This window comes from Thalassobacterium sedimentorum (genome assembly GCF_031127905.1).
GTDB classification, from domain to species: domain Bacteria; phylum Verrucomicrobiota; class Verrucomicrobiia; order Opitutales; family Coraliomargaritaceae; genus Thalassobacterium; species Thalassobacterium sedimentorum.
In genome coordinates, this window is record NZ_JARXIC010000004.1 from 57,672 (window position 1) to 115,342 (window position 57,671).

The window sequence follows — 57,671 nt, forward strand, 5'->3', positions numbered from 1 at the left end:
AACAAAAACAAGCCATGGCCGCAAATAAGCGCTTCAACTATCAAATCGAATCCGCAAACTACCAAGATGCCATTCAGTTACAGACCCAGCAACTACTCAAAACTTGCTGGGAACTCGGCTATGAAACACTTTTCTACGATGGCTTATTTATTCAGGATAGCAGCGGCACACGTCGCGCCGAAACAGAACTACGGAACCAAACCTACGATGCGTTGATTGACGCAGACGGCACAAAGTTCAGCGTAACAATCCCTGTAGATTTCAAGCTAAAACCAGAAACCGACGGCACCGACAAGGATCTCTTTAGCTACGAAAATGCTGAGATATTTAAAAACGATAAGAAAGCACTCATCAACATCGAGTTAATCCACCCAGCAAATTCTAGTAGCGGACTGCTCGTACTGCGTGCCATCGACTTAAAAACACAGCAGATCACCGCTCACCAATTAATTAAGATCAGCAACCTTGCGGAACTCTTAGCACTTGAGAGCGATAATTTAGAGGATAAAACCCCCGATCAGTTTGAACTTAATGACAAGACCAACACGATTGAAAAGCTCTCGCAGTTGTCTAAGCCATATTTATTCGAAATTACCGAAAGCAGTCCCACGCAAGAGGTTTCCGAATTGCTCACCTACACTCTCTTGCAGAACTCACAGTTACAACTCGCAACAAGCGACTTTATTTTCCGAGCCTATGGGCTATCCTTAAATGCCCCAGAGAATTGGCGCGGACAAGCCAATGCACATATCCAAATCGAAGTCGGGGATAAAGCCCACACCTATCAACTAAACGCAGTCGCCGATGGCAGTGATCGTATTTTACCCAGCGGTGTAATCACCCTAGCTTACCAATCAAATTAGTCCTGCCCCATTGGAGCCGCAAGGTCTAAGCATCCCAACTCCGTTCGCTCCTGGTTAAACTTCTGTTCGCATAGCGCATTGCCCAAGCGACACACATCAACAATTAGCAAGTCAGTCAGTCAGTCAGTCAGGTAAATGTATATCTACCATTACATCCTGAGCAATCTGCTCAAGACGTGAGCGTATTGCATCTCGATCAATCTCCGGACTACAGGCAAGCCGTGCCTTCGCCTCAAAAAGCATTCCACCAGAACTGGGAGCACTGTAGGCTCGTGTGCTCAATTCCTCAACATTAACGCCCGCCAAGGCCAGCGCCTTAAAGACCTCACGCACAATTCCCGGCTGGTCACTGCCCACAACTTCAAGATCGAACTGCCGCAGCGATTCCATGCTAGAGCACGTGGTGCCAGCTGCAATCATCACATCAAGATCACTAATCGTCCGCAGCGCCACTTCAAGGTCCTGCTGCTGATCCCCCGCTACCGTGACTTCCAGCAAACCAACAAAACGTCCTGCGAGATGTGCCATACGACAATGCTCCCAGTTACCGCCATGGGTCGCAATAACATCAGCGAGTTTTTCAACCAAACCTGCACGGTCCCGACCACTGATTGTAAGAACTAATACCCCATCCATACGCGCGAGTATAGCAACTCAACCGAAAAGAGCAAGTATGCAAAATACAAGCAATCGGAACATTCCAGGATCAGTCCGGCATTCTACGAATAGATTCTTCGGCGGCCGGTAGCGCTCGTTGATGCTGCAACCTCTTGAGAACCAACTATGATAAATAAGTGCAGCAATAATCAGCACCACCTGCGGGCACCTTTAAGCTAAACTTTGAATTTCCCTCAACTTTGAAAGATTGTCCTTCGACATAGGTATTCCATTCCTCACTACCCGCTAATTTCACGTCCATGGCCCCCCCTAACATCTCCATAACTTCAGGGGCTTCAGTGCCAAACTCATAGTCACCCGCTTGCATAAAGCCCAGCGTCTTCTTAGAGCCATCAGCAAACTGTACCGTTCGGCTGGTCACTTGACCTCCGAAATAGACATTGGCTTTCTTAATAACAGAGACGTTTTCAAATGTTTCAGACATACGCTTATGTTCTCTGAATCCAGACGATTCTGTCGATAAAAATCATCACCAATACCAATCCTCAGCGGTCTGATCAGGACATAAAACAGCAACCGAAGTCCTCAGAAAACGGTCTTCGGTTGACTCCACTTTAGCAACCAACTCAAACTTCACCGATCTATAAATAGCATCATCTGTTGAATAAATCCACTCTCTCAACTCGATTGAAAACTCTACAAATCAAAGTTAAGCCAAATTCCAGGACAAGCGTTTTGGAACCACAACAGGATGGCACATGGAAGGCGACACTCAAATCACTACCAGTTGATGGTCAGGCAAACAAAGAACTCATTGCACTCATTTCCAAAACTCTTAAATGCCACAAGCGTAGAATCTCAATCAAGGTCGGCAGCACGGGACGGATGAAGATCGTAAAAATCGAAGATCCATAAAACTCTATATCGCCACCAGATTAACGCGCCTCAAATCGGCCATCTGCCCGTTTGACTACCAGTCGCTTAATCTCTAAGCCCATTAAGGTGGCCGAAACTTCGGGTGCCACACGATTGAGTTGCTGCGAGATTTGGTCTGGCGAGCACAACTCACCACCGACAAAGCAATCGAGTATTTCTTGCTCCAATTCACTGAGCACAACCTGTGAAGTCGCCTCCCCTAAAGCTAACTCTGGCTCTGACTGCGCAGGACGCTTATAACGTAATTCCTCTAAAATGTCGTCTACAGATGTCACCATAGTCGCCCCATCCCGAATCAATTGGTGGCAACCTGCGCTACTCGCTTGATCAACACGCCCAGGCAGCGCCATAATCTGCCTCCCTTGCTCGCCTGCAAAGCGGGCCGTAATCATACTCCCCCCCGCGACGTCACTCTCAATCACAATTACGGCTTCACACATACCAGCAACGACCCGATTACGCATCGGAAATGTTTGACGATCTGCCCGACGCCCAAAGGGAAATTCACTCGCGACTGCGCCGGTATCTGCGATGCATTTATACAATTCCAAATTTTCTGGAGGATACACAATATCCAGCCCGCAACCAAGCACTGCCACCGTCTTTCCACCAGCTTCAAGCGCCCCCTCATGCGCTGCGGTGTCCGTCCCTCTAGCCATACCACTCACAATGCAGAATCCGAGTCGAGACAGCTCCGCAGCAAATTTCCGAGCAATCGTACGCCCATACAAGGTCGCACGTCGCGTACCGACAATCGCGATGCAAGGCCGATCAATATTGTAACTCCCCTTCCAATACAATCCGATAGGAGGATCATACATTTCTTGCAACATGGCAGGAAAATGGGGGTCTGTCTGAGCCAGAAAACGTACGCTGGAAGCCTTCATCCGTTCAACTTCCTTCGAAAGATCGAAGTGCTCAGTCCACTGAGTCAGCACAGTGGCGGCTTTATCCCCAACTCCCTTCACTTGCATTAATTTCTGACGATTCCCAGCCAACACAGCAACTGGATCATGATCAAAGGCATCCAATAAGCGCCGCAACATAATCGGCCCTACATGTTGCAAGCCATTTAATACTAGCAGTGCCTGCCGATGATTCAATTGAGCTGACATATCAATTATGTACGTAATACCGCGGATAGATAATCAAGCAATTGTGTTGTATGAACGCTCACCTGCCCGTGAACACGTGCCAAACACTGGGCAGCCAGACCATGTAAATACAGTCCTTGGGCTACAGCCTCCTCCTCACGATGAGCATTCTGCGCGAGCATGCCACCAATCAAACCTGTCAACAAATCACCGCTCCCCCCCCGCGCTAGCACGGGGCCGCCCTGCGTATGATAAATTACAGAGGCTCCATTGCAAATGCGTGTTTGCGGTCCCTTCAAAACCGTCACGACTCCATGCGATTTCGAAAAGTCCAATAACACGTCATTGGTATAATCAGGCTCCTCTAGCTTGGCTACCCGCATAAACTCTCCCATATGCGGAGTCAATACCACCCGCCCATATGCCTCCTGCCGCATCCGCACCGGCTCAAGCACGGACACACGCAATGCATCGGCATCGAGTAAGAGTGGACACTCTACAAGTTTGACGATTTCCTGAGCCACCATTTCAGTGCTTGCATCAGCTCCGAAGCCTGGGCCAGCTATAACTGCCGTTGCTTGATCAATACGCTCTAGAATCAGTGACATACCGCTGGGGCTTAAGGTACCAAGACTGGTTTCCGGCCATGAAATCCACATGGCCTCGGGCACCTGCGCAGCCAGCACTGCAGTCACAGAGGACGGTGCAAATGCGGTCACTAAGCCCACCCCAGAAGAAACTGCAGCCCGCACGGACATCAATAATGCGCCAGGCATACGCGCGGACCCACCCACGATAAACAAATGTCCGAATGAACGTTTATCCACATTTGCCGGCCGCAGCCGCCTCAATGGAGCTAATACCGCATCAGTTAGAATGGCCTCTTCTGCCTCGACTACCTGGCCGGGCGTCGTTTTGAAAAAACCCAAGTCGACATATCGCACACGCCCGCAAGTTCCCCAACCAGCAAATAATGGCTTCTTGGCAATACCAGTCGCATAGCTAAAGTCAGCCCGCAGGATCAATGCATCCGGTTCCACTCCGTCGCCTGCACCACTCGGTAAATCCACAGAAGCACGTAACTCGATCCCTTCAAATGCATTGATCGCTTCAATTAAGTCACAGACCGGTGCCCGTAACGGGGGCACAAAAGACATCCCCAACAAACCATCGATACAGATATGAAATCCAATTTCGCCGCCCAGCTCCACCAGCATTTGTGAAATCTCAGACAGCCCACAAGCTTCGGAGATTTGACGTATTTGTACTCGCCCTTCCAATTCTTGTAAGGCACGCGCTGCCAAGGGTCGCAACTCATCCGCGGGCGAGGTTAAGATAAGATCCACCTGAGCGCGTGGATAGTCTGCCAGTAACTGCCCACATGCCAACAATGCATCGCCTCCATTATTGCCCTTACCAATTAATGCTAAAATACGTAAATGCTCAGGAACTGATCTTAACTCCTGATAATCTTCTATAACCGACTTAGCAATCCCCGCTCCGGCCTGCTGCATCGCAGACCACTCCGCGCTCGCGTCAGTCAATACGGAGAACTCTAAATCCTTTGCCTGTTGGCAGCTAAGCACAGGATGGGCATAAGGTAATACTTTCATAACCGAATCAATAGATTGCATAAAATGACAGTCATTCGACCAATGCGATCTCTAACAGAGACAGCGGGAGAATACACGTTTTTTCCTCGTGAATGCCAACTAGATCACTTTAGAAACACTTAAGCTTGCGCCACAAACGTATGCTCAGTGCCACGGAAGCGAGCGCTAAACCAATGGCGAGGCCAGACCAGATCCCGAGCGCACCAAAACTTGCCCAGAAACCTAGCACCGCCCCGAGTGGAATCGCAATCAACCAAAAACAAGCAAATAAGATGCCCGTGGGGAAGTTAACATCGCGCATACCACGTAATGCCGCCCCACTGATCACCTGTATGCCATCCAGAAGCTGAAAAATAGCCACCACAGCCAGTATTGAGACCGTCACTCGCACCACCTCAAGATCCTCAGTAAATCCGGCAGCGATCCGATCCCCCAGAAATACATACACCAATGCGCAACTAAGCATAATCATTATCCCCATACACTGCGCCCCAAGCACAATCTGACGACATCGCAAGGCTTGTGCCGCACTCACCGCATGACTCACGCGTATGGTAACTGCCATTGACAAGCCCAATGGCAGCATGAAAGTTGTCATTGCACAAGTTAAAGCGATTTGATGCGCGGCCAAAGCAGTCGCTCCAAACTGCCCGATAAGAAACGCACTCACCGTAAAAGCCCCAATCTCGATCAATAATTGTCCGCTTAAAGGACTCGCCATCTTCGTCAAGGCCCGACACTCCGTACGCTCAGGCCGTCGCCACCAGAGAGGCGGTAGGGCAGCCGCCAACCTGCGCGAGTTGAACAAATAATAAAACAAAGCACCCAGTGTAATAAAGCGAGCTAGGCAAGTTGCGACACCGGCCCCGGTCAATCCCATGGATGGCATACCTAGGTAGCCAAAGATAAATATAGCGTTTAAAGCAATATTCAGCACAACCCCACCTAATTGTATCCAAAGAACCATCCAGGGCTCACTTTGCGCTTCGGCGAAACTTTTAATCACCATGGTTGGCACCATGGCTAAAAATGAAAAACCAATCCAATATAGATACGGTGGCACAATCGCCAGAACTGCATCCGGCGGATCCAAATAGCCTAAAAACGGAATACTGAAACAAACCAGAGCCATCAGAGCAATTGCTAGCAATACGGAAATAAACAAGCCATTGCGCAAAGCCTCGCCCGCATCCCGCAGCTGTCCACGGCCAAACCAATGGGCCACCTGAATCGAAACCGCTATCGACAGGCCAATCGCAAATGAAAAGGGTAGATGCAACAAAGCGTTCCCAAAGGCTGCTGCCGCCAAGTCGACCGTCCCCACACGCCCGACCATCAATGTATCCGTCAAGCCTAACAGCATTTGACTCAACTGACCAGCAATCAGCGGAAGCGCGAGTAAGAGCGTCTTACGATTCTCCTGAAACAAAGTATGCACAGCTAAGATATGGAATCCAAATACTAAACAAGCCAAACAGACTCGGCATCATAGCAACTTGAGCGAACAATCACGTCACCTCTAAGCAGCTGCTTCACTGCTGCTATCACCGAACTGTTCCCGACTAGGCTTCCATCAATCGCATCCATGCCTGCAACTTGCCACGAACAATCAACTCTTCAAGTACCTACTTCATCTACTTTCAAAGCGACATACAATTGTGAATACAGGCAGGCGGTCATCCCAACACATCAAAATAAAGTGGCTTCTCAGGCACACGAAGCGCCAGAGAAGCCACATACACAGACAGACTAAACAAACAAATCCCTCAAATCCGACGCTAGAAACGAAGCGTCGCACTCAGCGCAAGACTACGCCCAGCGCCGACATAAGCACCACCAGTGCTGTCGCGTCCTACGAGGTAGTCTTTATCAAATAAATTTTGCACGCTTAACACTACTTCCCAATGCTCTTGACGATACCCGAGTGCCAGATTCGCTAGCATGTAACCACTCAAACTCAAAGCATCATCATTTGCCAAGTCTGCTGTAGCGTAAGAACTGTCGACATACGAAACATCGCCCGCGACAAACCAGTGATCAAAAAAATCGTATTGTGTCCAAAGAGCACCGGAAAATTCAGGGGCTCCGGGAAAGGCGTTGCCGTCATAATCTTCGAAATCGATGAACTTGGTCTTGGTATACCCTATTGATGCACCAACTAACCAATTCGAATCAATCGCCCACTGCGCTTCTAGCTCGCCTCCAAAAACCTGCGATTTCCCCGCATTCCCAGTAATAGTAGGCAACAGCGGGTCAATTTCAATCTGTACTTGTTGATCCACCCAATCATAGAAAAACACGTTTGCATTCACACGTAACTGCCCGTCCAGCCAGACAGATCGGTACGCAATTTCGTAGTCATTCAAGTACTCCGCATCCACAACCGGACCGTCGTATTGAGAGAAGCCCGCTCGATAACCTTTGGAATAACTGAATGCGACGCTCTGATTGTCCGTTAAATCATATGCCAGCGCAAATTTAGGTAGAAAGGCATCAAAGTCGCCATCGGCTTCCAGTTGGCTGCTGGTGCTGCGATCGAAAAATTGAGTATCAAAGCTCTCTTGATCGTAGCGCAATCCCACGCTCAGCGTCCACCGCTCCAAAAACGGCACATTCATTTCACCAAATATCGCTCGATTTTCAGTCAGTCGATCTGTTTCGAGATCCTGCAAGGCAAAACCATAATACTCGATGAGAGAATCCACCTCGTTCTTTAAACGAGAAGCGAAAACCCCCAACATACCATTCACAGCACGCTCGTTTGCATCGCCATAATTCAAACGCACTTCCTGTGAGAAGTCCTGGTCTGCTCTAACTTCGTCACGGTTATATGGCTGCTGCGGCGTAATAAAGGAGGTATCTGTTTGCGTATATGCAGTGATCGAACTCAGCTTCCAATCTTCATTAAAATCATAACTGGCACGCAAAATATGACCATTCACTTCATTCTCGCGGGCCTCAACAGCAATGACTGCCCCATCAAAACCAAATTCACGAGCGTATGGATCACCAGCATCCACCACCGGAACGGCGGGATTGTCGATGACGTGACTAAACGTCCCTTCAAGCTCGAGCCCAGAGGCCCACTTAGGCGTATACAACAATTTAGCCCGGATCATCTCGTAATCCTCTTCCCCGTATTCTGCCAAATCATCGTCGCTATAATCAATATCCAAGCTACGATCCATCTGCTCGCCTGTAATGCGAAACATCAATTCATCCTCTAGCAAGGGTCCGGAAATCATAAATGCAGCAGCGCTCTCATCCTCGGAACCATAACGACCACTCAAGGCACCTTCCCAATAAGGTGTTGGTGAATTCGTCTCCACGATAATCGCCCCCGCCAAAGAATTTCGTCCCTGCTGTAAGGATTGCGCACCACGATAGACTTCAAGCTGCTTCACATCCCACATACTATGTGCCCCACGTCGTGCGCCCTCAAATGATTGTGTCGCTCCATCAATAACTAAGCTGGCAAGCGGTCGTAATTGAGAGCCGGCTCCACTCACGCCTTCAGAATTGATCCCTCGAATGCTAAAACCGCTATTGCCGCCCCCCGCAGTGACCGACTGCACATTGGCGAGCATACGCATCGCTTCACGATAATCCTCAATTTGAAAATCTTCTAGCTGCTGCCCCGATAAAAATCCATAACTGTCATAGGTATTTTGTAAACTGCGCTCAGCCTTCTGCCCAGTCAGCACCACTGACTCAAGATCCAACAAGGCAAACTTCCCCGCCGGTCCCTCCGCCTCATTACTTTCATGCCTTGCCGCTAGATCCGCTGCAGCAGAACTAAAATTGGATAATAACAACAAACTGCCCAGGCATGTGAGTGCGCTAAAATGATTTAAGGATACAGCGTACCCATTCTTTGTTTTCATGTGCTGATTGACTCTGATTTATACTAAAAATAAAGGCAGTCCCGAAGGCCCACCTAGAAGGAAGGGAGCAACATCCAATGCTTGCATTGGTCGTTTTCTCTCGATTAATTACTAGATAATAAAATGATCGTGAGACTCAATCTCAAATATTAAGCAATTACTGAGTCAACCTTTAAGTCGAAAATAATCTATAAAATGTCACCGAAATGGACCAAACGCCTGCTCAGCCTACATCGGTGGACAGGCTTAATCACAGGTATAAACATCCTAATTCTCAGCATCACAGGTGCTTATCTGGTTGTCGCTGAAGACATCGATGCATGGCGAGAAGCCATCCCCCAGAACGAATCGATCGAAGAATCTCCGCTTACAGCACTTAATGTAGAGAGCTACACAAACTCCCTGAATATAGCCTATCGCACGCTCTTAGAGCACTATCCAGAAGCACGCTTACAACGGGTGCGAATGGCACAACAGGATTCAATACAACACGAATTTGGTCTGCTCCAAACGGATGAATTGGGAACCGAGCATTTCGAACGCTACTACGTCGAAGCAAGCAGCGGGCAACTAATCGATGACACACACATGCACGATCATTCGTTTACACATTGGGTACTCGAACTACACGCCAATCTGTTCTTAGGAATTTTCGGAATTTTATTTCTAGCGATAATCGGTAGCCTTTTTTTGATATCCTGCATAAGCGGTCTATTGGTCTATTTTCCCTATACCTTCAAACTCGAGCTGGGCAGGGTTCGCTGGGAGAAGCGCTGGCCAATCATCCTAGGGGATTGGCATAAGCTATTGGGTCTGAGCTCATTGGTATTTAACATCCTGATCGCACTGTCCGGAGTCGCCCTAACAATCGGGTTTTTACTCTCACAAATGTGGGTGCTGCAGACACTGCAAGAAAGAACCAGCCAACAGAGCCTGGAGATCCCACTCTCTCAGACACGCTCCCTCACTAAGCCTGGCAATATTTACCAAGCCTTTAGTAAAGAATTTGAGCATGCGAGTATCGAAACGCTCTACTACCCAGGTGGACCTCAAGGAGAAAATCACTACTTGATACTCGCAAACGCAAGTGGGCTATTTACCGAATTTATCCCGTTGGTAATCACCTCACCGATACATAGCCCGCAAGAATTAAGTCAACTGCAGCTACCACTGTGGATCCAGGCAGTCGCCATCTCCGCCCCCATTCATTTCGGCAACTTCGGAGGTTGGCCGATAAAGATACTTTATGTTCTACTAGGGCTCAGCTCAGGCTTACTCTCCTGCTCGGGTGCCCTACTCTACGCACGTAAACGCTTCCGCAAGTAACCGATGCCCTCGACGACAAAGAAAAAACGCTCACGTCCCCTGGAATGGACCTTGATGCTCCTGTTTACACTCGGTTTGGTATTGGCTCTAGCCGGCGACGGACTCGCCGACTACCTCGGAAGCCTGTTAATGGCAACTGCATTCTATCCAGTCATTCGAGCGTTTCGATACAACTGAGAATGTAGCTTAAAAAATCAGCCTAGAAATGCCTTCATCTCACGCACCGCTTGCTCCACACCGACAAAAAGTGCACGGCTCACAATGGTGTGTCCGATATTCAACTCGTGTAAATGCGGTAGCGTGATGACTTCGGAAATGTTGGTATAATTAATGCCATGCCCTGCATTCACAGTAATCCCTAAACTGTAAGCAAGCTCGGCACCCGCACGCAGCGTATCCAGTTCCTGAACGCGCTCGGCATGATAGTATGCATTCGCATAGGCTCCCGTGTGCAACTCAATCCACGGGCTTTTTAATTCGGCAGAGGCTTCGATCTGTGCCGGATCAGGATCGATAAATAGACTCGTCACGATCCCGGCCTCAGTCATCGCGGCCACCACTTCGCCGACACGTGATTTCTGCCCGACGATGTCCAGCCCGCCTTCAGTGGTCACTTCTTCACGACTTTCCGGCACCAAACAAACCGAATCTGGTTTCAGCTTGAGCGCGTACTCGATCATCTCTGGCGTGCAGGCCATTTCGAGATTTAAGCGTGTGGCGATCTGAGCGCGCGCGCGTTGCACATCTGCATCCTGCACGTGACGACGATCTTCGCGCAAGTGCATGGTAATGCCATCAGCGCCTGCCCGCTCACAAGCAAGAGCAAACTCAACACAGTCCGGCTCCACCTCGTCACCATGACTGAGCGCATGCTCACGGTAACGGGCCTGACGTACGGTGGCAACGTGGTCCACGTTCACACCAAGGAGAATCTTAGCAGCTTTCATAGTCAAATCTGTGAGTCAAATAGCCGAAGTCTCACGACTTCGGCTACCATATCAGACCAAAGTTTCGCAACTTCGGTTAAGGAAATAATTAAGTCAGCGACCTCTACTCGCGCGAGAGCTTACTTTCTGAAGCGATTTCAGGCCCCCCTTGCGCAAGCGCACGACGGCGCAGCCGAAGCGCGTTGAGATGGATAAATCCGCTGGCATCATCTGGATTGTAGTCGCTCGCAACGCCTTCCATCGAAGCGATGTTTTCGTCATACAGAGAAAGCGGCGACTTGCGACCTACCGTCGTAACATTGCCCTTGTAAAGCTTAAGGCGTACTGTGCCCGTAACCGTCTTTTGCGAGTCGTCGATCAGAGCCTGCAGCGCTTCGCGCTCAGGCGCATACCAGAAACCATTATAGACCAACTCGGCATAACGAGGGATCAATCCATCGCGTAAGTGTGCAAGTTCGCGGTCCATTGTAATTGTTTCCAAGTTGCGATGGCCTTGCAGCAAAATGGTGCCACCCGGAGTCTCATAGACACCACGGCTCTTCATGCCAACGAAGCGGTTCTCGACAATATCCACACGCCCGACGCCGTGCTTACCAGCCAACTTATTCAAGTGCTTCATGACCTGAGCTGGATTCATAGCAACCCCATTCACAGCCACACAGTCACCACGTTCGAAATCAAGCTCGACGTATTCAGGCTCATCCGGTGCATCTTCGGGCGCTGTTGTCAGCTTATACATCCCCTTATTGTCGTCCGTCGTCGGATCAAACCAAGTGTCTTCTAAAATGCCAGCTTCGTATGAAATGTGCAGCAAGTTACGATCCATCGAATATGGCTTGGAAGCGCTGGCTTCGACATCGATATTGTTTTCACGGCAATAGTCGATCATCTCCGTGCGTCCAGGAAAGGCCTTCCGGAAGACCTCCATACGCCAAGGTGAAATAATTTGCAACTTAGGCGCGAGCGCCGCGTAGCCTAATTCAAAACGGACTTGGTCATTCCCCTTACCTGTGGCGCCGTGCGCAACTGCATCCGCACCTTCACGCTCCGCAATCTCAACGTGTGCCTTCGCAATCAGCGGGCGCGCAATCGATGTGCCGAGCAAATATTGACCTTCGTAAATCGCATTGGCACGCATCATCGGAAAGATGAAGTCACGTGCAAACTCTTCGACCAAATCAACTGTATAGTGTGCAGAAGCACCAGTCGCTTTCGCCTTTTCCGCCAAACCGTCGAGCTCTTCTTCTTGGCCGACATCCGCAGCGAAAGTAATAATTTCCGCATTATAGTGCTCCTTGAGCCAGCTAACGAGAACGGAGGTGTCGAGACCACCAGAGTATGCGAGTACAATCTTCATAGTAAAAATATTAAAAAGGAGCTACCAGAACTGTGATTCCAACGCGCAGACGCAAGCGGAAAGCAGAGCCATGCTAGGAATTAAAAAATTTTATCCTGCCAACTAGCGACTAGCACGGTTTACTTAAAACTAGCCAGCGACGAATGAAACCCACTCGGCCACTTCATGCTAGACTCCTGATCAGTAGGCTGCACTCGTAAGATCTGCGGGGTCGGCATCGGCGACATTTGCTGTACAGCAGCCAATAATTCAGCATCATTACGGGCTGGCGCGGGACGCCTCGCAGCAGCGGCGCTAACCGAACGCAATTGCTTCTCAACTGGGGTCAATTCCGGACGTAAGCCCATTAAACGTAATTGTGCAGCAATGCTTGCACGTTGATTCGCGGAACGCTGTGCCTGCGTTGTCGCATAACGCCGCCATTCGCTTCGCCCAATGGTATCTAATGGATCCATCTGTAATTCCTGATCCGATTCAATCCCCTCAAGTGCCGCTCGCGACGCCAGATTGACCGTATCACGTAATGCCGGCGCCAGCAGCACAAAACCTATTACAAAGGACGCAGCTAAACCCGCCCCCATAATCCAACGTGGAAAGTGTCCCTTGTCTCCAGCAAATTCCTGCGTCGACACAGGCAAATCGCCGAACTGAGGCCTGCCACTGTCCATCAACTCGCGTTGCTGACGCGCCCCCAACGCAGCCTGACGTCGCACACGACGCCTTTCGTCACTGACAGAACTAACGGAACTGACAGAACTAAGTGTATGCGGAGTTCTTGCAGCTCTTGCAGTCGGCAGCTTCCCCTTGACGCGATTCCCCTTCGTACGCTTGCTCTTGGTGCTCTTGGTGCTCTTGAAAGAGGATGATTCCACACGCGACGAAGACCGCCCTGAGCGTCGTTTAGAAACCGCACAGGGACTCATCGCTAGGCGCATCGCCTGATTCAAACGACAGCGCTCCTGGAACTCTAGCTTACGCTCAAGGTTCGCCTCTAATTCTGCCTTTAAATCAGCAAGGCCCTGCTCTGAGATCTCTCGATCCAAATATAGATTAACAAGCTCTAAAAATTTCTCTTCGCTCATGCAAAATCATCACCCATGAGATCACGCAGACTATCCCGCGCACGGGCAATCCGACTCTTCACCGTACCCACGCTGATCTCTAATTGCTGCGCAATTTCGTCGTAGGACAGGTTCTTAACGTTTCGTAAAATCAAGACTTCCTGATGTTTTTCGTTGAGCCCCTGCATACACTCAGAGACACGATCCACAAATTCTTGAGTCACCGCAGCCTCAGAAGGATTTTCCCCTGCACATGGCATCACATTTTCCAAAGTCATACTCCCATCATCGCCCAAGGGTTGGTCCAAGGAAATCGACTGATCCCGCTTACGACGAAACCAATACCAGTAGCGATTGTGCGCGAGGTTCGTCGCGATTTGATACAGCCAAGTCGAAAAGGATGCATCGCCTCGAAAATTCTCCAAGCCACGATGGGCACGAATAAAAGCATCCTGCGTCACTTCCTCCGCATCTTGTTTATTTTTAAGAAGTTGCGAAACACGCGCAAAAATTCGGTCATAATAGCGAGTGACCATGTCATTGTAAGCGGCCATGTCGCCCGCCTTGATGCGCTCAATCAGCAGCTCATCAGGGTGAATCGTCTCAGTTTTAGCACTCATAGTTGTGTTCATGAAGGGTAGATCGTTAAATGCTTAGATTTGTTCCAATAAACTTCGTTCAAATAAAAATAAAAAATGTTTTCCTATCCTTGACAAGACGCCGCTGCACACCTTTTATCCCGCGCTTTCGTGTAGGGGTCGTTAGCTCAATCGGTAGAGCAGTTGACTTTTAATCAATTGGTTCGGGGTTCGAGTCCCCGACGGCCTACCACGGTAACTTTGCCCGCAAGTTCCACAACATGCGGGCTTTTTTGTGCCTTGCGGCCATTGCGAGAAGCTGCCCAAGCTATGACTTCGCACCATTGGTGATCAGCACAACCGTAAATCAACAACCAACCAGCTCTCATATAATGCCCTCGCGCGGACGCCATCAAAGCACTTCGAAAGAATGTCGACGAATGATCCAAAAAATTGAAGCGATCGATGGCGTCATTGGTGTCATCATCGGACAATCCTATGGTGGGAAATCGCTCGGCAAGCACAGTCGAACTGGAAGCGTAAAAGTACAGCGGATCGAACAAGCAGGCATCAAAGCTGCCACCCAAAGCGCTAAAGGCTTGCAGGAACTCTTCATCCGAACCGAAGCGGGACAAGAAAAGCCAATCGCTGAAAAAATAGCCGACCTGCCTTAGCGTTCGACCTCAATTTCCCATCACGCACTTTATTCAATCATCTCGATTAAGCCATCTATTTAACAGCATAGACCGTCTAAATAATTTACATGCCACTCGAACTTGAAACGGACACTAAATTAGACATACCTAATTATAAAACACGAAACAACACACTAAAAAGGGAATTTATACTTATGGCAGAACAAGGATCTACAGGTAACGTCATCGCCGCATTATGCAGCTTTTTCATCCCAGGATTGGGACAGCTAGTACAGGGGCGCCCACTAATGGCTCTGATCCAATTCGTTTTAGCCAGCGTTCTATGGATCCTATTAATGGGCTGGATAATACATTTATGGTCTATTTTGGATGCGGCACTATTTAAGCCTAAGTCATAAGACTCGCTCAAACTACTTGAACAATAAATAGGTGACGAGGCCCCTCATAGGGGGACCTCGCCCATTTGAAAAATAGATTAGCTCCGCAGACTTAACACAGTCTTCTCGTAATCTTTCACCTTCGCCAGCAGATCCAGCTCATTTGGCACATCATTACGCTGGCAGAACTCTGCCCACACTGCGGACCATGGCAAGGCTTTGGCTTGTTCCAACAGGGCCAAGCGCGTGGTGTAATCGCCGGATAGTTCGGCTTCACGCAATGCAGCGCGTGGCTCGAGTAAGGCCAGCAATAGAGACTTTTGTGCCGCGCGTGTGCCGATCGCCCAAGCTGCGATACGATTGATGGAAGCGTCGAAGAAATCGAGTCCGATATGGGTGCGTGGCAGTGCCTCACAACGCACGAGCTCCTGCATAATCTGCTGCGTGGCATCATCAAAAAGCACCACATGGTCACTATCCCAACGCACACCGCGCGAGACGTGCAGCAAGAGCTCGGGCACATACATCAATACGGATGAAATCTTATCCGCGATACTTTCGGTCGGATGAAAGTGGCCGGCATCCAAGCAGAGCGCCGTTTGATGCTTCTGCGCATAGCCCATATAAAACTCGTGCGAGCCCACGACAAAACTCTCGGAGCCGATGCCGAAAAGTTTGCACTCCACTGCATCAATGTTGTGCGCAAGCTCCAATTTGTCCGCGAAAACCGCATCAAGACTATTGGATAGACGTTGGCGAAAGCCTTGGCGATCAGCCGGCAGATCTTTCATGCCGTCCGGAACCCAAACATTTGTAACCGCAGCGCTCCCGAGTTGCTTACCCATCTCCGCAGCGATCGCACGACTGCGCTTGCAGTGCTCAATCCAGAAATCACGAATGCCTGCATCCGGGTGACTCAGCGTGAAACCATCGTCCGCCTTGGCGTGAGAAAAATTGGATGGATTGAAGTCCATACCGATCCCCTGCGCCTGAGCCCAGTCGATCCAGCTTTGGAAATGCCCAACCTCGATCGCATCGCGGTCCACTTTCTGCCCACCAAAATCACCATAAATGGCATGTAGGTTCAAACGATGATTTCCCGGCAATAGACTCAACACTTGCTCCAAGTCTTGACGCAACTCGTCAATGCTACGTGCCTTGCCAGGGTAATTACCAGTCACAGCCAGTCCACTGCCTAGCGCACCGGCCCCGGATTCAAAGCCCACCACATCGTCCCCTTGCCAACAGTGCAAGGAGATCGGTGTGCTCGCGAGCGCAGTCAGAGCTTGTTCAACATCAACGCCAATCGAGGCGTATATTTCTTTGGCTTCGTTATACATATCAGGATAATAAGGAGTCAGCATTCGATTTATTCAGAAAGACCTATCATAACCGCTCAGAGGTCGTCTGTGAATGCACAGACTGATAGAATATTTGCACTTTTTGACATCGAAATATTAAAAACTCCCAATAGAGTTCTACGCCATAGATGCAAAGTTATAGTCGATACTTCCCTTCCGACCCTGCCGCCTCTGGTTGGGGATGGCGTATATTAGACGCCGGACGACAAGCGATTGCCTCTCAGGCACGGTATCCGGATGCTGAACATCCGCTGGCGTATTTATTCGATGCCGATGGGCGCCGCACTCTGGAGGAGTTTCAAATCGTCTTCATCGAAGCAGGCTCAGGTATATTTGAATCCGAGAAAGTCCCGAGAATGCAGGTCTCCGCGGGCAGTGTCTTCTTAATCTTCCCAGGCGAATGGCACCGCTACCATCCTGCCCCCAGCACAGGCTGGCGCGAAGCATGGGTCGGCTTTCGCGGCGCAGATGCCACCCGCGTCATGCACCAGTTTTTCCAATCCAAGCAGGCGGTGCTGCAGACGCAGCAGCCACAAGAAATCGTCGGACTGTTCGACCGCCTATTGCACTGGGCCCATCAAGACATCGCAGGGCGCGATCAAATCGCAGCCAGTCACATACCACTCATTTTAGCTTTTTTGAAGGCCGATCAAGCTGAACTCACACAGCCACACAACAGCGACGCCGCCATTGTCCAGCGCGCCAAGGCGGCGATGCTAGAACAGCTGGACAAACGCAGCGATCTGGCAGCCTTAGCCCAGCAGCTCGGATGCAGTTATTCCCGCTTCCGCTTCGCCTTCAAACGCGAAACCGGCCACGCGCCGCGCAAATTCGAAAACCAGATCAAACTCAACCGCTCGCGCGATTTATTACAGCACAATCACTTGAGCGTCTCTGAAACCGCCGACGCATTGGGCTTTAGTTCGGTCTATTATTTTTCCAGAGCCTTTAAACGTGCCTTCGGTCAATCACCGACAGAATGGGTAAAGGCCTACGGACAACAGTCAAAGTAGCGAGGCTCCTCAAATCACGTTTAGCGTTAGCCCCAGGCAGCACGACCATAGCACACAATGCCGCGGTATTCCCAAAGCCCTAGCCCTCGCTACGAAACTGAGTCGGCGACATGCCGGTGATACGCTTAAAGGAACGATTGAACTGCGAAATGGAGTCGAAACCTGTCTCAAAGGCAATCTCGCTCACGCGGAGATGCGGATTTTGCAATAGGTGCTTGGCCTTCTCGACGCGGGTACGCGCCAAATAATCGGTAAAAGTAATGCCTGTGGCTTGCTTGAACACCTTGCAAAAATGACGCGTGCTGGCATTCACGGCCTGCGCGGCTTCGTCCAAGCTGATGCGCTCATTGAAACGCTCACTGATATATTTCTTGGCGCGGCTCACCACTTGATCTTCTGGATCGGCCGCGGCGAGCGACTGCTGGGGCTCGATACTATTACTGATAGTCGCGAGGTGCTCAGCAAAGGTCGACAACAGCCGCAACATGGCATCGTACTGCTCTGGATTGAAGACCTTGGTCTGAAAATAAGCTTCTTCCAAGGCCTTTAAATTCACCTCACTCCCCCAGGCGAGCAACTGCTTGGTGGTGCGTGAAAACTCCTGCTGATTCGGTTGGTGCAAGAGAATTTGCCCGGTCTGCAGGAATGCAATCAACTCACCGCCGACCCGAATCGGCACGGCACTATCGCATAGCCCCGCAAAACAATGCAGCGATTTAGGCTCCATGCCGGCCTTCTGCTCCAAGTCGGCCTGCATCTTAATGCAATTCGCACAACCGGCATTGGTCTGCGCCAGCAACATGCAAAACGGGTTCCCGCCCTCGCGACTCTTCAATGCATTCTCATAGGCCTTTACCGGACGAATCGCCAAGGGCAGCCCGGTGGCCGCTCGAAAGGCCTGCTCGTAGTCTCGATAGAGTTGCGATTCACTCAACCGGTCGACCAGAGTACGACCTGCACCACTGGGCGCGCAGGTTGAATCAGTATCGGAATGACAGGTTTCGGTGAGCATATCAGGAGAAAAAAGTGTTTTTTGCAGAATATGCGCAGTCTTATGCGCAATATGCTGAGACAGCCTAGCCCCTGATCTGTAATAATCAAGCCATGCATGCACGCTTGGTCAGCTACCTTCGTGATAACCGTGATCAAATCATTGAGAACTGGTTAACCGAAGTGGATATCCCAGCCCCCATCGAATCGAAGGGGCTGGAAAGCGGTGTTGTGCCCTATGAGTTCTTTACCAAGGCGCTGGATGCAGTTCTCGATTTGATAGAAAACGGGCCTGATGCAGGCAAAAACCCTGAGGTGCTCCATCTCAGCAAGTTTCTCGGCGTGAGCTGCGACTGCCGCGAGCGCTGCTTCGGCGGACGGGTCTGCTTGGAACTACAGGATGCAGGCTTACACGCCTTCATGTCTGTCTTCGACGATGAGTGGGACGCTGAACACGAATTTAGCCCCTTTGATCGCGAGTGCTCCAAAGGCCTGATCAACCACGCGCTCTCTATTTTCTTCAGTAAAGAAATTAAACTCTGCCAACAAAGAACCTTCCGCAACGACTGCCCATTTGCTGCTTACAACTAAATACTTCCATGAACGTCCTCATACTCACCGTCTTCCTGAGCCTACTACTCGCTTCGCTCTTTCTACTCTTCTTCGTTCGCGAACGACGCACACAGGGCCTCGGCTCTCCGGAGCAGGATGCCCTGCGCCCATTCGACTCTGAAATCCCTAAAAATGCCCTCCACCGCTAAACTCACAGCGACGACTTACATTTAACGCAGATGAATACAAACAACACAAAAACCACGACTATCGTCTACGATGACGACTCCGTAAGGAAGTTCATGATCGCCTCCATTTTCTGGGGCCTGGTCGGCATGGGCGCAGGCGTCTTGATCGCCACCCAATTGAACTACTGGCAAATGAACGGAAAGTTCCTCGAATGGATCACATTCGGGTGGCTCAAAAGTGAGGGCGTGGAGTTCCTGACTTTCGGACGCCTACGTCCACTGCATACCAATGCTGCGATTTTCGCCTTCGTGGGTAATATGATGTTTGCCGGCATCTACTACTCGACTCAGCGTCTCTGCCGTGCGCGCATGGCATCCGACCTGCTCACCAAGATTAACCTCTGGGGCTGGCAATTTATCATTGTCTGCGCCGCCATCACCCTGCCCGCGGGCTACACTCGGGGTAAAGAATACGCGGAACTGATCTGGCCAATCAACATTTTGGTCGCTGTCATCTGGCTGGTCTTCGCCGCCAATTTCTTTTGGACGCTGGCAAAGCGCAATGAGAAGTCGCTCTATGTGGGGCTCTGGTTCTACATCGCGACCATCGTAACGATCACCATGCTTTATGTGGTCAATCACCTCTCGATCCCAACCAGCTTCACTCACAGCTACCCGATCTTTGGAGGCGTGCAAGACGCGCTGGTCCAGTGGTGGTATGGGCACAACGCGGTGGCGTTCTTCCTCACCACGCCGATGCTGGGCATCATGTATTACTTCGTGCCCAAGGCAGCGAATCGTCCGGTCTACTCCTATCGCCTGTCGATCATCCACTTCTGGTCGCTGGTATTCATCTACATCTGGGCGGGTCCGCACCACTTGCTCAACACTGCCCTGCCCGAGTGGCTACAATCACTGGGCATGATTTTCTCACTCATGCTATGGGCGCCCTCTTGGGCCGGCATGCTCAATGGTCTGCTCACCCTGCGGGGCGCATGGGACAAGCTACTGACCGACCCGATCATTAAATTCTTTGCCGCAGCCGTCACCTTCTACGGCATGGCCACCTTCGAAGGCCCCCTGCTTTCGATCAAAGCTGTCAATGCCCTATCGCACTATACCGACTGGACCGTCGGACACGTGCACGCCGGCACCCTCGGTTGGAACGGATTCCTCGCTGCGGGTATGTTCTACTGGCTGGCACCACGCCTGTGGAATACCAAACTCTATTCCACGACATTGGCCAACGCTCACTTCTGGCTCGGCATGGTGGGCATCCTACTCTACGTGGCTTCGATGTGGGTCTCTGGTATCACACAGGGCCTCATGCTCAACGCCACCACAGAGGGCGGCACCGTCCTGCAGTATCCTAATTTCCTGGACACCTTACAAGCGATCCGTCCGGTCATGCTCTTCCGCGCCATCGGTGGCGGCCTCTACTTGATCGGCTTCTTTATGTTGGCCTACAACATCTGGAAAACCGCCCGCAGTGGTCAAGCTGTCAACGGCACCGTGGAAGTCGCCACTCAAACTGAGTCCGACACCGACAAGCGTTTCTCTACCTTCCTCTCGGCTCCTGTCATTTACTCTGGCCTGATCATCTTCTCGGTCTGCCTATCCATCTTCAGCAATGGAGCGCTCTTCATCTTTGGCATGTTCTTGACCATCGTCTTTATCATTGTGGCCATCGCCCACTTTGAAGTGTCCAAGGCGAGCTGGAACGACTGGTTCGAAGAGCTCCTAAGCCATAGCTTTGGCTTTAGTGTCTTGACGATCATTGCTGCAGCCATCGGTGGGGCGATCCAAATCATCCCGACTGTTACTGTGCAACGCGCGGACAACATCGAAGGCCGTATTCAAGTGCCCTATACACCACTCGAACTCGCTGGTCGTGATATCTACGTCAGCGAAGGCTGCTATAACTGCCACTCACAAATGATCCGCACCCTGGTGCCCGATGTCATGCGCTATGGCAACAGTGGCCAAGGGGGCGGCTACTCCCACCTGGGCGAATCGATCTACGACTTTCCTTATCAATGGGGCTCCAAACGCACGGGTCCTGACCTCGCCCGCGAAGGCAGCCACCGCTCTGACGACTGGCACTACTGGCACATGCTAAATCCGCGTGACATCTCACCGGGCTCCAACATGCCCAACTACCCATGGCTCTTCGAAAAGCCGATCAAAGTCAGCCAATTGCCCAATAAAATACATGCCATGCGCATGCTAGGGGTGCCTTACCCGATCGATCTCTCCGAAGAGGAAATCCAAGCCCAGGTCGATGAACAAGCCGCTGGCATCGTCGAACGCCTGGCCGAAAAGGGCGCCTTCACCGAACCTGACCGCGAAATCGTCGCCCTCATCGCCTACCTACAAAAACTGGGCACCTACACAGAAACGGGCGATTCCGCAGAATAGTCCGCCCATTCACTCATTCGTAAGTATTAGTTACTAATTCCAAATTCTAAAAGTCATGTTTAAACGAATCATCTACGACGATTGGACCAGCATCGTTCCACTCATCTCCTTCTGGCTCACCTTTGGCGTCTTCCTCGCCATCGTTGTGCGAGCCTTGCTCCTTAAAAAGACCACCGTTCACCACATGGAGAACCTCCCGCTCGAAGACGGAGACAACGCGAACACTCAAGTAGCTAGCAAATGAGCACAGACGACCATAAAGACTCTCACCTCGTCAAACAAGAGGACCTGCCCGAAGGGGTCATTCTGCGCGACCACGTAGTCGACGGCATCCAGGAGTATGATCAACGCCTCCCCTTCTGGTGGCTATGCATCCTCTTCGGTGTGATCGCCTTCTCCATTGTTTATTGGCTGGTGCTGGATGATCGCAGTTTTAACGGCAGCGCGCACCAAGAGCTCGAAGCGCAACTACAAGCGGTCGCGGCCAAGCGCCTGGCGAATTCGATCGACGTCACCAACGACGATCTCTTCTTCGAGATGGCAGGCACCGCACAATTCGTCAGCGCGGGTGAAAACACCTTCATGACCAACTGTGTGGCCTGTCACGGCAAGGAGCTACAAGGCGGCATCGGCTTCAACCTAGTCGACGAGGAGTGGGTGCACGGCTCCAAACCCTCCGAAATCTATAATACGATTGCTCATGGCGTGCCTGAAAAAGGCATGCAAGCCTGGGAGAGCCAACTGGGCCAAAAGCGTATCGCCGAAGTGGTCGCTTTTGTCTTGAGCAAAAACCCAGGGCTGAAGCCATAAAAAAAATCGAACACTCAACACCGAACATTGAACATCGAATAAGTCCTCTCAAACAAGCTCTGCATTCAGAATTGGATATTGGACCTTCGGTGTTCGATGTTCACCCCATATCATGAAGCCCAATCAGCCATCACGTGCCACGCCAACGACCATCAACCAGGATGGTTCGCGTAAGTTTCTGCATCCAGCCGACGTTAAGGGTTTCTTCACCACCTACCGTCGCATCTTCGCGCTGCTACTGATCGGCATCTACGTATCCCTGCCATGGATACCGATCAATGGTCACCCGGCCGTGTTCCTGGATGTGCTCAATCGCCGCTTCCACCTATTCGGCCTTAGCTTCGCAGCTCAAGACCTGTGGATGGCGTTTTTCTTCATCACGGGCCTGGGCTTCACACTCTTCTTCATCACAGCACTGCTCGGTCGCGTATGGTGTGGTTGGGCCTGCCCGCAAACGGTCTTCTTGGAACATGTCTATCGCCGTATCGAACGCTGGATTGAGGGCGACGCAGCTGCTCGCAAGAAATTGGACAAGCAAGCATGGGATAACGAAAAGATCATCAAACGTGTCGTAAAGAATGGCATCTTCTTCGCCTTCTCGGCGCTGATCGCGCACCTCTTCCTCGCCTACTTCATTTCGATTCCCGAGCTCTATCACTGGATGACGAGCAGCCCGAAAGAGCACTGGGGCGCCTTCTTATTTGTCTTCATCGCTAGCAGCATTATCTTCGTCAATTTCGCCTGGTTCCGCGAGCAGCTATGCCTGGTCATCTGCCCTTACGGTCGCCTGCAATCCGCCTTGATCGACGATGACACACTCATTATCGGCTACGATGAAAAGCGCGGCGAACCCCGCGGTTCAGCGAAAAAGAAAGACATCGGCGACTGCGTGGATTGCACCCGCTGTGTGCAGGTCTGCCCCACGGGCATCGACATCCGCCAGGGCCTGCAAATGGAATGCATCGGCTGCGCCAACTGTATCGACGCTTGTGATACAATCATGGCCAAGCTGAACCGTCCCAAAGGTCTAATCCGCTACGACTCACAAAATGGCCTCGCAGGCCAAAAGCGGCGCTACTTACGCCCACGCACTTTTATCTACGCCGCACTGATGCTCATCGGGGCAGCAGCCTTTACACTCTCCGCCATGCAACTGCGCAGCGCTAATATGAATGTCGTGCGCATGTCCGGCGCCCCCTACTTCCTAAGCGATGCGGGCGTGCGCAATCAATACATGGTGCGGGTGATCAATAAGACCAACGAAACCAAGACCTATCGCATAATCAGCGCCGCGGAAGACCAGACCTATACAATGGAAGGCAACGAAGACGGCATCACTGTGCCGCCTATGGGCGAAGAAGTGCGCCCGGTCATCATATCTGTCCCACGCGCGCACTACAGCGGACAGTTTCCCTTAACGCTCTCTCTACTCGCGCCTGACGGGGAGACAATCATCATGACTCGCGAAGCGGAATTCCTAGGTCCCAACGCACGACTTTGGAAAGAACACTCAGCAAAAGAATGAGCACGCCCAAGAAAAAGAAATTTGCCTGGTCCCTGTGGATTCCTGTGACCCTCGCCTTCATTCTGGTCATCATCGCATGGACGATCCTGATCAAAATAGCTAAAGAAAATCCCGTTGAAACGATTGAAATCGAAAGCGAGAGATGATCGGCCGGATCAGACCGATCCGTCTGATCTCAACGAGAAAATGTCCACCGTCACCAAAGCTATTTGTGCCCACTGCGGCACGCCCTTCACTCCTCGGGCGAAGGAAAGCTACTGCTGTCATGGCTGTGAATATGTCGCGCAAGTGCTGAGCGAAAACGACCTGACTCGTTTCTATGAACTCAAGGGAAACACCGCGGTGCCGCCCGTCGGCTCCAAGGCATTCACCGAAGCTGAAGTCGCTCCCTTGATCGCTGAGCTCAAACGCGTCGAAGCCAACTGCGAAAAACCTGTCGCGCACACTCGCTTCAGTCTGGAAGGCATTAGTTGCATCGGTTGCGTGTGGTTAATTGAAGCCATCTTCCAACGTCAACCAGGCAGTGCCCGTGTTCGAATCGATCCACGTGCCAGCGCCATCGAGATGTATTGGCAACGCGGGCATTTCAATGTGGCGGACTTTGCACAGGAAATCCAAAAAATCGGTTATCGGCTCACCCTCTACACTGAAGATCCTCAAGCGAATACGGGCAGTCGCCAAATCATCCACCGTCTCGGGCTCTGCGGCTTCTTTCTCCTCAACACCATGCTGTTTACCCTGCCGGCCTATCTCGGTATGGGCGGTGACTTTTTTCTAGCCCCACTCTTTCAACTTCTGGGGGCGACCTTTGCCACCCTCAGCCTCATCACCGGCGGCGGCTACTTCATCCAACGCGCATGGCAGGCCGCACGTAACCGGGTGCTGCACATCGATCTGCCCATCGCTGCGGGTTTACTGGCGGGCTACATCGGCTCCCTGCTGGGCTGGGCAACCGGCTATGTAAACCTAATCTATTTCGATTTCGTCGCCACCTTCGTCTTCCTCATGCTACTGGGACGTTGGCTACAGGAATACGCGCTGGAAAAAAACCGCTCGCACCTGCAACGCCAAAAAGCAGGCCCGCGCAATGTGACTCTCATCGGTGGCGCCCAAGACGGGCAAAGTATTCCAGCCAGTCAAATCACCGCACAACTGCAATACAGCGTCGCGCCCGGCGAAATCAATCCTGTCGCAGCCGATCCCTTGGATGCGCAAGGCAGCCTCAGCTTAGAATGGATCAATGGCGAAGCCGACCCTGTCACGTGGCCACAGAATCGCACCGCCCCGGCGGGCGCGATCAACGTCGGCTTACACAGCCTACGCTTCCGCGCTCGCGAGGCTTGGGACGACAGCCTCCTGGCTCAGCTACTGGAGCGCCCTGAAGATGGCTTTCAGGAAAGACGCTTACAGACGGTGCTAAAATATTATATCGCATCCGTCCTGGTGGTCGCAGCCATCGGCAGCTTGAGCTGGCTACTCACATCCGGCGATTGGCTCAAGTCCACCCAAGTGCTCATCTCCGTGCTCATTGTTTCCTGCCCCTGCGCGCTCGGCGTCGCCCTGCCGATGTGCGACGAATTTGCTAATGCCCGCCTCCGTCGCAGTGGGCTGTTTATCAAAAGCGCACAGATCTGGGAGCGCCTGCGTCAAGTCCGCACCGTGGTGTTTGATAAAACCGGCACCCTGACGATGGATATCCCTCGCCTACTCAATACAGCTGCGATCAAAGAGCTCGATCCACTGGCTGCGCAAGCACTTCAGCAGCTCGTCGAGCACAACCGACACCCCATCGCACGCTCGCTGCGCGAAGCACTACTGGCCGCATTCCCCAAGCTTCGCAGCGACAACAGCGCAGCCTTGGTCGAGGAAACCATCGGTCAAGGTGTGGCGTGGAAAGACGCCGGCGGCAACGAATGGACCCTCGGCAAGCCTGATTGGCGGACTGCCAAGCTTCCAGCTGGTCGCAGTGAATACCAGCAAGCTGGAAGCTCCCCACTCCGCCCACACACTTGCCTGCGCCAAAACGGTTTACTTGTGGCAGGGTTCCACTTCCAAGAAGACGTGCGGGATGATGCCCGTGAAGCCATCGACCATATACGTAGTCGGCAAATGGATACAGCCATCCTCAGCGGCGACGCGCCCGAGCGCGTGCAAACCATCGCCACCCAACTCGGCATCGAATGCAAAGCTCAGTGTAGCCCACGCGACAAAGCTAACTGGATCGAAGCCCATGCGCCCCAGCAAGCTCTGATGATCGGCGATGGGGCCAACGATAGCCTCGCATTCGACGCAGCCATCTGCCGCGGCACTCCCGTAGTCGATAAAAGCATCCTCGAAGCCAGCGCCGATTTTTTCTTTTTTGGCCGCAGCTTACGCAGCCTCCCGCAGCTCTTCCAAGTCGCCGCCAGCCGCCGCCTGACCATCACCACCATCTTTACAGTCGCCGTGCTCTACAATATCAGTGCAGTCGGCATCTGCCTAGCTGGGCACATGCACCCACTCATGGCTGCCATCCTCATGCCACTCAGCTCGCTGGTCACACTCGGCCTAGCTTGGCTAGGGCTCGGTAGACAAACTCAAAAAACGTAGGATCGCGACTCATTACGCCCGCGTTGCTTCGGCGGACGTAACAAGTCACGCCTCTACAAAAAAAATTTATGCAAACAGAACTTCTCGCTCCCGCAGGCTGCTATGCCTCCCTTCAAGCCGCCATCGATGCCGGTGCCGACGCCGTTTACTTCGGCTTGGCTCAGCTGAATATGCGTGCCCGCTCGCGACGCTCTTTTCACGTGGACGACTTGGCCACGATCATGGAACGCTGCCACGCCGCAGGCGTGCGCGGCTATCTGACACTCAACACCCTTCTCTACGACCACGACTTAAAGCTCTGCTATAAGTTGCTCGAAACCGCCAAGCAACACGGGGTGCATGCCGTAATCGCAGCGGATATGGCCTGCATTCTAAAGGCGCGCGAATTGGGACTGGAAGTCCACCTCTCCACCCAGCTCTCGGTGTCCAACTTCGAATCCTTTAAATTCTATGCGCAATTCTGTGACCGCATCGTGCTGGCCCGAGAACTCAACCTATCGATGATTCGCAAAATCCATCAGCAAATCATCCAGCACGACTTGCGCGGTCCGGCCGGACGATTGGTTGAAATCGAAGCCTTCGCACACGGCGCGCTCTGCATTGCTGTATCCGGGCGCTGCGGCATGTCGCTCTACACCGATAACGCCTCCGCCAACCGTGGCGCCTGCGTGCAGAACTGCCGCAAGAGCTACGTCGTCAAAGACCAAGAGAGCGGCCAAGAACTCAAAATCGACAACAATTTCGTGCTCTCGCCCAACGACATCTCCACCATCGAGTTTTTGGACCAAGTCGTCGAAGCGGGCGTGCACACACTCAAGATTGAAGGCCGCGGCCGCTCGCCGGAATACGTCAAACTGGTCACCCGCGCCTACCGCCAGGCACTCACTGCAATTCAAGACGGCAGCTATAATCCAGCCTTCGTCGACCAACTCATCATCGAGCTCAAAAAGGTCTACAACCGCGGACACTCCTCCGGCTACTACCTCGGACGCGAACAAGGCTGGTCCAATGCCTATGGCTCCAAGGCCACCCATCAGAAAATTTTACGCGGCGAAGTCACACACTACTATTCAAAGATCGGCGTGGCCGAAGTTCGCGCCATCGGCGCAGTCGAAGTCGGCGACGAGTATGTCATCATCGGTGAGACTTCAGGAGTGGTCGAGGGCAAGATCGAGAGCTTACGCCTCGACGACGGCGAAGTGCCCCAAGCCCAAAGCGGCGACGTCTTCGCCCTCAAAGTCAACCAACGCGTCCGCCGGAATGACAAGTTCTTCATAATACAAGAAGTCATCACAAAGTAAGACAGGCGCCGCGCCTGTCATGTCTCATAACGATATCCCGTATGACCTACATCAAAATAGCCCACAAAAAACCAGAGTGTATCGGCTGTGCCCTCTGCACCGAAGTCGCGCCCGGTTATTGGCAGATGGACGAGCACGGCGAAGCGCAGCTCACTCAAGTGACTCGCCGTGATGCACAATTTGAATACGCTCAAGGCTTCGCCGAAGACCGCGCCACTCTGGAGCAAGCTGCCACCGGCTGCCCAGTAGACATTATACGAATCGATTAAGACTCTGCATTCGACAACACGATCCGGTAGCGGGCATCCCCGGACTTCAAGCGTTCAAAGGCCTCATTGATCTCACTCATTGGATACGATTCCACCTTGGGTTGAATCTCATGCAGACGCGCAAAATCCAACATCTGCTCAATCGTCGCCGGGCTCCCCACGGGAGATCCCGAAATTGAGCGCTGGGCTGATATCAAGGAAAACACGCCCACTTCCAATGGCTCCAATGTGGCTCCCACGAAATGCAGCCGTCCCTTGGGCTTCAATGTGCTCAGATACAAATTCCAGTCCAACTTCACATTCACCGTCGAAATGATAAAATCAAAAGATCCGGCCGCAGCTTTGATCTCCGCAGCATCACGCGAGTTGAGCGTCGTATGTGCGCCCAATTCCAGCGCCTCCTGACGCTTGGATTCACTCGATGTAAACGCTGTCACCTCGCAGCCCCATGCATTGAGAAATTGCAACGCAAGATGCCCCAGACCGCCAATACCAATCACAGCGACCTTGTCAGTCGGTTGCACATCAAACTGCACGAGTGGGTTAAAGACGGTAATGCCGCCACACAGTAAAGGTCCCGCAGCGGCTAAATCAATTCCCTCGGGGACCACCACCACACTGGCCGCATCCGCCCGCACCTTATCCGCAAAGCCTCCATGCCGCGCGACGATGGTCGATTCCGCCGATTGACAGAGATTCTGATCTCCTGTCTGACAACAGGCACACTCCCCACAATAGCCCGAATGCCAGCCCAGCCCCACCGTCATCCCAGGCTGCAGTCGGCTGACCTGTGGCCCCACCGCCGCGACACGTCCAATCACTTCATGCCCCGCGACTAAGGGATACTTCGACATACCCCACTCATTATCGATCATACTCAGATCACTATGACAGATGCCACAGTGCAAGACATCAATTTCCACCTCATTCGGCTTCAAATCCCCCACTTCATAGCTAAATTTTTCTAAAGGTCCGCCCGCCTGCTGCGCGGCATAAGCATGGATCGTCTGTGTCTGTGTCGCATTGTCATTCATAGCCATAAGCTAGCAAAAATCTGATAGAGTGCAAATTCCCCAAGCAGTTGAAACTTTCGCCTAGAGCTTGCGATTCATTTATGATGGCGATTCTAATCTGAAGCTCCCCTCGAATAATTATGAAAAAATCTACCGTTCTACTTGGTGTCACAGTCTGGTCAGTTAGCCTACTGACTGCATATTATGTCGGATCACGCGCCAACGAGGCCTCCAATCCCTCCACCACAACGCCGATCGCTCAGGCTAATCGCGAAAACACCCAGCAACAGAGCTTTCAAACTGTAGCACTCACCGAGCCCGAAGAAGCCAATAAACTGGAAGCCTTTTTCGACGGCGAAGCACTCTCCTTAGAAGAAATGCTGCGAGAGATTCCCACACTCAGCGCCGAGGAAAGCCGTCAACTACTCACTCAGGCCCTGGCCATGCCTAAGTCGGACCCCAAACGCGCCCGACTAATCAACGAATTACTCAGCCAGATCGCCGAAACCGAACCCATGGCTGCGCTGGAACTGGCCACTCAAATCGACTCCTTGCGCGATTACGAAAGCGCACGCGTTTCCATCCTCGAGGTATGGGGCCGCAATGATCCCGCCGCTGCCATTGCCTGGGCCGCCACTGCACTAGAAAACGAGCCCTCACGCTCACGCGCCTCTCAACTGACCGCGATCTACCGTGGCTACGCATTGACGAATCCGGAAGCCGCCTTTCAACAAGCACTCACAATGGATGAAAATGCGCGCCTAAAAAACCGCCTACTCGGTGAAGTGCTCGAAGCCCAAATTGAAAACGGAGGCCTGGAAGCCGCCAAACTCGCGGTCGACTTGGTCAGTGATCCCGACATGAAAGACCGCCTCCGCCGCGACCTCGTCAGCGAATGGGCCGAATTCGACCCCAGTGCCGCAGCGGAATATGTCGTCTCACTCGGCGACGAAGCTTCAGCTGATTTAAAAAATGCCCTCATTCGCGAGTGGGCCGAGAGCAGCCCTGCCGAAGCCGCAGCCTGGTTGGACAGCTTGGATGCCGACGACCCCGCCATCGCGCGCGCCAGCGCATCCATCATCGAAGAATGGACTCGTTACGATTTAGCCGCTTCCGCAGAATGGCTCAATAGCCTCGAAGCCAGCCCTGAGCTCGATCGCGCTGTCATCACCTACACCTTTAGTGCCGCCGCGGAAGACCCCGCAAGCGCCATGACCTGGGCGGAGTCCATAGACGACGATCGCCGACGCACCTGGATGATGGAGCGCGTCGCCGCCACTTGGAAGGAGCAAGACACCGAAAGCTTCAGTGAATATCTCGATAGCTCCGAACTAACTGAAGAGCAGCGCACCACCCTCGAAAACGCCGAAAACCGCGGCGGACCAGGTGGCGGCGGTGGTCGGGGTCCTGGCGGCGGCCGCGGCCGCTAACTAAAAAAGTGCTCAAAATTTGCTCCAACGCATGGATGAAACAGCTTAGAGATTCATATCAACCTTAGTATCTCTGCAGCAACTTCATGCATCCGCATCTGAGTCAAAAATCTGAGTACGCATTGGAATAGAAGATTGTGCACCTGCACGCGTACACGCGAGTGAACCTGAAATTCCAGCCAACCTGACAGCTTGAGTCAGCGGCCGACCTTCCGTCAAAAAGGCAGCCAAAGCTCCAGTGAAGGCATCGCCCGCTGCCGTCGTATCACAAATTGAAATATCCATCGCTGGAACATGAGTGCAGTCAATGACATCTGGATTGGCCTCTCCACGCGTAAGAATGGCGGCTCCCAAACCACCCAGTTTAAGAATTACTTGCTTGGGACCATGCGCTAAGAGGCAGGCCCCCGCCTGCCGAGCCGAGGCTAAATCTGTAACAGCAATCCCCGTGAGCAATTCGGCTTCAGTCTGGTTGGGAGAGAAGATATCGACTTGCCATAACTCATCAGGCAAATGAGCAAGCTGCCCCGCTGCCAGTGGCTGGGGCGCAGGTGCAGGATCTAAAATCGTCAGTACGCCCGCCTGATGGGCAATTGCCAGTGCCGCCGCCACAGTCTCATAAGGAATTTCGAGCTGCACCACCAACACACTGGCACTCTCAATCAATCCACGCGACGCTTCGATATCTTCTGGGCTCAAGAGAGCATTCGCACCGAGTGAAACCATGATACCATTATTGCCTGCATCATTGACCATGATCGTCGCCATCCCAGTTGGCCCCTCAGAGCTTTCTAACAGCGCACTTACATCCATATTCTCGGCAGCAAGGCTGTCACGTAGTTCAGCGCCAAAAGCGTCCTCCCCCACCTTACCAATAAAGATGCAGCGACTGGCAGCGCTCATCGCACGACAAGCAGACACCGCTTGATTGGCTCCTTTCCCCCCAGGATTCGTGATGACGTCTCCGGAAAGTATCGTTTCCCCCTCGCGCGGAAAACGAGGGACCGGTATCGAGAGATCCATATTGGCAGAGCCAACAACAGCGATTACGGGAGAAGGAGTATTCATACACTTATAATAGACGCGCACATGTTAACAACCGAAAGAAAATCAATAACAACGAATCACTTATATGAAATTTCCGAAATATCGATCAAAGAAACGTGGAATGTCGACATCGTTGGCCACCTCGTGCACAGGCGACTCCTGTGGCGCATCCGGATTAAAGAGCGTATATCCCTCCATCAATCCGTCAGGAACGACTTGCACACCACCACGCGCCCAAGAACAAATGTCTGGTTCGAAGATAGAAACAGCAGCCAAAGGGTCGTGAAAGGTCACTTCGTCGCGCCCTCCATCAAACCAGACCTGTGCCATTTCAAGCACTAGATTCAGCCCTGGGCACCGAAAGCGTTGTCGAACTTCAGCCGGCGACAAGTTGACGCGTGCGGTGACATCAATCCCGATCGAACGGTGAATCTTAACATCCGCCCGATAAACAATTTCAGCAGCATGAGGATCATTAACAATGTTCCACTCACAACGCCCGGCACCATACTCACCCAACCAACGAACTGGCGTGAAATTGCCCCCCATGATCACCAGCTCTTTGAGTAAACTGGGAATCTCTGGATCGACCGAAAAAAGGAGCCCTAAATTCGTCAGTGGCCCGATCGCCAGCAGTGTCACCTCCCCTGGATTTGCACGAATGGTCTCTTGCAAAAAACGGATTGCTTGATGCTGCGGAAACGAATCTGCCTGCTGGTGCGAGCATTTCCCATTGGCCAAGATATCGGCTTGAGGCACTTCCGGCTGTCGGCTCTCAGACAAAAACATAGGGCTCGCAATGCCCGGATAAATAGGGACCTCCTCACGTCCGGCATCGCGACATAGCGCACTCGCCAGAGAGGCCCGCAGGCAAGTGTCTCCACTCACAGTGGTGATTCCCAGCAATTCGCATTTCGGCTCGCGCAGTAGCCAGGCCAAGCTGACGGCATCGTCAACATCGGACCCAATGTCGGTATCAAGAATGATTTTCTTTCGTGCAGAATTCATACGTTTACGATCTCCCATTATAAATCTGAAACAACAGGATGCCGTTTCTCAGTCGCTGGAAACAATTCTCTTGGTTCGGAAGAAAACTCTACGACATTAAATTCGACATCATCCCCGCCCCAGGTGCTCACCTTTAATACATTATTAATAGGAGCCATTCTAAACTGAATATCGCGGATAAAGACATAGCCATTTAACGTCGCATTCATACCACCTTCATTAAAGCTAATCTCCATAGTGCACAATTCACCCGGAACATAGGGGACTTGATTGACATAACCGGAGCTCCATCCATCCCGCGGCCCTGTAACCGTCCACCTCGAACTATATCGTATCCTGATATCACCTACACTGAATTCTAAGCGATCGCCCATCTTAAACCTGAGGACAATAGTACCACGGTCACCGAATCGATGTTCGTGTAATGTTGCAGTTGCTTTTGCTCGCCCCACGGTCGAGGCGAGTCGTATGGACTCCTCTCCAGAGATCTGGCTAGACGCCAAACTTACACCGGGCGCATCAACATTAGCACTCCATGCCGAACTCGAAAGATTCCTCAGCTGATACTTTACGTCATGCCCGGTACTCAACGCCCGCGTAGTTTCTAGGCGCCCGACAATGATATCATGTGATTTTGAAGAAACATAATCTGGATAAAGCGCGACCGAATCCGCCCCCCATGTTGCAATCGAAAAACTGACAGCTGATGCTGTATCAAGCTTCAGCCCTCGTGCAAGCGGATACCCGTTGAACACAATATCTACTGATCCATCATTCATACAGACTTCTACATATTGACTTCCTTGATTCACGCGAACTGGAGCTTGGAACAGCTCCCCGCGACCTGGAACAAAGCCGTCAATCGTCCACCCACGGTGCTTGTAGTAGATGACCGAAGCTTCGCCAAAGTAGAACTTAACCCGTTGCTGAACTTTCAATCCGAAGCCCAAACTACCCTGTTCATAAAACTCTGCGCCTGTAAACGTCAGTCTCGCTTCATCTTTCTTCAAGCTACTTTTTAACAAATAGCCAACTTTATCAGTGCCCTGCTCGTGCTCAATTGAAGTGAGAGAAACTCCATGTGTCCCCCCACTCAAGGCCCAAGGTGCAGCGGTATTCACACGAGATGTTGATACCGCGACGGATCCTGCAGCTGCTAAGGCTTCATCCTGATCGATGCGAAAAGCATAGCATCGATTTGCAGCGATTTTCGCCTTTAAGCGGCCATCATTCACGCCGTAAACTTCTCCTGTAAGCACATCAACGACAGTATCCACGTCGATCTCAGGGAACAGGTTCTCAATGCCTAAGGAAAAAGAATCTGGTTCCGCACTAATATTACTCACCACCACTAGGGCAGATTTGTCGTTCAAATAATAGGACATTTTAGTCGAATCCAGCCCGCTCTTGAAGTCTACTTGAGCTTGGTCACGCCAATATGGATGAAACTCAGTACTCTCATTGGTATCAAAATCGGCGAGAATTGCTTGAACCAGGAAATTCCCACGTACCTCGTTGTTAAATAACAAAGCATAATTCAAGGCAAGATAAGGACCCTTATTCCAAATCCAGCGTTTGACCCAGAACTCGGAGTTGAAGCCCCATGGACGCCCGCTATAACCGACGGCATATACTGGCAATGGGATTTGATAATCACGCGGGAAGCGACTTAACTGCTCACCTTCCAAGTAGCCGTCAAAGAAGGATAAGGTATTAATATCAATACCACCACCAGTATGCGCACTCATGAACAAAGGACGTCCGGTGTCGTTAAAAATACCCCGCAAGCGCTTCAGAAAGCTACGCGTTCCGACGACTCTCGATTGATAAATCTCGTCCATGCTCAAACTATACGGACGACGGCAACCTGTATGTGCAGGATTTTCACAATTCCAGGCAGGGCTAGTGCCATCACTTAAAATCCCATCAATTCCAGCTTCGTTGGCCAACTTGTACCAACCCCATAATTGTAGATCCCCCTCGGGACCACGCTTACACGTCGCAAAACCTGGAACTCCCTTGCCTGGATCATGCTTTCTGCGATAGAATAACCATTCCGGCTGCATCAAAAGGTCTTCTCGAATTGCGGGCACCGTCATAGGCGGCGAATTATCCTGCAAGCCCTGGCAACCATACAACTGCGTGATGCGCCCACCTTCATGATTCTTGCTCGCCCATTCAGTCAGTTCAGGTATCTTCTCCAAGTCGGGATAGCCTTGATAGTCAGACCACAACTCCCACTTATATTGCTGCACCTTTGGACGTACGCGTTCAGCAAACAGAGGCTTGGTGGGGGTCGGCTGTAGGAAAAACCTGAAAATTGGCATTTCTTCCGGCAATTGCCCAAGATTATCGACAAAATTGAATTCCATCCAGACACAGGACTCTTCTTCAATCAAACGAACCTGATGCCGAATATCTTCAGAGTAGAACAGTTCCGTGTCATAATTAAAAGACAATCCGCGGTCTTCATTTCCCGTCCATAAAGGAGATGCAGATGCCGCATACCCAAATCCATCCAACTCCATGTCTTTTTGAACCAATATCTCATGAACATATTTTGCAACTTCCGGACGAATTGGAATGCGAACCGACAACTTTGAAACATCCTTTGGATCAACTCCTTCGAGTTTCATTTTAACGATGGTAAAACCATCGTAATCAAGCTGCGATCGCGTTTTCAATTGCACAGATTTCGCACGTGCAAGGGTTTGCACTGCAACAGCAGTCCCGTCGACCTGCAACGAAGGTGCTTGAGACTCCAAGAGGACTGGCTGACCACTCACCTCTAAATCAATTTCAGCCGGGCCAGCTTGTATTTCGACCCCTTCATGCAGAATTGATTCAAACAATCCATATGCGCCAAACCGTATTTGCTTATCCACTAGTTGCACCATTTTCCCCTCGATGACTGGTTGAGTCCATGGCTGAGGGATTTTATGATCCACATACTCCATGGCCACCTCTGTGCCTAGCCACTCCGGCGCTTCAACGGCCTCTAAGCTGCGTGTAACTGTTTGAACAATGTGACCATTTTTATAAAGAGTCAGGCTTGCCTCGCGCTCAGGCTGGCTGCCAGGTGAGACCTCTTGATAAACATACTGAAATTCTTCGGTCGCTGCGACCGACACTTTCACTTCTGAGAAACCTGAAACAGAAAGAACAGCTTCATCCGCTAAACCAGAATCCACTCCATCTAACTCTCCCACAATAAAACCAGAAAGTGGATAATAACCAATCTTAACACTTAGCGACTCTGAAATTGATTCGTCGGACAATGAAATGGAGGCCTCCAAAGGAAGTTCCACAGTTTTCTGATTGGATTTTGATTTATCTAGCAATGTCGCAACTCCAAATTCCATCGGACGGTAACCACCATATCCGCTACCTGTCATATGCCAAGTAGCTGTTTCTGGAGGTCGCACACGAAATAAATTAAAGAAAATATTAGGGTAGTCCTGCTCCGTTATACCAAAACTACTCATCGGAATCTTCAGTTCTGCAGACCATCCATTTTCATGCTGAGATACTGCAGCTTCAAAAAGCGAATTTCGCAATTGAAACTCATTGTAACTGCGAGCCGTCACGCCCGCGGCATTCACTGTAAACTGATAGTAATGGTCTGCTGCAGCACCCCGGGTCCCCATGGCTCCTTTATATCCACCGACATCAATATCTTCTCGCACCAAAACAGTCGGATCGACCAAGCCCACGACAACCTGAACGGCATCATCTTCAGTCAAATTACCTCTTTGCGGGCGATTGTAAGCCTCGGGATATCCGGCCTCGTCCTCCTCACAATCAAACGCGATATATAGAAATTCATCTATATACTTTACACGAGCGACGGTAGATTGATCCAGTGTCAGGACCTGATTTGAATCTTTGCCAAGCACTTTAAACTGCTGAAGCAATGCAGCATCGCCCCATTCTTCAGCACTCAAAATGCCATCTAATACCACATCTTCACTCCCAAATGGGATACTGACTGCAGCAGGTTCATCTGCGCTCAGATTCCCAACAGTACACAAGCACGAAGATAGCAATAAAGACTTAACATAGGCAGGCAAACGATTCACGGATTCGCTGTAATTCATATATTTCAAGGGGTTCATTTCAGTTATACTATTGGGTATTATTTCATTTAGTTGCACAAAACGGCTTATGCTCAAAGCCGTATGTGACTAACTCATCTCGCATGGATGCCACGGCATCTGCATACTCCGTTTCATTAATAAAATTCTCTGACTCAGAGGGGTCTCGATCCAAATCAAACAAAACATCCATTCCATCTCCGCCAAAATGTAGATATTTCAGGCTATCTCGCTTGATCATAATATATTTCCCGTGCATCTGAGAGCAGACCTGATTATCCCACTGCGAATGATCGCCAGACATCAGCGGAACAAGACTACGACTCTCCATGCCTTCGGGGCATTCGACTCCGGTTAGCTCCCCCAAAGTCGCATATAAATCAATCAAATTAACATTGGATCGCACACTCCGCCCCTCGCAGTGCCAAGGACAACGAATGAACAGTGGGACGCGAGCGCTCCCCTCAAAGAAGAGTTGTTTCTCCCAAACCGAATGCTCGCCAAGCAATTCGCCATGATCCGAACAAAAAACAACAATCCAATCATCAATATCTTGGCCACTAGCTTTGATAGACTGTATGACCCGGCCTACCCGAGCATCCAATGCCTCAATATTCGCATAATATGCCGCAGTCGCTCTTCGAATCTCATCACGAGAAACTTGCTGCCCCTCACCGACAGTCACAGGCTCACCATCATTATATGCAGATTTTCCCAGTACCGGATGATCAAATACACTTGCAACGTAATTAGGATCCACACGGTCATAATAGTAATTAAACAAATCTTCCTCAGCCGCATATGGATAATGCGGGTTGCAAAGACCTAAATACAACATCAACGGTTGTTCTGTATATCTACGCTCATAAAATGGGCTTACGAAATACTCTTCGAGCAAGAATTCCGCACCTAGCGTCGCCAATTCATCCCAACGCGTATACGGAGACATTCCCACGCCAGCTCGTCTAATCTCCTTACGATCTGTCCATTTATTTTGCACAACAGGAAAAGGATCCTCCGTTCCCCGTGCGACATTAATAGTAGAACGGTGAACTTGTTCGTCCATCCCAATACGACGCATCCAACCTTGGTTTGGGTCCTCGCCAACATGATGCAACTTACCACAAGCAACCGTATTATAACCTGCAAGTGAGAACGCACGGGCAAATGTATGGCTGTTCGGCTCTAAATCTTGCCCAAAAACCTCGACTCCACATGTACGAGGATAAGAGCCCATGGCCATACACTGACGACTCGGAATACAAATTGGCGATGGACAATAAGCATTCTCAAATTGAACACTGTCTTTTTCTAGAGAATCAATATGGGGAGTTCTAACGATTGAATCTCCAGCATATCCAAGCGTATCAAAACGCAGTTCATCGGTTGATATAAATAGGATATTGGGCGGTTTCATAGACTTTCTTAACTCAAAGATATAGACTGTCCGCAAGAGGCACTCCGTCAACGCGAGCAAAGAGCAACAAGTTGCCCTATTTCAATAAAACAACGAGATAAAGCCAAGCCAGCAATCAGCTTTTACAAACAGTGTTGCCGAGTTCCCACACACCCTGTACGGCCATCAACTTCGGCTCTGAAGGAAAGCCAAACTCTCCACGGGAGAGCCTTTGAGCCAAAAGATCCATACAAAACTGTCCGACAACTTCCTTCTTTTGAGCAATACCACAAACATCGGCTTGCCCAATGGGTTTTGTCAAATAGATGACCCCATAGTCCTGCGGGCAAGAGAGCGCCAACTCAGGAATATGGACATAGGTAAGTAGAACCGGCTTCTCAAAACGTTTCAATTTCTGAGTGATGACTGTGTCACAACATTCTATAATTTCAAAATGCAGCCCTTGTTGCGAATGAGTAAAACTATCTTCCTCCACCAGAAAACCAGCTTTATGCAGATGATTAAGTCGCGTGTTCAAAATTGGCACATCCACTAAAAATATCGATTTATATCCCAACTGAATAGCCTGATTCACACATTCTCGCGCTGAAAAATATGGATCGATATACACACGGTCATAGCCAATTTCGCTTTGATTAAGTGTGACGATCGCACCCGCAAAATGCGACCAATCCAACTGTAATTTCACCTCAGCTTCAGTACTCTCCCATGATGGAGGTGAGAGAATAATTCCACGGATACCACGCGAAAGCAACACGCGCTCGAGGCGAGCCCCCATCATTTCTTTCTCGTCGCAATCTACAATTTGAAAATGATAGCCCAATTGCTCTGCACGCGCCTTGGCTCCATTAATTACACGCTGATAATGTGGATTCTTTTTGGCAAAAAAATTAAGGTAGGCCACATTGCTCAGATTCGGCAATCGCTGACCTCGCCGCATTTCTTCCATATGGCGAGTCACATATGGGTTCGGTCGATACCCCATGGTATTCGCCGTTTCGAGCACTCGAGCTCGCAGCGCTGCGCTCACTTTAGGTTGATTATTAAGTGCCCGCGATACCGTTGAGACATTAACTCCAAGCTTGGCCGCAATATCACGTAAGCTGACTTCGTTTCTCAATGAAGAATTTGGCATAGGCAAGTAATTAGACGAGGTACAGGTTGTAGTCGAATAGAGGCGTAACTCTCGAAAACAGACAAACTGGATCAGTCGCCATCATGAATCATCTGATACAAATTCCCCCATAGACTTATAGGTAAATCGACCACTTTTCACATCTCGAAGGATAAAAACATACGCCCGGACCTTGTGTTGCTTTTGCCAGCGCGTCGCCCCAAAAATTTTGGCCCCAGACTCCTGATCAACAAAGAACTGCACCTGATAACTTTCTAATTTCCCCACATCGGGTGCAGTCATCACTCGCTTACTATATGGATTCATAACAACAGACTCATCAGCTAATTTCACTCCGACCTTCGAGTCGCTCAGATTAAAAAAAAGAATATCTCCCGCTTTGAAACGATCCGTATCCGAAGGGATGACCACTGGTCGGATGCCTTGATTCGCAACATCCATCAGCAAAATGACAAATGCGCCTCCCTCCTCGGGTAAAGCGATGTCTAGCCAAGCTGGCTCCAGAGAACGCGTGCCAGACAATAAACTTCCGGATTCAATTTTAAGTGAGCGCCCCCCGACGTCAATAATCTCGCTGAATCCTACCCGAGGTATTCTCACCTGTATCGAATCGGATTCATTCATGTAAACATCCAACTCATTAACATCATGATTCAATCCAAAGCAGGCAAAACGAACCGAGACATCGTCCGCCTTCAAGCTATTCAGAAAAGTCACCAGAAAAACAAGAACGGCTACAAACTTAATTTTTGAATACATAATATTTCTCTCTCAATGATTACACATCATCGTCATTCAACCAGCGAAATGCGATGATATTAAAACGACGTCCAAAGTTACGATTCACATCGCTGCCCAATTCAGACTGACTTAATTCGGAAGAATCGCTCTCGTCGATATAGTCATAACTGCGCTGAACAATGGCTTCTCCACGAGCCGTCGCGACAACATTCCCCGCGAGGTCATGTACTTCCCCATAAGTTCGTATCTTAAACGTATCCGAACGAACGGCCAGACTCGGGCCCATGACTGTCAACAAATCAGCCTGATCCACATAGCCAGGCATGCCAGTTGCCCGAGCCCCCACCTCAGCCGCGCGGAATGGCATGCCAGCAGGCACATCCGAAAGAGCCACAGATCGATTCCCATCAGAAATAAGGGTTTCGTTCACCGTCGCATCCAATGCTGCCTGCAAAGCACCGCTTTTCGCCAGAGTCTCGTCGCTACTTAAGCGTCGATTAACGAAATCAGCCATAGACAAAAACGGACCACGTCGTCGCACTTCATCGACAATTGACTCGGCTAAACCTTGCAACATAGAATCATCTACTTCCCGATAGCCCAGCCACTGCCCACTGCCTGAAACATCAGAAAGCTCACTCACGTCGATACTGCCCGAGGCGGGTATACTCAAACCAGGCATTGGAATGTCGGCTGGAATATCCCAGGCGATTGCTCCAGAAGCAGGATCAATTCGCGGAATTAGCTCGTCACTCAGACTGGCAAGGTGCCCCTTCCACGCATCTACATTCATGCTATTTACATTAAACGCACCTTTAATGCTTAAATACTGCGCCGACAAGGTATGAGCACTGGATGTCGGATCATCTCCGGCAAACAAAGCAGATGTGGCAGCAACGACATCAACAGATGAGTTTAAGCGCATATGGCGATTCGGCAAATCGACATCATTCAGCAAAAAATCATCAAATACTTTACGCTGACTACGCATCACCGAAAACACAGATGCCGTTTGAGGTGCAATCGAGGAAAAAAACCACTCATCCCAAAGCGCTTCATTGACCCAATAAGAGTGATCGACCGCAGCCATCCCATCATTAGTCGTTCCAGTGCTAGCATTGGGAGCAATGACTGGTGTTGAATGCGAATTCCCAATCGCAAAATTCACAACGGGCTCCAACTTCCTAACATGAAATTGAGCTGGAGGCCCTAATACATGAATGCTGCCAATACCACTGGCACTGGCATGTTGAAAAGCTGCCAGAGAAAAAATCGGAGCACGGGGAATGGAATGAGTAATCAGTGTCGAATTCCCCGCAGAACTATCATAGCTTCCGCCGTAATAGCCACTTCCACCGAGAATATCAAAGTCCGGATAGCTGAAATTACTATCGATTCCAGTCATTCGAATCTCAATACCCTGATTCGCAATGTCGTCCGCATCGAAGCTCTGTAAGTCATAGCCGCCGGCAGCACGACTGACTCGCGAGAGGAAACGGCTGGGGCGATTTGAATCCGCTTCTGTTCGCATTGCGACTGAAAAGAAAGCGATGTTTTGCTTGGTGCTTTCTAGATCTTCAGGCTTTCCAATATCTCGCAGGGCAATTGGCGGAAACAAGGTCGGATCATCCAATGCTGAGAGATCGGCGTTCCATCCCTTTCGATCGATAAGAAAACCACCCGCATAAGCATCTCCATTCGAACTACTCCCCACGTGTTCAAGAAATTCAACCAATCCCTGCCCAATGGCGCCTTGCTGATTACTCGCCTCCAACTCTACGGCGATCAGGTCTCCCGCTTCAACGCGTTCATTCATCACGATCTGAAGCCCGCCACTACCTCGATTCCATCCAAAACTCGCAGGATAATTTTTATCATTGACCGGATCGGTTGCATCAGCGCCCGCGCTACCAGCTTGTGAATAAATCAAGACTTCACCGGGACGCATGACCAGCGGGTCCCCTCCTGAGACCCCAATTTCCAAATTAATATGACCACCAATTGACCCAGAAATAAAACGGTCATCATGCAACACGCCATTCGCGTAGATATTTACATTATAAGGTGCCCCCCAGGCCTTAATGTTCATATAGCTCTCAGGTGGAACTTCCAATGTGACATCGTAAGGATTCCACACAGTTACAATCGGGTCCTGAACCAAAATAACCTTATAGTTATCATCATCACTCGAATATTCCGCTTTCACAGAAATTAACCACCCCGCCCGAATCATGATCGGCCGTTGATATGGACTAAAAGGACTGCTGGCCTCAGTTTCAGGATCCGCATTCCCTCGTAAAACTGGCACGCCCAGAGGTAATGAACCTCCATCAGGATGCGACATGCCACTGCCACTCCCCAATTGGCGCCACAGATTATAATAAGCCCAAAGCTCACTAAAATTAATGCCATCAATTCCGGCATGCTGATAAAGAGGTGCGATGGGGCGCTGACCTTCTGACGTCTCTAAATAGAAAGAAAAATCACGACGCAAGCCGCCGGCTCGAACATTAGTCAGCAAGCCCATTGAATGAGGGCTGACCGCATGAAACAAGTCTTCCTTATGATTTACAAAATCTGCACCAATGAGCTCTATATTCCTTTGAGTATTCACGGTATTAATCTGCACATCGAATGGATCCACTCCCGCAAGACCTTCAATAAAATCCAAACTGGGAAAGGCACTTCCACCACTTTGTGCGATCCAATCTGCAAACTCACCCAATGCTGTAATCTTCGTCTCGATACCCAGCTTGGAATTCTCATCACTAATCCACCAGCTATACTTATTATGCGCATCTACATCGACAAGCCCCGCCTCGACCTGATTATCACTGGAAGCATTGACCAAATCTAATGTCACGTGTTCAAAGTTCACAGCACTCGGATCATCACGAACCACTTCATCTTCCGAACCTGAAACCAGCCAACGCTTCAATTGCGGCGCGGGTCGACTCGATTCCGATGCAGTCCAACTCTGATATGCCCCCACCCAAAACCTTCGCGGCGAGCTAGTATTCTCAGGCAACAAAATTTCCGCCGAAGCATTAATTCGCTGATCCGGTCCAAGTGCCTGTTGTAGATCTGCCAAAGCTATCTGAGCCCCAAGCACGGCATTCTGCCTAGCTTTAAGTTGATATAGTTGCTGGCCGGAAACTTCAGATTCCACCCGAATAAAAGTGGTTAAACTCAACAACAGAAGTAGAATAAAAGACATCAACGACAATGCGATCACGAGAGCAAATCCTTGCATCCCACATTGCTTCTTTCCGGTTAAATGCATCTTATATTCACTCATCTGTATATATTTCGTATCTCCAATTACACGGAATTCCATGGACCAACCAAACGCCCTATCGTGAACGAGGCCTTCCACATGTCGTGCCGAGTCGTATTTGAGGCAATACTTCAACTCTCTGATCGAATTGTTGCGGATGCTCAGAGTTGATACACTTTAACAACATCTGAATCGCCTTTTCTCCAATTTCTTTCGTATTTAAATTAACCGAACAAAGCTGCCCCCCCATCGCCCAGGGGAAGACATCATACCCGATTACACTGATCTCTTCCGGAACCCGCACACCAAGCGTTTTAAACGATTTGACTAACTCACGCGCGAGCAAATCATCCGCAGCAAAGATCGCGGTCGGCCATTGTGAACGTTCCATCTGAGATAACTTCAACGCCAGATCTAAACCGCCACAATTATCATCACCAACCTCAAATATTCGGCGATCATCTAAGTGCAGCCCCTCCGCGATAAAGGCATCACGAAACATCGCCATTCTTCGGCGATACATGCGCCCAAACATCCCCTGAACCTCAGTCGCTGCTAGCAACGCGATATCCGTATGACCATAAGATTTCAAGTGAGCCAGGCCAACTTGAATCGACTTCTGCATATCTAATCCGATCTGATAGCAATGCAACGACTGCGTATCATCAGGCAAACCATACATAACAGTCGGCACCTCAAATTTATGCAGTAAAGCATCCATCTCCGCAATTTCAGCAGTATTATAATCTGTCGGCCCCCAGATAATGCCGTCGATACGATTTGATACGAATGAGTGTAAACCGGCTTTTTCACGAGCTTGATCCCAAGAACAAAATCTAACTGAAATGGTAAACCCCGCGGCCTCCCCAAGCGTAAAAACAGCTTCCAGCGACTCTTCGTAAAACCGACTCATGTCTGACAACATGACTCCAATAATTCGCGTGCGCCCATTAGACAGCGACCTAGCTAAATTATTCGGCTCATAATTCATACGCTTGGCAGCTTCCAAGATTCGATCCCGCGTTTTCTCACGAACCTTGGGGTCTCCTCGCAATGCAAGCGATACAGTTGAGGCATTCAAGCCAACCTCTTTTGCAATCTGATGAATCGTAATTTTACGGGGCATTCTAAAGTCAGGTAAACAGGGTATTCTAAATTATGTTGACAGAAAATACAACCGATTGTATTTTCTGTCAATACAAACTGTGAATACCTTTGAAAACCTCATTTCACCTAAAACTAGTCGTCGCATTCTCCTTTTTAATGCTGGCAGAAAGCTTAGCATCCACCCCCGCAATCGATGTATTTTTTCTAGCTGGTCAAAGCAATGCTTCTGGCCGCGCAACCATAGCATCGGAAGCCTTACCGGAAGTCCTCTATTACTACCACACTGATGGCCCCGCCCAAAGACACTCAAATTCCGACTCTAGGTTCACCGAACTGAACGCACTACCCAACAATTACTTCGGACCGGAAATCGGCATCGGCAGAGAGCTGCGACGCAAAAACTACACTCCTGCGATCATCAAAATAAGTAAAGGCGGCACCAGCTTAGCCAACGATTGGAATCCACAAAAGAAAGGCGAATGCTGGCAAACATGGACACAGGAAGCGAGCAAGGCACTCCAAGCACTCAGCGCTCAGGGGTATCAAATACGACTCAGAGGCTTTTTCTGGATGCAGGGCGAAAGCGACGCCAACATCAAAGGAAGGGCCGCTAAATATAAAAATAACTTCCAGGCTTTCATAACTTCGGTCACACAATTTCTCACAACAGAAGGTTACCAAACAGACCAGATGCACTTCGTCACGGCACTGATTCGTAGCGATCGAAAAGAAGCCAAAACGATTCGGGCTGCCCAAAAGGAAACAATGGATACGATGCCTAACGGCGACTGGTTCGACACCGATGACCTGACTACCATCGATGGCACGCACTACGATTCTGAATCACTACAAATAATCGGAGCACGCTTCGCCGATACATTTATAAAATTATCCGAGCAAGTACACATCGCGGCCCCTCACCAATAATACACACACGATGAACCCTAAATCCAAAACTGAGTCCCCCAAGCCAACACATAAGGCGACCCTACTTGAAAAGTTTGCCTGGGGCGCTGGAGGAATGAGCGAAAGTCTCGTCAACTCGATTTATGCACTCGCCTTTCCAATTTACTCAATCGGACTCGGCGTCAGCCCGGCACTCATTGGTATTGCTAAAGCAGCACCTCGGCTAGTGGATGCACTGACTGACCCCATCATGGGCAACATTTCAGACAATGCCCGCACTCGCTGGGGACGCCGTCGACCATTCATTTTCATTGGAGCGATACTGATCGGCATCATCTATCCCATCATTTGGCTACCCAACCCAGGATGGTCAGAGATGATGCTTTTCACCTGGCTGACCGCATTAACAATCTTTTTCTTCCTCGGTTTTACGATATGGAATATTCCTTGGTCCGCAATGGGCATGGAACTAAGCGACGATTACAATGATCGCACCAAAGTCCAAGTCGCTCGCATGATCTTTGCCACAATCGCTGGCTTAGGCAACGCCTGGGTCTACAAACTTTGCTTCTTATTTAATTCTGACGAAATTATCGGCGTCCGATACACAGGCTTCATCATTGGCTCAATAATTATGGTCGGGGCGATCTTATCTGCATTTTTCATTAAGGAATGGCGCCACGTGGACAAACAAATGCCAATACGGCTACTAACGTCGCTAAAGATGACCCTGTCAAACCGTCCATTCTTATTACTCTGTGGAACGATTGTAGCTTTTGCCATTGGACTAGTCATGGTTGATCCACTCTTACTGTATGTAAATATCTATCACGTATTTGACGGCGATCGATCCGCGGCCTCCACCATCATGGGAATTTCCGGAACCTGCGGCGTGATCATTTCAGTCTTAATGCTACCCATCGGCGGAAAACTTTCGGAAAAGTTCGGCAAACGTAACGCGGCCTTCTGCGCCCTGACACTTATGATCATTGGGAAAGGCTCTCAGTATTTACTCGTCACTCCTGACAACCCTTACCTACAACTCATTTGCCGAATCATTTACCAACCAGGCCTAATGTTAATGTGGGCCCTCATTCCATCAATGATTGCGGATGTTTGCGATCTAGATGAACTCGAGAATGGCAATCGCCGTGAAGCGAGCTTTAGTTCGGTCTTTCAATGGATATGGAAACTGGGCGCAACGATTGCGATGGCGTTAAGCGGCATACTAATCTCATTAGCTGGTGCCAGCGTTAGTTCACCTGACGACCTACTTTCCTACAACGTAGTTTTCCGCCTAAGATTAATACTAGCGATTGTACCTGTAATCTTCGCGATCATTGCGATGGTCCTACTATGGCGCTATCCACTCACTCACAAACGAGTGAATGAAATTAAGGAACAAATAAAATAATAGCCCTCCAAACACAAAAAAAAAAAAACAATCAAAAGACTAAAGCGCAACTTGTTGCGCTCACCTTCTCTTGAAAAAAACGAACGACAATCCATTGTATAACCTAGTATTTTAAAGTCATAATAACCCCAGAATTATAAGAACATGAAAAGAAAATATACCCTGCTACTCACATCAGTCAGCCTGCTTGCCGCAACCTACACTCAAGCACAAACCGCTTTCTTTGACTTCGGCCGCAGCGACGGTGAGAATAAATCGCTGATCCAAGCTGGAACAACAGGATTTGAAGCTCCTTATAATGCCGTAGCAGGCGTCAACGAACTCAGCGTTACTTCCAGCTCCGGCATTACCTTAACACTCTACGATGATGCTGCTTTTATTGGCCGCAATCGCTGGAACTACTCACCCACTCCAGGATCGGACCTGACTTGGGATGAAACTTTCATCGATTTCATTGGTGGCATTGATAAAATAAAAGTTTCTGGCCTGGCTGCGAATACTGAATATAGCTTCCAATTCATTGCTTTTGATGACGACAGTTCTAGCTCAAGAACGATTTCATTCGCTGAAACAACCGGAGGCGCCAACAATGCGTTAGGTAGCGTCACATATAACGCCGGCGATCAAGTAAATAGCAATTCAGACTTCAGCGTCTTTTCGAATTTAACTTCAAACGCCTCAGGTGACATCTATGTCGATTTAACTTCATCGTCAGGCACACCCCTACTCTCGGGGCTCATCATCATACCTGAGCCTCAGACCTCGGCCCTACTGATTGGCTCACTAACAGGGTTAAGCGCCTTAGCTTTCCGTAGAAAAAGAACAACAAACTAAAGAAATTAAGTTGATCCTAAAAATCTCGAGGCATTGACCCATTCTGCTACTTAAATAAGTAGCAGCAATAAAGCCTACAATAGAGCAAGGCTTTGATTACTGATACGCAAAGACAAGCGGATCCTTCTAACTTCCAAGCATAGACCGATTATCGAACATCAAAGATGTTCCCAGTTAAAGCCCTGCAGGATCTTAAAATCACTTAATAGCTTTAAATATCGTGTCCACTAATTGTAATCGCCCTCATCAATCATGAACACATCGAGGTGAATTAGCAAAACTTATATAAAAAGACGGCCAAATAAGTTAATTTGATTAACAGTTTGAATATATCATGCTTAGCAGCATGACACTCAAGCACGGTATACGCATTTGCATTGGAGCCCTTCTAATATACGGCACTTATTTTGTGACAGCTCAGAAGTTGCGCGCAGAGCTCGAGAATGATATCCGCTCATGGCAAACACTCAATATCAATACATTCGAAAATGAGCAATGGCGTGTCACCGCAGGTGCCCAAAGCCGACTCTACGACGAAGGCAAATTCCTCGGCACTTGGCTGATCTTCCCTACCGTCCAATATAAAGCGCATCCAAACTTGGATCTTGGCGCGACCTATTTACTGGAAGACACCCGTAGCGAAGCAGGTGACGACTACACACGCCTCCACATATTTTGGCTGCATGCCAACTCACACTGGCAACTCACTGAAAAGCTAAAGTTCAGCATGCGTCACCTCGCAGGTTTACGAGAAATTGAAAGTAAAGACGACTATTGGATCTCACGTCATCGCTTCAATATCGACTACAAACTAAAAGACTTCGGCCACCTGGTGGGCCTCGGCGCCAGCACAGAAGTATTTGTACGCTATGATACTGATGAAGTATTTGAAAACCGGTTCATACCGATCAAAGCAAGTTTCAAGCTAACTGACCGTAGTCAGCTATCCTTGTTTATCATGATGCAATCCAAACGCGGTGTCGGCTGTTCGAACTGGGAAAATGCTTACATACTGGGACAGTCCTTTAATTATAAATTCTAAATTATCCTTGCATTTAATTTTCATATTTGAAATTCATTTCAAATATGAAAAAAGAGTCGGTTCCTAGTCACAATGAGTCCAGTGCGCCTGCATTGGAGCGTGGCTTGCGCCTACTAAAGCTCCTCGAAGACCAGGCAGCAATGAGCCTGGATCAAATAAGTCGACAACTGGAGACGCCAAAAGCGTCCACACTAAGACTTTTAACGACACTGGAGCATATGGGCATTGTCCGTAAACATCTCAATAAGGAGTATCAGGCACTTTTCCGCCTCCAGCCCTTACACTCCCCACTCGAGCGATTCCGCGATTCTCTCAAAGCAAAAATGGCAACGCTGGTCGCGTCTACGGCATGCACGGCTGAGTGGTATGAACCGACTCAGGAAGGCATGCAGCTCATCCATCAAACCAATCCGGAAACCGAACTGTGCGTTCAAGCCCGCCCGGGCTTCCTACGTGACTGGCATACGGAATTTGAGGCGGTTATCTGCTTGGGACATGCCTTCGCTTCACAGGCACCTAGCTTGGAGCAGAGTCAGCGTTATACCGCCAACGGGATACTCAGCTCGATGAACCCAAGCAAATTACAAAAACTCGTCCAAACCGCTAAGTCGCAGCAGACTGCCTATGATCTGGCATTCAATAGCAATGGAGTACGACGCTTTGCTGCTGCGGCTTTCGACCCCGAAAACGCAACATTCCTTGGAGTGCTCGCAGTCGCTGAGGTCTACCATTTTGCACAGCCTAAACAAGCTGAGGCCATCATTCAATCGTTAACCCAAACACTCAAACAGTAACTATGCGCATACTATACATCGACATCGACAGCCAACGTCCTGATCACTTAGGCTGCTACGGCTATCACCGCAACACCAGCCCGACCATCGACCAGATCGCTAAAGAAGGTATCATTTTTGACCGTTGCTATACACCCGATGCCCCCTGTCTGCCCTCACGCACTGCGTTCTACTCGGGCCGTTTTGGTATACAAACTGGTGTGGTCGGACATGGAGGCACCGCGGCTCAACCCAAAATTGAAGGCAGTCGGCGTGGCTTCCGCGACAATTTCGACGACCACGGACTCGCCCGCCAATTACAACACCTGAACTATCATACTGCAATGATTAGCCCCTTTGGGCAACGTCATGCGGCTTGGCACTTTTATGCAGGCTTTAATGAAATTCACAACACCGGCCAAGGTGGCGCTGAATCCGCCGAAGTCGTACAGCCAGTCGTCAGTAAATGGATGGCGGACAATGCCGCGAAAGATAACTGGTATTTACACATCAATTACTGGGATCCACATACCCCTTATCGAGTGCCTTTAAACATCGATAATCAATTCGCAGATGAGCCATTGCCCGCATGGTTAACCGATGAGGTCATCGAAAAGAACAACAAGAAAGTGGGACCGCACTGTGCCCATGAAATCGATATGTATACCGGAAATGGCGATCCAAAGTATCCTCGCCATCCAGGCAAAGCCACCACCCGGGAATCAGTGCGACAAATGATCGACGGCTATGACATGGGAGTTCGCTACGTGGATGACCAAATTGCCGACATCGTGAAAGACCTCAAGGCGGCGGGAGTTTATGATGACACCATGATAGTTATTTCAGCCGATCACGGTGAAAACCTCGGAGAATGGGGGCTCTATGGTGAACACGGCACCGCTGATGACATCACCTGCCGCGTCCCTTTGATTATAAAATACCCAGGTGGCGCCCAAGGCATTCGTAACACTCAATTTCATTACAATATCGATTTTGCCCCCACGGTAATGGACTTACTCGGGGGAGAAAAACAAGCCATTTGGGATGGCGAATCCTATGCAACCGCAATCACAGAAGGCTTGGATACAGGTCGTGATGAAGTCACAATTAGTCAATGCTGTCACGTTTGCCAACGCTCAGTCCGATGGGGCAAATGGCTCTATACACGCACCTACCATGATGGTTTCCACCTTTTCCCCCAGGAAATGCTGCACAACTTAGAAGCGGATCCACACGAACAAAACGACTTGGCACAGGATAATCCAGAGCTCTGCCGTGAAGGCCAATGGCGCTTATCCAGATGGCACGATGCGCAAATGCAGAAAATGGCCCTAACTGGCAACGATGTGGTGGATCCGCTGTGGACAGTGATTCGCGAAGGCGGCCCCTTCCATGCCTCACTCACCCATGGTCAACCTGGCGCCGAAGGATTCGAAACCTATTTACAGTATCTGGAGTCTTCTGATCGACAAGCTGGTGCCGACGCACTGCGAGAAAAATACACCCCTATCATCAATCAAATCAGGGCTTAAGCATTCGATAGTAGCTTTTGAAAATCAGGCAGATGCTCGAGCGGCTTGAGCGCTTCATCATGGCTCAGCTCACTGCGATACGATTCAGTAAAATGGATTGCCTGCTGGAGTGATTGAATCGCTTCATCAGGCAAGCCCATCGCACTGTAAGCACGTGCGAGTTGGTAATGAGCCTGACTATTCTCAGCATCGATTTTCAGCGCCTGCGTACAGAGATTGGCCGCCCATTGTGGTTCATCCAGATGAAGCACTGAGTGCGCTTTGTATGTTAGCGCTTCGACATCCTGTGTATTATATTTTAGAATCTCGTCGTAAATGGCGATCTTTTGCGCAGGACTGTTTTCTTGGCCCGCACGTAACCAGAGCGCTTGAATATCTTGCGTTCGCTCGATCTCTTCACGATTCGCTTGAATGTGCTGCGTCTTCTGCTTCACCACACGCTCCAACTTCTCCAATCGGGTTTCATACACATCAATCAACTTTGTCACACGCCCTTCAGCCGCCACCTGAATACGCTTCTGCACATCCCGCATTGATGACCAACCCATGATGACGAGAATTGAGGAAACACCTGCGATCAGGTAAAAGAAATAAGTCACCGTATCAGTGGAGTAGGCAACAGCTCGATCGACGGAGTTATGCTCACGATCTAGGATTTGTTGCATGATCTCATGCTTCTGCGATGCCATATCTGTACGCAGCGTCTTTAATTCATCCAACACATAGCGTTCGATGAAAGGTGAATAAAGTGGTTCCTCCAAATCTTCGACGACATCCCCATACGCCTCATCCGACGCTGATAAAGCATTCGTTGCTGGCACCTCCCGAGCCTGAGCTCCAGCCCCACACAGTACAACAAGCAAACAGGTGCAGAACACATGCATAAAAAGTAAGCGATGCCACATAATCAAATTCGACGAGGGCGCCTAAGCCGCATTCGCAATGGAACCACGGGGCACATCTTCTTCCACTAACACACGGTGCAAGCTACGAATCGTCGCCTCATAATCGGACTCGCTCACAATAAAGTTAATATCCACTTGGCGCATAGATTGCCCAGTCGCCAGAATATTAATATTGCGAGCGGAAAGTGCCCCCGTCGCCCGCGCCATAATGCCAGGAATTGTCATATTACTGCCGATCGCAGAAACAAAGGCAACTCGCTGCTGATCAATTTCAGCATCTGGATAGCGCTCTAATAAGCGAGCGCGTATGCGCTTAATCGTTTGTAAATTGGCATTAATGTAGTGGGTGATCGTATTGGCATTGACGCCCTTTGAAACGATGTGCGCTTTGCACTGCTGAATGGTCTCAACGATGTCTTGATCATACTCATGAAAATTGCCGGCAATATCCTGATCAAACAAAGTGAATGCGTAGATATCTGTGCAACCGGTAATGATTTCAACCTGCGGCTTTTCACGAGTAAACCCAGTAGTGATCAAAGTACCGGGATGCTTCGGCTCGAAAGTATTCTTAACGACTAAGGCGATATCATTCTTGCGCAAGCCCTTGGCCGCCCGCGGATGAATCGCCTCCATTCCAAGATTGGCCAATTGGTCGGCTACGTCGTAATTCGTACGACCAATCGGCACTGCATTTTTCTCACCGACAATACCAGGATCGGCACTGCTCAAATGAAACTCCTTATGAATGATGGCCTCCTTCGCCTGAGTCAGCACAGCAAGCCGACTGAAAGTCATCTCACTATAGCCCCGATTAAAGGACTTCATCAACCCACGCTGACTGTGTGCATACCCTGTTACTATTGGAAATTCTTTGCTTAGATCCAAACTGACGAATGCTTCTTGAATACGTTCATCCAGAGTAATGTGACTGTGCGTTTGCCATCCAGTCAGATCGACAAAACGCGCCGGAATACCATCTTCATTGAGCAAGCGAGCCGTGTTCCAAGCACTGTGTGCCTCGCCCAAACTCGCAAGCATCTCACGCACCGTTTCAAGATGAACCCCTAGCTCAAAGTGCCCATGCCCGCATAATTGTAACAAACCATCCAAGCATGCTTCGGCATCATTTATGCGTTGTTCGATAAATGCATTCGCCTCATTCAGCGAACTGGAATGACTAAAAAGCTCGGCATTCAAACGCGTCATCTCTGTCCTTAAATCGGCAATCGCCGCCTTCCATGCCTCACTCTGCATGCTTTGCGCAAATAAGGCATAAATGCCCGGCTGCCCATTCTTTTTGTGTTCAAGCAAGCGATTCGTGATACCACTATACGCAGAAACAACAAAAATACGATTGAACTTCTCGACTGTGGGACGCCCTCCCAAAATAATATTATCACGCACCGAGGCATACTGACTCATTGAAGTCCCCCCGATCTTTTCTACTGTATGCTGAGCAGTTTTCATATTTCTTCTTCCGTTAATTCTTTAGGCGTATAGATGCCGCACAACGACCATCAAACACCAACACGAGCAAACCGATTAAAATGCCTGGCATACCTTCGTAAACAGTCGCCTGCCAGCCCAACCAACGCCAAATCAAGGCAGTCGATAAGCCCGCAAAAATAGCACATAGTGCCCCCATTCGACTCGGCCGGGCCCCCAGGCACAGGTAAATCAGCAAGGGTGCAAAGGCACTGGCCAGCCCCGACCATGCCATAATAACTAAATTAAAAACACTTTGCTTATTCAATAATGCCCAAGCCAGCGCAGCCAGTGTAATGAGTGCCGTGCCAATTTTAAGTAACTTGGTATTTTCAATCCGACCAGGCAACAGGTCGTGGGTGAGCGCTGAGGAGCAACTCAAAATTAACGAATCCGCGGTGGACATCGTGGCAGCAAATATCCCCGCCAACACAATGCCTGCCGCAAAAGGCGGCAACATTTGCTGCGCCATGGTCGGCAGGGCGAGTTCAGCATCAAAATTTCCGGGATCTAAAATATAGATGCGCGAAAGCATTCCCACCCCTGTCGCCATTAAATAAAAAGCAAAGAACCACAGATAATACCATGCACGCGCACGGCGCATTTGCCCCGGCTGGTCCAGCGTCATAAATCGCACCATTACGTGCGGCTGACCAATCACAGAGAATCCTGCAAAAGCCCAACTAATCGCAAATAGCAGGCCGCCCGCGAACCCAGGCAGTGCTAGATCCTGAGGAAACCAATTTAAATAACCTTCGATGGCTCCCATTTTATCAACAGCACCACCGATACCACCAAAAGAATGAATACCCACCCACAACATCATCGTCATTGCACAGATCATGACAACCGACTGCGCTGCATCTGTCCAAATAGAGGCACGTATACCACCTGCCAAACAGTACACAACGACCAGCACTGCACCGATCACTGCACCAGCATAGGTCGGCCAGCCAAAGAGCACATGCAATGCCTTACTGCCTGCAACTAGTTGAGCACTGGCGTAAGCAAGTAAGAAGACCAACGAGATCACCGCACAGATACGCTGAAGCGTAACATCTTCCCGACCGCCCCAGCGGCTCAGCACACCTGCAAAGCTAACTTCCTTAGTGTGCGCCGTCGCACGTCGCAAGCGCCCATGGATAAAGGTCGAAGCAATATAATCACCGGCAATCCATCCAATCATCAACCAAATAGCAGCCAATCCGGTCGCATAAGTATAACCGATTACACCGATAAACATGTAGCCACTGTTGTTAGTAGCCACGGCGGACAACCCCACCAAGGCTGGCGAAACTGAAGAGCTCGCCAAATAGTAATCCTTTTTCGTGCCGCGGCTGTGCCGCACGGAACTGACGCCAATCACTACGAATGCCGCGAGGAAGAGCAGAAAACTAAATATCATCTGATCTAAGTCAGGTCGTCTGTTGAATCGGCTCGGCCTCCAGCTCGTAAGCACCCTCAGAGTTGTGCACCTCGGTCCCATGCAAAGGCGGATTAAAGACACAGGCCATCTTCATCTCCGATTTTGCACGCAGCGTATGGCGGTCGTGCTGATCCAACACATATAGCGTGCCTGGCATGATCGGATAAACCGCGCCATCTTCACGCGACTCGACCTCCCCTTCACCTGAAATACAGTAAACGGATTCCAAATGATTCTGATAGTGCATATCAAAATCCGCACCTGCAAAAATCGTAGTGATATGAAAGGAAAAACCCATGCCGTCTTCCTTAAGTAGCAGACGTGTGCTGTCCCAGTTTCCGTCCGGAGAAACTATCTTACGGCCCGCTTCAGCAGCTTGTTCTAAGTTTCGTACGATCATAACTAAGCAATAATGTGCTGTGAATTTCCCTTAGCTTCAACGATGACATCATCGAAGTAACATTGATCTTCCGGGATTTCACCATGAGCCGCGCATACCTCTTTAACTGACTCTTCGATAATATCGATCCCCTTGGCTAAGGACGCCTGAGAAATCGTCAAGGGACACAACAACTTGATAATTTGATCATCGGTCCCACTAGTCTCAATAATGAGTCCACGCTTGTAAGCAGCCCGCGAGATCTGACTGGCAATCTCACTGCTGACACAATTAATCCCCTGAAACATGCCACGCCCCTTTGCAGTGAAGTTACCATCGCCATACTTCTCAACAATCTTGTCCAGGCGCTCCGCGATGTAGTTTCCCTTCTCCTTAATCTCCCGGGCAAACTCGCCATCGGCCCAATACGTATCGAGTGCCGATTTCGCAGTTACAAATGCATGATTATTCCCCCGAAATGTTCCGTTATGCTCACCAGGTGTCCATTTATCATACTCTGGTTTAAACATGAGCATGGCAAATGGCAACCCGTAGCCACTCAGTGATTTGGAGAGCGTGACGATATCCGGTTCGATTCCTGCAAACTCAAAGCTAAAAAAGTCTCCGGTGCGTCCATTACCCGCTTGAATATCATCCACAATCAGAAGTACTCCATGACGCTTACACACCTTGGCCAAACTTTGCAGCCATTGCATACTGCAATAATTAACACCTCCTTCGCCCTGCACTGTTTCCACAATCGCTGCCGCGGGGAGATCAACCCCACTACTGGTATCCGTTAAAACCTTATCCAAATACTCCGTAGTATCAACTTCATCGCCTAAATAACCATCGTAGGGAATGCGATGCCCACCAGTCAGCGCAATGCCCGCTCCGTTACGATGATGTGAATTGGCTGTAGCTGAGAGCGCGCCCAACGTTTGCCCATGCCACCCATTGGTGAAAGACACTACGTGCGAGCGACCAGTGATCTTACGCGCAATTTTAAGCGCAGCTTCCACTGCATTAGTTCCAGTCGGCCCAGTAAACATCAGAGTGTAGTCCAACTGGCGTGGCTCTAGAATGTGTTGCTTGAATGCTTCCAGAAATTCCTTTTTGGCATCGGTATGCAGGTCCAAGCTATGAGTAATGCCTTCCGATTCTATGTATTCAACCAACTTTTCACGAAAGACCGGGTGGTTGTGACCATAGTTGAGCGCCCCCGCACCAGCAAGGAAGTCGATGTATTCATTACCATCTTCATCGTAAATGAATTCACCCCGCGCTTTGGTAAATAAGCGCGGAAAGTTACGTGCATAGCTACGCACCTCGGATTCGAGTTCTTCGAATATCTTCATGTCTATTTTTTGGTTAATAATTTAATTAAACGGGCCAATACGCACGAGATGTTCGGTTTCGTGCTCACCGAAAAAATGAGTATCTTTATCAAATGCAACGGACACCTCCAGCTTTGCACTCAGCTCTTTGGCCAGTTTCCTAAAGAGCGCCCAAGAGGCTTCGTTATCAATCGTAATTGTGGTCTCAATAAATCGAACTTCCTCTCGCTGCCCACGGCACAACAATTCTCGCAACATCCTCATCGCCAGTCCTTGCCCCCGCGCCGAAGCTCCCACTACCACTTGCCAAATAAACAGTGTACAGGCCTTACGTGGAATCATATACCCGGAAACAAAACCAACTGTTTCACCACATTGCTTTGCAATTATTGAGGTATCCGAAAAATGAATACACTGCAATAAATTGCAATAAGTAGAGTTAGTGTCCAAAGGTGGACTATCGGCAACCAATCGATTAATTGATAAGCCGTCCAAAGGATCAGGAATCTGTAGTTCTATTTCTTCGATACCACCAGTCTAGAGGCACCTGCCCCATCGAGTTCAAGGGTTTTCTTTCGAAACACACTCAATCAAACTCGATATACACATAATAACGTTACTTGATATAAAATCCTAACCAAGCTCTAACTCACACCACCGCTGGCCTAGCCTCGAATCCGACAGTAGCGCCCCTTCCGAAATACTACATTTTATTTTTTTCATAAAAAAATAAAAGCTAACGCACCAATCAACAGAAATTGACTAATCTTATTAACGACACAACAAAAAGCACCCCCACTCAAGCCACTCTGCGAGAGGAGCAAACTGCTAAAAAAAGTGACCATTCGCAGCAAACAGCGCTAAGAAAGAGCCATTCAGCATAAAAAACCAAGCGCCTACAAATCCCAGCCAAAGAGTTGCCCCAATACCATGCATGCTTCCTGCCCGGCACCACTGCCCAGCTCAAAGTCTGAAACTGCAACAAACAGTGAATCAATATCCATTGTTGAATTCTCCCAATGAATTGGTTTCTCTGCCCC

At 50.0% G+C, this 57,671-nt stretch carries 51 protein-coding genes and 1 tRNA gene (1 of these 52 only partly in view); 25 read left to right on the forward strand and 27 right to left on the reverse strand.

The features are described from left to right. Positions 1-863, forward strand: the 3' portion of a protein-coding gene (locus QEH59_RS03470; protein WP_308983966.1) for a hypothetical protein. 235 nt of this gene lie to the left of the window's left edge; the window shows 863 of its 1,098 coding nt (coding positions 236-1,098); its start codon lies off the left edge, out of view; the stop codon is at positions 861-863. Between the two features lie 123 nt (positions 864-986). On the opposite strand, the gene QEH59_RS03475 is transcribed toward QEH59_RS03470, so the two are convergent. Both QEH59_RS03475 and ppnP read right to left on the reverse strand, forming a co-directional pair. Next, a complete protein-coding gene (locus tag QEH59_RS03475) occupies positions 987-1,499 on the reverse strand; it encodes a glycine cleavage system transcriptional repressor (RefSeq protein ID WP_308983967.1) in 513 nt (170 codons plus the stop codon). Positions 1,500-1,644: 145 nt separating this feature from the next. Beyond that, the gene (ppnP, locus tag QEH59_RS03480; protein WP_308983968.1) at positions 1,645-1,965 is read right to left on the reverse strand and encodes a pyrimidine/purine nucleoside phosphorylase; all 321 of its coding nucleotides are present in this window, start codon (positions 1,963-1,965) and stop codon (positions 1,645-1,647) included. Between the two features lie 203 nt (positions 1,966-2,168). Between ppnP and QEH59_RS03485 the strand changes: the two genes are divergently transcribed. Beyond that, complete coding sequence (locus QEH59_RS03485; protein WP_308984086.1) at positions 2,169-2,396, forward strand: DUF167 domain-containing protein; 228 nt, start codon at positions 2,169-2,171, stop codon at positions 2,394-2,396. 20 nt (positions 2,397-2,416) lie between these two features. Here the strand turns inward: QEH59_RS03485 and dprA are convergent, their stop codons facing one another. The 4 genes from dprA to QEH59_RS03505 form a co-directional block, all read right to left on the reverse strand. Then, positions 2,417-3,532 carry a DNA-processing protein DprA gene (gene dprA, locus QEH59_RS03490; RefSeq protein WP_308983969.1) on the reverse strand — a complete coding sequence of 372 codons (1,116 nt, stop codon included), beginning with the start codon at positions 3,530-3,532 and terminating at the stop codon, positions 2,417-2,419. 5 nt (positions 3,533-3,537) lie between these two features. Continuing rightward, positions 3,538-5,124: an NAD(P)H-hydrate dehydratase gene (locus QEH59_RS03495; RefSeq protein WP_308983970.1), complete on the reverse strand. Its 1,587-nt coding sequence runs from the start codon at positions 5,122-5,124 to the stop codon at positions 3,538-3,540. A 109-nt stretch (positions 5,125-5,233) separates the two neighbouring features. Continuing rightward, a complete protein-coding gene (locus QEH59_RS03500) occupies positions 5,234-6,562 on the reverse strand; it encodes an MATE family efflux transporter (RefSeq protein ID WP_308983971.1) in 1,329 nt (442 codons plus the stop codon). A gap of 340 nt (positions 6,563-6,902) precedes the next feature. Further along, complete coding sequence (locus QEH59_RS03505; protein ID WP_308983972.1) at positions 6,903-9,008, reverse strand: TonB-dependent receptor; 2,106 nt, start codon at positions 9,006-9,008, stop codon at positions 6,903-6,905. Positions 9,009-9,203: 195 nt separating this feature from the next. Here QEH59_RS03505 and QEH59_RS03510 point away from each other — a divergent pair, with 195 nt between their 5' ends. Together QEH59_RS03510 and QEH59_RS03515 are read left to right on the forward strand one after the other, a co-directional pair. Then, positions 9,204-10,334, forward strand: a complete 1,131-nt coding sequence (locus tag QEH59_RS03510) for a PepSY-associated TM helix domain-containing protein (RefSeq protein WP_308983973.1) — start codon at positions 9,204-9,206, stop codon at positions 10,332-10,334. A 3-nt stretch (positions 10,335-10,337) separates the two neighbouring features. After that, entirely contained in the window at positions 10,338-10,511 is a 174-nt protein-coding gene (locus tag QEH59_RS03515) for a hypothetical protein (protein WP_308983974.1), read from the forward strand. A gap of 17 nt (positions 10,512-10,528) precedes the next feature. Here QEH59_RS03515 and QEH59_RS03520 read toward each other — a convergent pair whose 3' ends face one another. From QEH59_RS03520 to QEH59_RS03535, 4 genes are all read right to left on the reverse strand, one after another. Continuing rightward, complete coding sequence (locus QEH59_RS03520) at positions 10,529-11,281, reverse strand: pyridoxine 5'-phosphate synthase (protein ID WP_308983975.1); 753 nt, start codon at positions 11,279-11,281, stop codon at positions 10,529-10,531. 103 nt (positions 11,282-11,384) lie between these two features. Beyond that, positions 11,385-12,638 (reverse strand): argininosuccinate synthase, encoded by a 1,254-nt coding sequence (locus QEH59_RS03525; protein ID WP_308983976.1) that lies wholly within the window; start codon positions 12,636-12,638, stop codon positions 11,385-11,387. A 119-nt stretch (positions 12,639-12,757) separates the two neighbouring features. Further along, positions 12,758-13,720: a hypothetical protein gene (locus QEH59_RS03530; RefSeq protein WP_308983977.1), complete on the reverse strand. Its 963-nt coding sequence runs from the start codon at positions 13,718-13,720 to the stop codon at positions 12,758-12,760. Further along, positions 13,717-14,319, reverse strand: a complete 603-nt coding sequence (locus tag QEH59_RS03535) for an RNA polymerase sigma factor (RefSeq protein ID WP_308983978.1) — start codon at positions 14,317-14,319, stop codon at positions 13,717-13,719. Before QEH59_RS03535 ends, QEH59_RS03530 begins: the two co-directional genes overlap by 4 nt. A 135-nt stretch (positions 14,320-14,454) precedes the next feature. On the opposite strand from QEH59_RS03535, the gene QEH59_RS03540 reads away from it, so the two are divergent. From QEH59_RS03540 to QEH59_RS18860, 3 genes are all read left to right on the forward strand, one after another. After that, a tRNA-Lys gene (locus tag QEH59_RS03540) sits at positions 14,455-14,530 on the forward strand. Between the two features lie 187 nt (positions 14,531-14,717). Further along, positions 14,718-14,951, forward strand: coding sequence for a hypothetical protein (locus tag QEH59_RS03545; protein WP_308983979.1), 234 nt, complete (start codon positions 14,718-14,720; stop codon positions 14,949-14,951). A gap of 176 nt (positions 14,952-15,127) precedes the next feature. After that, positions 15,128-15,331, forward strand: coding sequence for a hypothetical protein (locus QEH59_RS18860; protein ID WP_345785321.1), 204 nt, complete (start codon positions 15,128-15,130; stop codon positions 15,329-15,331). Between the two features lie 77 nt (positions 15,332-15,408). On the opposite strand, the gene QEH59_RS03550 is transcribed toward QEH59_RS18860, so the two are convergent. Next, positions 15,409-16,674: an L-rhamnose isomerase gene (locus QEH59_RS03550; protein WP_308983980.1), complete on the reverse strand. Its 1,266-nt coding sequence runs from the start codon at positions 16,672-16,674 to the stop codon at positions 15,409-15,411. Positions 16,675-16,799: 125 nt separating this feature from the next. On the opposite strand from QEH59_RS03550, the gene QEH59_RS03555 reads away from it, so the two are divergent. Then, a complete protein-coding gene (locus tag QEH59_RS03555) occupies positions 16,800-17,684 on the forward strand; it encodes a helix-turn-helix domain-containing protein (protein WP_308983981.1) in 885 nt (294 codons plus the stop codon). Between the two features lie 79 nt (positions 17,685-17,763). Here QEH59_RS03555 and QEH59_RS03560 read toward each other — a convergent pair whose 3' ends face one another. After that, positions 17,764-18,696, reverse strand: coding sequence for a PocR ligand-binding domain-containing protein (locus QEH59_RS03560; protein ID WP_308983982.1), 933 nt, complete (start codon positions 18,694-18,696; stop codon positions 17,764-17,766). A 92-nt stretch (positions 18,697-18,788) separates the two neighbouring features. Between QEH59_RS03560 and QEH59_RS03565 the strand changes: the two genes are divergently transcribed. The 10 genes from QEH59_RS03565 to QEH59_RS03610 all read left to right on the forward strand — a co-directional run bounded on the left by QEH59_RS03565 (position 18,789) and on the right by QEH59_RS03610 (position 28,326). Next, a complete protein-coding gene (locus QEH59_RS03565; protein WP_308983983.1) occupies positions 18,789-19,265 on the forward strand; it encodes a hypothetical protein in 477 nt (158 codons plus the stop codon). 8 nt (positions 19,266-19,273) lie between these two features. Beyond that, positions 19,274-19,435, forward strand: coding sequence for a hypothetical protein (locus QEH59_RS03570; RefSeq protein WP_308952178.1), 162 nt, complete (start codon positions 19,274-19,276; stop codon positions 19,433-19,435). A gap of 30 nt (positions 19,436-19,465) precedes the next feature. Continuing rightward, a complete protein-coding gene (gene ccoN, locus QEH59_RS03575; RefSeq protein ID WP_308983984.1) occupies positions 19,466-21,832 on the forward strand; it encodes a cytochrome-c oxidase, cbb3-type subunit I in 2,367 nt (788 codons plus the stop codon). Between the two features lie 55 nt (positions 21,833-21,887). Next, positions 21,888-22,076, forward strand: a complete 189-nt coding sequence (locus QEH59_RS03580) for a hypothetical protein (RefSeq protein WP_308952176.1) — start codon at positions 21,888-21,890, stop codon at positions 22,074-22,076. Further along, a complete protein-coding gene (locus tag QEH59_RS03585; protein WP_308983985.1) occupies positions 22,073-22,642 on the forward strand; it encodes a c-type cytochrome in 570 nt (189 codons plus the stop codon). The genes QEH59_RS03580 and QEH59_RS03585 overlap by 4 nt, the downstream gene beginning before the upstream one ends. Positions 22,643-22,754: 112 nt before the next feature. Continuing rightward, entirely contained in the window at positions 22,755-24,167 is a 1,413-nt protein-coding gene (gene ccoG, locus QEH59_RS03590; protein WP_308983986.1) for a cytochrome c oxidase accessory protein CcoG, read from the forward strand. Continuing rightward, positions 24,164-24,313: a hypothetical protein gene (locus QEH59_RS03595; protein WP_308952172.1), complete on the forward strand. Its 150-nt coding sequence runs from the start codon at positions 24,164-24,166 to the stop codon at positions 24,311-24,313. The genes ccoG and QEH59_RS03595 overlap by 4 nt, the downstream gene beginning before the upstream one ends. 40 nt (positions 24,314-24,353) lie before the next feature. Beyond that, the gene (locus tag QEH59_RS03600) at positions 24,354-26,756 is read left to right on the forward strand and encodes a heavy metal translocating P-type ATPase (RefSeq protein ID WP_308983987.1); all 2,403 of its coding nucleotides are present in this window, start codon (positions 24,354-24,356) and stop codon (positions 26,754-26,756) included. A 68-nt stretch (positions 26,757-26,824) separates the two neighbouring features. After that, positions 26,825-28,057 (forward strand): peptidase U32 family protein, encoded by a 1,233-nt coding sequence (locus QEH59_RS03605; protein ID WP_308983988.1) that lies wholly within the window; start codon positions 26,825-26,827, stop codon positions 28,055-28,057. 41 nt (positions 28,058-28,098) lie between these two features. Continuing rightward, positions 28,099-28,326, forward strand: coding sequence for a ferredoxin (locus QEH59_RS03610; protein ID WP_308952167.1), 228 nt, complete (start codon positions 28,099-28,101; stop codon positions 28,324-28,326). Here QEH59_RS03610 and ahr read toward each other — a convergent pair. Then, positions 28,323-29,366 carry an NADPH-dependent aldehyde reductase Ahr gene (gene ahr / locus QEH59_RS03615; RefSeq protein WP_308983989.1) on the reverse strand — a complete coding sequence of 348 codons (1,044 nt, stop codon included), beginning with the start codon at positions 29,364-29,366 and terminating at the stop codon, positions 28,323-28,325. The genes QEH59_RS03610 and ahr overlap by 4 nt on opposite strands. 113 nt (positions 29,367-29,479) lie before the next feature. On the opposite strand from ahr, the gene QEH59_RS03620 reads away from it, so the two are divergent. After that, complete coding sequence (locus QEH59_RS03620) at positions 29,480-30,769, forward strand: hypothetical protein (RefSeq protein ID WP_308983990.1); 1,290 nt, start codon at positions 29,480-29,482, stop codon at positions 30,767-30,769. 84 nt (positions 30,770-30,853) lie between these two features. Here the strand turns inward: QEH59_RS03620 and QEH59_RS03625 are convergent, their stop codons facing one another. The 8 genes from QEH59_RS03625 to QEH59_RS03660 form a co-directional block, all read right to left on the reverse strand. Next, on the reverse strand, positions 30,854-31,837 hold the full coding sequence (locus QEH59_RS03625; RefSeq protein WP_308983991.1) for a ribokinase: 984 nt from the start codon (positions 31,835-31,837) through the stop codon (positions 30,854-30,856). Positions 31,838-31,897: 60 nt separating this feature from the next. Next, complete coding sequence (locus QEH59_RS03630) at positions 31,898-32,824, reverse strand: nucleoside hydrolase (RefSeq protein WP_308983992.1); 927 nt, start codon at positions 32,822-32,824, stop codon at positions 31,898-31,900. 17 nt (positions 32,825-32,841) lie between these two features. Continuing rightward, complete coding sequence (locus QEH59_RS03635; RefSeq protein ID WP_308983993.1) at positions 32,842-36,921, reverse strand: glycoside hydrolase domain-containing protein; 4,080 nt, start codon at positions 36,919-36,921, stop codon at positions 32,842-32,844. A 43-nt stretch (positions 36,922-36,964) separates the two neighbouring features. Beyond that, the gene (locus QEH59_RS03640) at positions 36,965-38,335 is read right to left on the reverse strand and encodes a sulfatase-like hydrolase/transferase (RefSeq protein WP_308983994.1); all 1,371 of its coding nucleotides are present in this window, start codon (positions 38,333-38,335) and stop codon (positions 36,965-36,967) included. 115 nt (positions 38,336-38,450) lie between these two features. After that, positions 38,451-39,470 (reverse strand): LacI family DNA-binding transcriptional regulator, encoded by a 1,020-nt coding sequence (locus QEH59_RS03645; RefSeq protein ID WP_308983995.1) that lies wholly within the window; start codon positions 39,468-39,470, stop codon positions 38,451-38,453. A gap of 81 nt (positions 39,471-39,551) precedes the next feature. Continuing rightward, entirely contained in the window at positions 39,552-40,229 is a 678-nt protein-coding gene (locus tag QEH59_RS03650; RefSeq protein ID WP_308983996.1) for a hypothetical protein, read from the reverse strand. A gap of 19 nt (positions 40,230-40,248) precedes the next feature. Further along, the gene (locus QEH59_RS03655; RefSeq protein ID WP_308983997.1) at positions 40,249-43,548 is read right to left on the reverse strand and encodes a hypothetical protein; all 3,300 of its coding nucleotides are present in this window, start codon (positions 43,546-43,548) and stop codon (positions 40,249-40,251) included. A 16-nt stretch (positions 43,549-43,564) separates the two neighbouring features. Then, positions 43,565-44,614: a LacI family DNA-binding transcriptional regulator gene (locus tag QEH59_RS03660; RefSeq protein WP_308983998.1), complete on the reverse strand. Its 1,050-nt coding sequence runs from the start codon at positions 44,612-44,614 to the stop codon at positions 43,565-43,567. A gap of 89 nt (positions 44,615-44,703) precedes the next feature. Between QEH59_RS03660 and QEH59_RS03665 the strand changes: the two genes are divergently transcribed. The 6 genes from QEH59_RS03665 to QEH59_RS03690 all read left to right on the forward strand — a co-directional run bounded on the left by QEH59_RS03665 (position 44,704) and on the right by QEH59_RS03690 (position 51,096). Further along, on the forward strand, positions 44,704-45,522 hold the full coding sequence (locus QEH59_RS03665) for a sialate O-acetylesterase (RefSeq protein ID WP_308983999.1): 819 nt from the start codon (positions 44,704-44,706) through the stop codon (positions 45,520-45,522). 10 nt (positions 45,523-45,532) lie between these two features. Next, positions 45,533-46,915 (forward strand): MFS transporter, encoded by a 1,383-nt coding sequence (locus QEH59_RS03670; RefSeq protein WP_308984000.1) that lies wholly within the window; start codon positions 45,533-45,535, stop codon positions 46,913-46,915. A 144-nt stretch (positions 46,916-47,059) separates the two neighbouring features. Beyond that, positions 47,060-47,749, forward strand: a complete 690-nt coding sequence (locus QEH59_RS03675; protein WP_308984001.1) for a hypothetical protein — start codon at positions 47,060-47,062, stop codon at positions 47,747-47,749. Between the two features lie 346 nt (positions 47,750-48,095). After that, a complete protein-coding gene (locus QEH59_RS03680) occupies positions 48,096-48,791 on the forward strand; it encodes a DUF2490 domain-containing protein (RefSeq protein WP_308984002.1) in 696 nt (231 codons plus the stop codon). Positions 48,792-48,835: 44 nt separating this feature from the next. Further along, a complete protein-coding gene (locus tag QEH59_RS03685) occupies positions 48,836-49,585 on the forward strand; it encodes a helix-turn-helix domain-containing protein (RefSeq protein ID WP_308984003.1) in 750 nt (249 codons plus the stop codon). Positions 49,586-49,587: 2 nt separating this feature from the next. Continuing rightward, entirely contained in the window at positions 49,588-51,096 is a 1,509-nt protein-coding gene (locus QEH59_RS03690) for a sulfatase (RefSeq protein ID WP_308984004.1), read from the forward strand. Here the strand turns inward: QEH59_RS03690 and QEH59_RS03695 are convergent. Genes QEH59_RS03695 through ectA form a run of 6 tightly spaced genes read right to left on the reverse strand, consistent with a single transcriptional unit; the run spans position 51,093 to position 57,126 of the window. Next, positions 51,093-52,001, reverse strand: coding sequence for a TPR end-of-group domain-containing protein (locus QEH59_RS03695; RefSeq protein ID WP_308984005.1), 909 nt, complete (start codon positions 51,999-52,001; stop codon positions 51,093-51,095). The genes QEH59_RS03690 and QEH59_RS03695 overlap by 4 nt on opposite strands. A gap of 21 nt (positions 52,002-52,022) precedes the next feature. Beyond that, the gene (locus QEH59_RS03700; protein ID WP_308984006.1) at positions 52,023-53,471 is read right to left on the reverse strand and encodes an aspartate kinase; all 1,449 of its coding nucleotides are present in this window, start codon (positions 53,469-53,471) and stop codon (positions 52,023-52,025) included. Positions 53,472-53,484: 13 nt separating this feature from the next. Next, a complete protein-coding gene (locus QEH59_RS03705) occupies positions 53,485-54,894 on the reverse strand; it encodes a sodium/proline symporter (RefSeq protein WP_308984007.1) in 1,410 nt (469 codons plus the stop codon). Between the two features lie 10 nt (positions 54,895-54,904). Beyond that, positions 54,905-55,315 (reverse strand): ectoine synthase, encoded by a 411-nt coding sequence (locus tag QEH59_RS03710; RefSeq protein ID WP_308984008.1) that lies wholly within the window; start codon positions 55,313-55,315, stop codon positions 54,905-54,907. Between the two features lie 2 nt (positions 55,316-55,317). Then, positions 55,318-56,652: a diaminobutyrate--2-oxoglutarate transaminase gene (gene ectB / locus QEH59_RS03715; RefSeq protein WP_308984009.1), complete on the reverse strand. Its 1,335-nt coding sequence runs from the start codon at positions 56,650-56,652 to the stop codon at positions 55,318-55,320. A 21-nt stretch (positions 56,653-56,673) separates the two neighbouring features. Beyond that, a complete protein-coding gene (ectA, locus tag QEH59_RS03720; protein WP_308984010.1) occupies positions 56,674-57,126 on the reverse strand; it encodes a diaminobutyrate acetyltransferase in 453 nt (150 codons plus the stop codon). Positions 57,127-57,671: the final 545 nt, after the last annotated feature.

What these genes read in the sequence shown, in the direction of transcription:
- QEH59_RS03475 (WP_308983967.1), bottom strand. Translation starts at nt 1,499, where the DNA reads ATGGATGGGGTATTAGTTCTTACAATCAGTGGTCGGGACCGTGCAGGT.
- ppnP (WP_308983968.1), bottom strand. Translation starts at nt 1,965, where the DNA reads ATGTCTGAAACATTTGAAAACGTCTCTGTTATTAAGAAAGCCAATGTC.
- dprA (WP_308983969.1), bottom strand. Translation starts at nt 3,532, where the DNA reads ATGTCAGCTCAATTGAATCATCGGCAGGCACTGCTAGTATTAAATGGC.
- QEH59_RS03495 (WP_308983970.1), bottom strand. Translation starts at nt 5,124, where the DNA reads ATGAAAGTATTACCTTATGCCCATCCTGTGCTTAGCTGCCAACAGGCA.
- QEH59_RS03505 (WP_308983972.1), bottom strand. Translation starts at nt 9,008, where the DNA reads ATGAAAACAAAGAATGGGTACGCTGTATCCTTAAATCATTTTAGCGCA.
- QEH59_RS03510 (WP_308983973.1), top strand. Translation starts at nt 9,204, where the DNA reads ATGTCACCGAAATGGACCAAACGCCTGCTCAGCCTACATCGGTGGACA.
- QEH59_RS03515 (WP_308983974.1), top strand. Translation starts at nt 10,338, where the DNA reads ATGCCCTCGACGACAAAGAAAAAACGCTCACGTCCCCTGGAATGGACC.
- QEH59_RS03520 (WP_308983975.1), bottom strand. Translation starts at nt 11,281, where the DNA reads ATGAAAGCTGCTAAGATTCTCCTTGGTGTGAACGTGGACCACGTTGCC.
- QEH59_RS03525 (WP_308983976.1), bottom strand. Translation starts at nt 12,638, where the DNA reads ATGAAGATTGTACTCGCATACTCTGGTGGTCTCGACACCTCCGTTCTC.
- QEH59_RS03530 (WP_308983977.1), bottom strand. Translation starts at nt 13,720, where the DNA reads ATGAGCGAAGAGAAATTTTTAGAGCTTGTTAATCTATATTTGGATCGA.
- QEH59_RS03535 (WP_308983978.1), bottom strand. Translation starts at nt 14,319, where the DNA reads ATGAGTGCTAAAACTGAGACGATTCACCCTGATGAGCTGCTGATTGAG.
- QEH59_RS03545 (WP_308983979.1), top strand. Translation starts at nt 14,718, where the DNA reads ATGATCCAAAAAATTGAAGCGATCGATGGCGTCATTGGTGTCATCATC.
- QEH59_RS18860 (WP_345785321.1), top strand. Translation starts at nt 15,128, where the DNA reads ATGGCAGAACAAGGATCTACAGGTAACGTCATCGCCGCATTATGCAGC.
- QEH59_RS03550 (WP_308983980.1), bottom strand. Translation starts at nt 16,674, where the DNA reads ATGCTGACTCCTTATTATCCTGATATGTATAACGAAGCCAAAGAAATA.
- QEH59_RS03555 (WP_308983981.1), top strand. Translation starts at nt 16,800, where the DNA reads ATGCAAAGTTATAGTCGATACTTCCCTTCCGACCCTGCCGCCTCTGGT.
- QEH59_RS03560 (WP_308983982.1), bottom strand. Translation starts at nt 18,696, where the DNA reads ATGCTCACCGAAACCTGTCATTCCGATACTGATTCAACCTGCGCGCCC.
- QEH59_RS03565 (WP_308983983.1), top strand. Translation starts at nt 18,789, where the DNA reads ATGCATGCACGCTTGGTCAGCTACCTTCGTGATAACCGTGATCAAATC.
- QEH59_RS03570 (WP_308952178.1), top strand. Translation starts at nt 19,274, where the DNA reads ATGAACGTCCTCATACTCACCGTCTTCCTGAGCCTACTACTCGCTTCG.
- ccoN (WP_308983984.1), top strand. Translation starts at nt 19,466, where the DNA reads ATGAATACAAACAACACAAAAACCACGACTATCGTCTACGATGACGAC.
- QEH59_RS03580 (WP_308952176.1), top strand. Translation starts at nt 21,888, where the DNA reads ATGTTTAAACGAATCATCTACGACGATTGGACCAGCATCGTTCCACTC.
- QEH59_RS03585 (WP_308983985.1), top strand. Translation starts at nt 22,073, where the DNA reads ATGAGCACAGACGACCATAAAGACTCTCACCTCGTCAAACAAGAGGAC.
- ccoG (WP_308983986.1), top strand. Translation starts at nt 22,755, where the DNA reads ATGAAGCCCAATCAGCCATCACGTGCCACGCCAACGACCATCAACCAG.
- QEH59_RS03595 (WP_308952172.1), top strand. Translation starts at nt 24,164, where the DNA reads ATGAGCACGCCCAAGAAAAAGAAATTTGCCTGGTCCCTGTGGATTCCT.
- QEH59_RS03600 (WP_308983987.1), top strand. Translation starts at nt 24,354, where the DNA reads ATGTCCACCGTCACCAAAGCTATTTGTGCCCACTGCGGCACGCCCTTC.
- QEH59_RS03605 (WP_308983988.1), top strand. Translation starts at nt 26,825, where the DNA reads ATGCAAACAGAACTTCTCGCTCCCGCAGGCTGCTATGCCTCCCTTCAA.
- QEH59_RS03610 (WP_308952167.1), top strand. Translation starts at nt 28,099, where the DNA reads ATGACCTACATCAAAATAGCCCACAAAAAACCAGAGTGTATCGGCTGT.
- ahr (WP_308983989.1), bottom strand. Translation starts at nt 29,366, where the DNA reads ATGGCTATGAATGACAATGCGACACAGACACAGACGATCCATGCTTAT.
- QEH59_RS03620 (WP_308983990.1), top strand. Translation starts at nt 29,480, where the DNA reads ATGAAAAAATCTACCGTTCTACTTGGTGTCACAGTCTGGTCAGTTAGC.
- QEH59_RS03625 (WP_308983991.1), bottom strand. Translation starts at nt 31,837, where the DNA reads ATGAATACTCCTTCTCCCGTAATCGCTGTTGTTGGCTCTGCCAATATG.
- QEH59_RS03630 (WP_308983992.1), bottom strand. Translation starts at nt 32,824, where the DNA reads ATGAATTCTGCACGAAAGAAAATCATTCTTGATACCGACATTGGGTCC.
- QEH59_RS03635 (WP_308983993.1), bottom strand. Translation starts at nt 36,921, where the DNA reads ATGAATTACAGCGAATCCGTGAATCGTTTGCCTGCCTATGTTAAGTCT.
- QEH59_RS03640 (WP_308983994.1), bottom strand. Translation starts at nt 38,335, where the DNA reads ATGAAACCGCCCAATATCCTATTTATATCAACCGATGAACTGCGTTTT.
- QEH59_RS03645 (WP_308983995.1), bottom strand. Translation starts at nt 39,470, where the DNA reads ATGCCAAATTCTTCATTGAGAAACGAAGTCAGCTTACGTGATATTGCG.
- QEH59_RS03650 (WP_308983996.1), bottom strand. Translation starts at nt 40,229, where the DNA reads ATGTATTCAAAAATTAAGTTTGTAGCCGTTCTTGTTTTTCTGGTGACT.
- QEH59_RS03655 (WP_308983997.1), bottom strand. Translation starts at nt 43,548, where the DNA reads ATGGAATTCCGTGTAATTGGAGATACGAAATATATACAGATGAGTGAA.
- QEH59_RS03660 (WP_308983998.1), bottom strand. Translation starts at nt 44,614, where the DNA reads ATGCCCCGTAAAATTACGATTCATCAGATTGCAAAAGAGGTTGGCTTG.
- QEH59_RS03670 (WP_308984000.1), top strand. Translation starts at nt 45,533, where the DNA reads ATGAACCCTAAATCCAAAACTGAGTCCCCCAAGCCAACACATAAGGCG.
- QEH59_RS03675 (WP_308984001.1), top strand. Translation starts at nt 47,060, where the DNA reads ATGAAAAGAAAATATACCCTGCTACTCACATCAGTCAGCCTGCTTGCC.
- QEH59_RS03680 (WP_308984002.1), top strand. Translation starts at nt 48,096, where the DNA reads ATGACACTCAAGCACGGTATACGCATTTGCATTGGAGCCCTTCTAATA.
- QEH59_RS03685 (WP_308984003.1), top strand. Translation starts at nt 48,836, where the DNA reads ATGAAAAAAGAGTCGGTTCCTAGTCACAATGAGTCCAGTGCGCCTGCA.
- QEH59_RS03690 (WP_308984004.1), top strand. Translation starts at nt 49,588, where the DNA reads ATGCGCATACTATACATCGACATCGACAGCCAACGTCCTGATCACTTA.
- QEH59_RS03695 (WP_308984005.1), bottom strand. Translation starts at nt 52,001, where the DNA reads ATGTGGCATCGCTTACTTTTTATGCATGTGTTCTGCACCTGTTTGCTT.
- QEH59_RS03700 (WP_308984006.1), bottom strand. Translation starts at nt 53,471, where the DNA reads ATGAAAACTGCTCAGCATACAGTAGAAAAGATCGGGGGGACTTCAATG.
- QEH59_RS03705 (WP_308984007.1), bottom strand. Translation starts at nt 54,894, where the DNA reads ATGATATTTAGTTTTCTGCTCTTCCTCGCGGCATTCGTAGTGATTGGC.
- QEH59_RS03710 (WP_308984008.1), bottom strand. Translation starts at nt 55,315, where the DNA reads ATGATCGTACGAAACTTAGAACAAGCTGCTGAAGCGGGCCGTAAGATA.
- ectB (WP_308984009.1), bottom strand. Translation starts at nt 56,652, where the DNA reads ATGAAGATATTCGAAGAACTCGAATCCGAGGTGCGTAGCTATGCACGT.